This window comes from Nocardioides ultimimeridianus (assembly GCF_054777895.1).
Genome location: NZ_BAAHAB010000017.1, coordinates 222,403 through 278,378, shown reverse-complemented (window position 1 = coordinate 278,378; position 55,976 = coordinate 222,403). Strand labels below are relative to the sequence as shown.

General features: G+C 72.3%; 54 protein-coding genes and 1 tRNA gene. 16 read left to right on the top strand and 39 right to left on the bottom strand.

Annotation, left to right across the window (positions count from 1 at the left end; all coding sequences use genetic code 11):
• Window positions 1–54: 54 nt before the first annotated feature.
• The 4 genes from ACYU8V_RS16700 to ACYU8V_RS16685 form a co-directional block, all read right to left on the bottom strand.
• The gene (locus ACYU8V_RS16700) at window positions 55–978 is read right to left on the bottom strand and encodes an oxidoreductase (protein ID WP_460848948.1); all 924 of its coding nucleotides are present in this window, start codon (window positions 976–978) and stop codon (window positions 55–57) included.
• Entirely contained in the window at window positions 975–1,796 is an 822-nt protein-coding gene (locus ACYU8V_RS16695) for a maleylpyruvate isomerase family mycothiol-dependent enzyme (RefSeq protein ID WP_460848946.1), read from the bottom strand. The genes ACYU8V_RS16700 and ACYU8V_RS16695 overlap by 4 nt, the downstream gene beginning before the upstream one ends.
• 27 nt (window positions 1,797–1,823) lie before the next feature.
• Complete coding sequence (locus ACYU8V_RS16690; protein ID WP_460848945.1) at window positions 1,824–2,885, bottom strand: family 43 glycosylhydrolase; 1,062 nt, start codon at window positions 2,883–2,885, stop codon at window positions 1,824–1,826.
• A gap of 168 nt (window positions 2,886–3,053) precedes the next feature.
• Window positions 3,054–4,940, bottom strand: a complete 1,887-nt coding sequence (locus ACYU8V_RS16685; RefSeq protein WP_460848944.1) for an acyl-CoA dehydrogenase — start codon at window positions 4,938–4,940, stop codon at window positions 3,054–3,056.
• Between the two features lie 172 nt (window positions 4,941–5,112).
• On the opposite strand from ACYU8V_RS16685, the gene ACYU8V_RS16680 reads away from it, so the two are divergent.
• Together ACYU8V_RS16680 and ACYU8V_RS16675 are read left to right on the top strand one after the other, a co-directional pair.
• The gene (locus ACYU8V_RS16680; protein ID WP_460848943.1) at window positions 5,113–5,571 is read left to right on the top strand and encodes an RrF2 family transcriptional regulator; all 459 of its coding nucleotides are present in this window, start codon (window positions 5,113–5,115) and stop codon (window positions 5,569–5,571) included.
• A gap of 168 nt (window positions 5,572–5,739) precedes the next feature.
• Window positions 5,740–8,364, top strand: a complete 2,625-nt coding sequence (locus tag ACYU8V_RS16675) for a hypothetical protein (RefSeq protein WP_460848941.1) — start codon at window positions 5,740–5,742, stop codon at window positions 8,362–8,364.
• Here ACYU8V_RS16675 and ACYU8V_RS16670 read toward each other — a convergent pair.
• On the bottom strand, window positions 8,351–9,025 hold the full coding sequence (locus ACYU8V_RS16670) for a hypothetical protein (RefSeq protein ID WP_460848940.1): 675 nt from the start codon (window positions 9,023–9,025) through the stop codon (window positions 8,351–8,353). The two genes, ACYU8V_RS16675 and ACYU8V_RS16670, sit on opposite strands and share 14 nt — an antisense overlap.
• Before the next feature lie 137 nt (window positions 9,026–9,162).
• On the opposite strand from ACYU8V_RS16670, the gene ACYU8V_RS16665 reads away from it, so the two are divergent.
• Entirely contained in the window at window positions 9,163–9,615 is a 453-nt protein-coding gene (locus ACYU8V_RS16665) for a nuclear transport factor 2 family protein (protein ID WP_460848939.1), read from the top strand.
• 2 nt (window positions 9,616–9,617) lie between these two features.
• Here the strand turns inward: ACYU8V_RS16665 and ACYU8V_RS16660 are convergent, their stop codons facing one another.
• Entirely contained in the window at window positions 9,618–10,382 is a 765-nt protein-coding gene (locus ACYU8V_RS16660; RefSeq protein ID WP_460848937.1) for a helix-turn-helix domain-containing protein, read from the bottom strand.
• An 84-nt stretch (window positions 10,383–10,466) separates the two neighbouring features.
• Here ACYU8V_RS16660 and ACYU8V_RS16655 point away from each other — a divergent pair, with 84 nt between their 5' ends.
• Together ACYU8V_RS16655 and ACYU8V_RS16650 are read left to right on the top strand one after the other, a co-directional pair.
• The gene (locus ACYU8V_RS16655; RefSeq protein WP_460848935.1) at window positions 10,467–11,258 is read left to right on the top strand and encodes a class I SAM-dependent methyltransferase; all 792 of its coding nucleotides are present in this window, start codon (window positions 10,467–10,469) and stop codon (window positions 11,256–11,258) included.
• A gap of 34 nt (window positions 11,259–11,292) precedes the next feature.
• Window positions 11,293–11,781 carry an FBP domain-containing protein gene (locus ACYU8V_RS16650; RefSeq protein ID WP_460848934.1) on the top strand — a complete coding sequence of 163 codons (489 nt, stop codon included), beginning with the start codon at window positions 11,293–11,295 and terminating at the stop codon, window positions 11,779–11,781.
• A 7-nt stretch (window positions 11,782–11,788) separates the two neighbouring features.
• On the opposite strand, the gene ACYU8V_RS16645 is transcribed toward ACYU8V_RS16650, so the two are convergent.
• The 8 genes from ACYU8V_RS16645 to ACYU8V_RS16610 form a co-directional block, all read right to left on the bottom strand.
• Window positions 11,789–12,424: a DUF2461 domain-containing protein gene (locus ACYU8V_RS16645; protein WP_460848933.1), complete on the bottom strand. Its 636-nt coding sequence runs from the start codon at window positions 12,422–12,424 to the stop codon at window positions 11,789–11,791.
• Window positions 12,425–12,451: 27 nt separating this feature from the next.
• Entirely contained in the window at window positions 12,452–12,724 is a 273-nt protein-coding gene (locus tag ACYU8V_RS16640) for a hypothetical protein (RefSeq protein WP_460848931.1), read from the bottom strand.
• Window positions 12,725–12,939: 215 nt separating this feature from the next.
• Window positions 12,940–13,086, bottom strand: coding sequence for a hypothetical protein (locus tag ACYU8V_RS16635; protein WP_460848929.1), 147 nt, complete (start codon window positions 13,084–13,086; stop codon window positions 12,940–12,942).
• A 10-nt stretch (window positions 13,087–13,096) separates the two neighbouring features.
• A complete protein-coding gene (locus tag ACYU8V_RS16630; RefSeq protein WP_460848928.1) occupies window positions 13,097–13,369 on the bottom strand; it encodes a DUF4242 domain-containing protein in 273 nt (90 codons plus the stop codon).
• 113 nt (window positions 13,370–13,482) lie between these two features.
• Window positions 13,483–13,911: a hypothetical protein gene (locus ACYU8V_RS16625; protein ID WP_460848925.1), complete on the bottom strand. Its 429-nt coding sequence runs from the start codon at window positions 13,909–13,911 to the stop codon at window positions 13,483–13,485.
• Window positions 13,908–16,448: a helix-turn-helix transcriptional regulator gene (locus ACYU8V_RS16620; protein ID WP_460848923.1), complete on the bottom strand. Its 2,541-nt coding sequence runs from the start codon at window positions 16,446–16,448 to the stop codon at window positions 13,908–13,910. Before ACYU8V_RS16620 ends, ACYU8V_RS16625 begins: the two co-directional genes overlap by 4 nt.
• A 48-nt stretch (window positions 16,449–16,496) precedes the next feature.
• Entirely contained in the window at window positions 16,497–17,561 is a 1,065-nt protein-coding gene (locus ACYU8V_RS16615; protein WP_460848922.1) for a winged helix DNA-binding domain-containing protein, read from the bottom strand.
• 39 nt (window positions 17,562–17,600) lie between these two features.
• The gene (locus ACYU8V_RS16610) at window positions 17,601–18,407 is read right to left on the bottom strand and encodes an isocitrate lyase/PEP mutase family protein (RefSeq protein ID WP_460848920.1); all 807 of its coding nucleotides are present in this window, start codon (window positions 18,405–18,407) and stop codon (window positions 17,601–17,603) included.
• A 23-nt stretch (window positions 18,408–18,430) separates the two neighbouring features.
• Here ACYU8V_RS16610 and ACYU8V_RS16605 point away from each other — a divergent pair, with 23 nt between their 5' ends.
• From ACYU8V_RS16605 to ACYU8V_RS16595, 3 genes are all read left to right on the top strand, one after another.
• On the top strand, window positions 18,431–19,243 hold the full coding sequence (locus ACYU8V_RS16605) for a class I SAM-dependent methyltransferase (protein ID WP_460848918.1): 813 nt from the start codon (window positions 18,431–18,433) through the stop codon (window positions 19,241–19,243).
• A gap of 51 nt (window positions 19,244–19,294) precedes the next feature.
• The gene (locus ACYU8V_RS16600) at window positions 19,295–19,522 is read left to right on the top strand and encodes a hypothetical protein (RefSeq protein WP_460848917.1); all 228 of its coding nucleotides are present in this window, start codon (window positions 19,295–19,297) and stop codon (window positions 19,520–19,522) included.
• A gap of 55 nt (window positions 19,523–19,577) precedes the next feature.
• Window positions 19,578–19,653, top strand: a tRNA-Gly gene (locus tag ACYU8V_RS16595).
• A 3-nt stretch (window positions 19,654–19,656) separates the two neighbouring features.
• Here the strand turns inward: ACYU8V_RS16595 and ACYU8V_RS16590 are convergent.
• Window positions 19,657–20,418, bottom strand: coding sequence for an SGNH/GDSL hydrolase family protein (locus tag ACYU8V_RS16590; protein ID WP_460848916.1), 762 nt, complete (start codon window positions 20,416–20,418; stop codon window positions 19,657–19,659).
• A 17-nt stretch (window positions 20,419–20,435) separates the two neighbouring features.
• On the opposite strand from ACYU8V_RS16590, the gene dcd reads away from it, so the two are divergent.
• Complete coding sequence (gene dcd, locus ACYU8V_RS16585) at window positions 20,436–21,011, top strand: dCTP deaminase (protein ID WP_460848915.1); 576 nt, start codon at window positions 20,436–20,438, stop codon at window positions 21,009–21,011.
• Here dcd and ACYU8V_RS16580 read toward each other — a convergent pair.
• On the bottom strand, window positions 20,896–21,852 hold the full coding sequence (locus ACYU8V_RS16580) for a helix-turn-helix domain-containing protein (RefSeq protein WP_460848914.1): 957 nt from the start codon (window positions 21,850–21,852) through the stop codon (window positions 20,896–20,898). The genes dcd and ACYU8V_RS16580 overlap by 116 nt on opposite strands.
• Before the next feature lie 104 nt (window positions 21,853–21,956).
• On the opposite strand from ACYU8V_RS16580, the gene ACYU8V_RS16575 reads away from it, so the two are divergent.
• Both ACYU8V_RS16575 and ACYU8V_RS16570 read left to right on the top strand, forming a co-directional pair.
• The gene (locus ACYU8V_RS16575) at window positions 21,957–22,592 is read left to right on the top strand and encodes an NAD(P)-dependent oxidoreductase (RefSeq protein ID WP_460848913.1); all 636 of its coding nucleotides are present in this window, start codon (window positions 21,957–21,959) and stop codon (window positions 22,590–22,592) included.
• 52 nt (window positions 22,593–22,644) lie between these two features.
• The gene (locus tag ACYU8V_RS16570) at window positions 22,645–23,022 is read left to right on the top strand and encodes a VOC family protein (protein ID WP_460848912.1); all 378 of its coding nucleotides are present in this window, start codon (window positions 22,645–22,647) and stop codon (window positions 23,020–23,022) included.
• On the opposite strand, the gene ACYU8V_RS16565 is transcribed toward ACYU8V_RS16570, so the two are convergent.
• From ACYU8V_RS16565 to ACYU8V_RS16510, 12 genes are all read right to left on the bottom strand, one after another.
• Window positions 23,023–24,909, bottom strand: coding sequence for a CocE/NonD family hydrolase (locus ACYU8V_RS16565; protein ID WP_460848911.1), 1,887 nt, complete (start codon window positions 24,907–24,909; stop codon window positions 23,023–23,025).
• 116 nt (window positions 24,910–25,025) lie between these two features.
• Window positions 25,026–25,733 carry a DUF4097 family beta strand repeat-containing protein gene (locus tag ACYU8V_RS16560; RefSeq protein ID WP_460848909.1) on the bottom strand — a complete coding sequence of 236 codons (708 nt, stop codon included), beginning with the start codon at window positions 25,731–25,733 and terminating at the stop codon, window positions 25,026–25,028.
• 20 nt (window positions 25,734–25,753) lie between these two features.
• Window positions 25,754–26,275, bottom strand: coding sequence for a toxin-antitoxin system HicB family antitoxin (locus ACYU8V_RS16555; RefSeq protein ID WP_460848908.1), 522 nt, complete (start codon window positions 26,273–26,275; stop codon window positions 25,754–25,756).
• Between the two features lie 49 nt (window positions 26,276–26,324).
• Window positions 26,325–27,950: an AMP-binding protein gene (locus tag ACYU8V_RS16550; RefSeq protein ID WP_460848907.1), complete on the bottom strand. Its 1,626-nt coding sequence runs from the start codon at window positions 27,948–27,950 to the stop codon at window positions 26,325–26,327.
• Window positions 27,951–28,005: 55 nt separating this feature from the next.
• Entirely contained in the window at window positions 28,006–28,824 is an 819-nt protein-coding gene (locus tag ACYU8V_RS16545; RefSeq protein WP_460848906.1) for a helix-turn-helix transcriptional regulator, read from the bottom strand.
• 87 nt (window positions 28,825–28,911) lie between these two features.
• The gene (locus ACYU8V_RS16540) at window positions 28,912–32,322 is read right to left on the bottom strand and encodes a (Fe-S)-binding protein (protein WP_460848905.1); all 3,411 of its coding nucleotides are present in this window, start codon (window positions 32,320–32,322) and stop codon (window positions 28,912–28,914) included.
• A 111-nt stretch (window positions 32,323–32,433) separates the two neighbouring features.
• Entirely contained in the window at window positions 32,434–33,471 is a 1,038-nt protein-coding gene (locus ACYU8V_RS16535) for a serine/threonine-protein kinase (RefSeq protein WP_460848903.1), read from the bottom strand.
• 166 nt (window positions 33,472–33,637) lie between these two features.
• Window positions 33,638–34,828, bottom strand: coding sequence for a dihydrolipoamide acetyltransferase family protein (locus ACYU8V_RS16530; protein WP_460848901.1), 1,191 nt, complete (start codon window positions 34,826–34,828; stop codon window positions 33,638–33,640).
• 8 nt (window positions 34,829–34,836) lie between these two features.
• Window positions 34,837–35,820 (bottom strand): alpha-ketoacid dehydrogenase subunit beta, encoded by a 984-nt coding sequence (locus ACYU8V_RS16525; RefSeq protein ID WP_460848899.1) that lies wholly within the window; start codon window positions 35,818–35,820, stop codon window positions 34,837–34,839.
• Window positions 35,817–36,998, bottom strand: coding sequence for a pyruvate dehydrogenase (acetyl-transferring) E1 component subunit alpha (gene pdhA / locus ACYU8V_RS16520; RefSeq protein ID WP_460848896.1), 1,182 nt, complete (start codon window positions 36,996–36,998; stop codon window positions 35,817–35,819). Before pdhA ends, ACYU8V_RS16525 begins: the two co-directional genes overlap by 4 nt.
• A gap of 164 nt (window positions 36,999–37,162) precedes the next feature.
• Window positions 37,163–38,023: a hypothetical protein gene (locus tag ACYU8V_RS16515; protein ID WP_460848895.1), complete on the bottom strand. Its 861-nt coding sequence runs from the start codon at window positions 38,021–38,023 to the stop codon at window positions 37,163–37,165.
• A 13-nt stretch (window positions 38,024–38,036) separates the two neighbouring features.
• Window positions 38,037–38,927 (bottom strand): DUF2510 domain-containing protein, encoded by an 891-nt coding sequence (locus ACYU8V_RS16510; RefSeq protein ID WP_460848893.1) that lies wholly within the window; start codon window positions 38,925–38,927, stop codon window positions 38,037–38,039.
• A gap of 87 nt (window positions 38,928–39,014) precedes the next feature.
• Here ACYU8V_RS16510 and ACYU8V_RS16505 point away from each other — a divergent pair, with 87 nt between their 5' ends.
• Window positions 39,015–39,536 (top strand): low molecular weight protein-tyrosine-phosphatase, encoded by a 522-nt coding sequence (locus ACYU8V_RS16505; protein ID WP_460848892.1) that lies wholly within the window; start codon window positions 39,015–39,017, stop codon window positions 39,534–39,536.
• A gap of 4 nt (window positions 39,537–39,540) precedes the next feature.
• On the opposite strand, the gene ACYU8V_RS16500 is transcribed toward ACYU8V_RS16505, so the two are convergent.
• Window positions 39,541–40,041 carry a MarR family winged helix-turn-helix transcriptional regulator gene (locus ACYU8V_RS16500; RefSeq protein WP_460848891.1) on the bottom strand — a complete coding sequence of 167 codons (501 nt, stop codon included), beginning with the start codon at window positions 40,039–40,041 and terminating at the stop codon, window positions 39,541–39,543.
• A gap of 90 nt (window positions 40,042–40,131) precedes the next feature.
• Between ACYU8V_RS16500 and icmF the strand changes: the two genes are divergently transcribed.
• Window positions 40,132–43,287, top strand: coding sequence for a fused isobutyryl-CoA mutase/GTPase IcmF (gene icmF / locus ACYU8V_RS16495; RefSeq protein WP_460848890.1), 3,156 nt, complete (start codon window positions 40,132–40,134; stop codon window positions 43,285–43,287).
• Here the strand turns inward: icmF and ACYU8V_RS16490 are convergent.
• Genes ACYU8V_RS16490 through ACYU8V_RS16470 form a run of 5 tightly spaced genes read right to left on the bottom strand, consistent with a single transcriptional unit; the run spans window position 43,284 to window position 46,475 of the window.
• Window positions 43,284–43,634: a hypothetical protein gene (locus tag ACYU8V_RS16490; RefSeq protein WP_460848889.1), complete on the bottom strand. Its 351-nt coding sequence runs from the start codon at window positions 43,632–43,634 to the stop codon at window positions 43,284–43,286. The genes icmF and ACYU8V_RS16490 overlap by 4 nt on opposite strands.
• On the bottom strand, window positions 43,631–43,786 hold the full coding sequence (locus ACYU8V_RS16485) for a hypothetical protein (protein ID WP_460848887.1): 156 nt from the start codon (window positions 43,784–43,786) through the stop codon (window positions 43,631–43,633). Before ACYU8V_RS16485 ends, ACYU8V_RS16490 begins: the two co-directional genes overlap by 4 nt.
• Window positions 43,783–45,369: a radical SAM protein gene (locus ACYU8V_RS16480; protein ID WP_460848885.1), complete on the bottom strand. Its 1,587-nt coding sequence runs from the start codon at window positions 45,367–45,369 to the stop codon at window positions 43,783–43,785. Before ACYU8V_RS16480 ends, ACYU8V_RS16485 begins: the two co-directional genes overlap by 4 nt.
• Entirely contained in the window at window positions 45,366–46,076 is a 711-nt protein-coding gene (locus tag ACYU8V_RS16475; RefSeq protein WP_460848883.1) for a prolipoprotein diacylglyceryl transferase family protein, read from the bottom strand. Before ACYU8V_RS16475 ends, ACYU8V_RS16480 begins: the two co-directional genes overlap by 4 nt.
• A 3-nt stretch (window positions 46,077–46,079) precedes the next feature.
• Complete coding sequence (locus tag ACYU8V_RS16470; RefSeq protein WP_460848881.1) at window positions 46,080–46,475, bottom strand: phage holin family protein; 396 nt, start codon at window positions 46,473–46,475, stop codon at window positions 46,080–46,082.
• Window positions 46,476–46,657: 182 nt separating this feature from the next.
• Here ACYU8V_RS16470 and ACYU8V_RS16465 point away from each other — a divergent pair, with 182 nt between their 5' ends.
• From ACYU8V_RS16465 to ACYU8V_RS16455, 3 genes are read left to right on the top strand one after another with little or no spacing between them, the layout of a single operon-like run.
• Window positions 46,658–47,866, top strand: a complete 1,209-nt coding sequence (locus ACYU8V_RS16465; protein WP_460848879.1) for an iron-containing alcohol dehydrogenase — start codon at window positions 46,658–46,660, stop codon at window positions 47,864–47,866.
• Window positions 47,863–49,209 (top strand): sensor histidine kinase, encoded by a 1,347-nt coding sequence (locus tag ACYU8V_RS16460; RefSeq protein ID WP_460848878.1) that lies wholly within the window; start codon window positions 47,863–47,865, stop codon window positions 49,207–49,209. The genes ACYU8V_RS16465 and ACYU8V_RS16460 overlap by 4 nt, the downstream gene beginning before the upstream one ends.
• A complete protein-coding gene (locus tag ACYU8V_RS16455; RefSeq protein WP_460848876.1) occupies window positions 49,206–49,901 on the top strand; it encodes a MadR family response regulator transcription factor in 696 nt (231 codons plus the stop codon). Before ACYU8V_RS16460 ends, ACYU8V_RS16455 begins: the two co-directional genes overlap by 4 nt.
• A 73-nt stretch (window positions 49,902–49,974) precedes the next feature.
• Here the strand turns inward: ACYU8V_RS16455 and mftM are convergent, their stop codons facing one another.
• The 5 genes from mftM to ACYU8V_RS16430 form a co-directional block, all read right to left on the bottom strand.
• The gene (gene mftM / locus ACYU8V_RS16450; protein ID WP_460848874.1) at window positions 49,975–50,862 is read right to left on the bottom strand and encodes a mycofactocin oligosaccharide methyltransferase MftM; all 888 of its coding nucleotides are present in this window, start codon (window positions 50,860–50,862) and stop codon (window positions 49,975–49,977) included.
• On the bottom strand, window positions 50,859–52,391 hold the full coding sequence (locus ACYU8V_RS16445) for a VWA domain-containing protein (protein ID WP_460848872.1): 1,533 nt from the start codon (window positions 52,389–52,391) through the stop codon (window positions 50,859–50,861). The genes mftM and ACYU8V_RS16445 overlap by 4 nt, the downstream gene beginning before the upstream one ends.
• An 11-nt stretch (window positions 52,392–52,402) precedes the next feature.
• Window positions 52,403–53,593 carry an AAA family ATPase gene (locus ACYU8V_RS16440; protein WP_460848871.1) on the bottom strand — a complete coding sequence of 397 codons (1,191 nt, stop codon included), beginning with the start codon at window positions 53,591–53,593 and terminating at the stop codon, window positions 52,403–52,405.
• A 92-nt stretch (window positions 53,594–53,685) separates the two neighbouring features.
• Window positions 53,686–54,978: an NDMA-dependent methanol dehydrogenase gene (gene mdo / locus ACYU8V_RS16435; protein ID WP_460848870.1), complete on the bottom strand. Its 1,293-nt coding sequence runs from the start codon at window positions 54,976–54,978 to the stop codon at window positions 53,686–53,688.
• Between the two features lie 254 nt (window positions 54,979–55,232).
• On the bottom strand, window positions 55,233–55,844 hold the full coding sequence (locus ACYU8V_RS16430) for a GPR1/FUN34/YaaH family transporter (protein WP_460848869.1): 612 nt from the start codon (window positions 55,842–55,844) through the stop codon (window positions 55,233–55,235).
• Between the last annotated feature and the right edge of the window lie 132 nt (window positions 55,845–55,976).

The following is a 55,976-nucleotide window of genomic DNA, read 5'->3' as shown; positions in this document are numbered from 1 at the left end:
TGCGATCAGGATAGGTCGTTCGGCCTCCTTCGGCAGCAGGTTCGAAGAAGGTGCTCAGGGGTAGGCGACGCCGGTCGTCCGCTCGCTGATCTCCCACAGCCTCCGGGCCGCGGAGGCGTCGCGCGCCATCCGGCTGCGGCCCACCACCGTGGGCGGACCGGCCAGCTGCCCCGGACCGCTCGGCCCGCAGTAGGTGTCGCCCGGGAGGTCCGCGGTGGCGGCCATCAGCGTGGGCCAGGCACCGGCCTCGGCCGACTGGGAGATCGCCCGGTTGGCGGCGTCGAAGAGGGTGGCGATCCCACCGGTGGAGCGCCCGAACCGCCCGTTGGAGACCAGGTGCGTGCCGGCGTACCCGGGGTGCGCGGCGAGCGCCTTCACCGGCATCCCGGCGGCACGCAGGCGGCGCTCCAGCTCGCTGACGAACAGCAGGTTCGCCAGCTTGCTCTGGCCGTACACGGGCCAGCGCAGGTAGTGGCCCTGCTGCTTCGTCGGATCGCCCAGCGGCGGCCTCGGCGCGGTGCGGTGCATCTGCGAGGCCAGGTTGACCACCCGCCCGTCGCCGCTCTCGACCAGCTGCGGGAGCAGCAGCCCGGTGAGCAGGAACGGCCCGAAGTGGTTCGTCGCCATCTGCAGCTCGAGGCCGTCGGCGGTGCGGGAGTACGGCGTCGCCATCACGCCGGCGTTGTTGACGAGCAGGTGCACCGGCCCGTACGCCGCCGCCTGCTCCGCCGCGGACCGGACCGCGCCCAGGTCGGACACGTCGAGGGTCAGCTCCTCGAGCGCGGCGCCGGGGACGGCGGCCCGGATGTCGTCGGCGGCCTCCGCGACCTTGGTCGGGTTCCGGCCGGCGAGCACGACGCGGGCGCCCTTCGCGGCCAGCTCGCGGGCGGTGAAGTAGCCCAGGCCGCCGGCCGTCGGGCCGGTCACGATCGCCGTCCGACCGGTGAGGTCGGGGATCTGCGCGGTCGTCCAGGTCATGGCGTGGTCGCGATCTTCGCGAGGATCTGCTGCGCCAGTGCGGCATCGCCCTCGATGCTCACTGCCGTCGCGTCCACCGGCCGTCGACCGCCGGCACCCACGATGAACGTCTCGCGGTCCATCGCCAGGCGCACCGTCGGCGAGTCCGGCTCCTCCGCGACGCGTCGGCCGCGGCCGGACCCGTCGACCTCGACGGCCACGACCGGCGACCCCTCGACGGCCAGGACCGCCGTCGTGCCGGGAGGCGCACCGACGCGCTTCCCGACGACGAACCCGAAGCCCTCGGACAGGTAGTCGGCGGTGTGCTGCGCGCCGGGCGAGTCCATCCCACCCGCGCGGCCGACGGCGCGGCGTACGTCCTGCTCGTGCATCCACACGTCCAGCGGACGGTTGCGCAGCAGCGTCGCCCAGGTCCAGCCGATCGCCCCGAACAGCCCGTCGGCGGGCTGGGCGGGGTCGACGTCGAGGGCGGCCAGCTGCTCACGGCGTACGGCGGTGTCGCGGCGGATCGCCGCCACCAGCTCGGCCGGCGCGACGTCGCGGCGGCCGATGACGCCCTGCTCGGTGAAGACCGACATCTGCGAGCGGACGTGGCCGGGGTGGCCCACCTCGACGCCCGTCACCTCGTCATGCGCACCGCCGGCAGCCACGTGCTCCAGGTGTGCGGTGTGCGCGACCACGTCGTGCACCGTCCAGCCGGGCAGGTCGGTCGCCGCCGACCACTCCGCATCGGGGAGGTCGTCGAGCAGTGCGGTGAGGTCGGCGATCGACCGCCACCAGGTGTCGACGTACTGGGCGTAGGGCTCGGGCGCGCTCACGGGCCGATTCAAGCACTCCCGGCCGCGTCAGCGGCCCGCGTACCCGTGGATGGTCGGCCGCCCGTGCCGCCAGCGCAGCCGAGCGGCGTACATGGCGCGGCGCGAGCCGCGGCCGGCGTACCGGCTCGAGCGCAGTGGCTGGCCGGTGCCCCGGCGTACCCAGCCGTGGAAGTAGACGGTCTGGCGGTGCCGCGGCCCGGCGACGTCCGCGCCGCCCGGGCCGCACAGGCCGTGCGTGGAGCGCCGGGTCAGCAGGGTGTGCCCGGATCCGCCCCAGCTGCGCAGCAGCCGCGAGGCGCGCCACATCTCGTGGTAGCCGCAGCTCGACCAGACGCCCTCGGAGGTGAACAGGTAGTAGTGCCGCCCGCGCCGCACCATCGCCGGGTTCTCCACGATGCCGCCGGACCTCACCAGGGCGACGCTGTGCGTGTGGGGCCGCCGCGCGAGCCCGCCGCGGGCGAGCGGCACGATCCGGATCGTCGAGGGCCGCCCGGCGGTCTTGTAGAGCAGGTAGGAGCGGCCCCGCCGATCGCGGAAGTACGACGGGTCGATGACCCCGCGTCGCGGCAGGTGCCGGGCGACGCGAGCCAGGTCGTAGGCCCGCGGCGCGTGCGCGCCGGCCTGGCAGACGAGGGGACGCCGGTCCGTCGGCTGGAAGCGTCCGTACGGCGAGCGCGAGATCGCCGTACCGATGCAGTGCGCGCCCGCGCCCAGGCCGCGGACCCGGGCGGCGAAGTACAGCACCCAATGGTGCCGCCCGATCCGTGCCAGGTCGGGCCCCCAGACCGGGCCCGGAGCGGCCCAGCGCGGGAGCCGGCGCAGCGCGTGCGACTCCCAGTGCCAGTGCCGGGCACCCCGCGCGAGGGTCCCCCGGACGACACCCTCCCCGGTCGCGACCATGATCCGCGCGGAGCCGACCGACACCACCGCGGGGTCGCCGAACGCGTGCCCCCGCAACACCGGCGCCGGCACGGCGGACCGCCGCGCGGAGTGTCGCCCGGAGCCCTCCGCGGGAGTGCCGAGCAGCAGGGAGCAACCGAGGACCAGCGCGACGACCACGGCGACGCTTCCGAGAATTCGAGACCACACGGCGGAGGACGCTAGGTGGCGATCGCGTCCCTGTCCGGCGAATGCGGCAAATCGCCTACCCCGTTCCCGGATCGTGTCCGAACGGACATTCCTGGCCACCCGCACCGACACAGCACGACGCCCGCCCGGAGGACCGGACGGGCGTCGTACGACGGACTCAGGAGCGGATCAGAACGCGGCCTCGTCCAGCTCCATCAGGCCCAGGTCGACGTTCTTGGCGATCGCGACCTCGGAGCTGATCTTCGGGAGCACGTTCGCGGCGAAGAACTTCGCGGCCGCGACCTTGCCCTCGTAGAACGACTTGTCGCTGCCGGTCGCGGTCGGCAGGGCCGCGAGCGCGACCTCCGCCTGGCGCAGCAGCAGCCACGAGACGACGACGTCACCGATCGCGAAGAGCACGCGGGTGGTGTTGAAGCCGACCTTGTAGATGTTGTTCAGCTCGTTCGCCGCCGACATCAGGTCGTTGATGACCAGGCCGACCAGCTCGCCGGCGTCGGCGAGGCCCTGGGCGAGCAGCTCGCGCTCGACCTTGAGCTCGGCGGAGCCGTTCTCGTCCTTGACGAAGCCGTCGATCTCGTTGGTGATGACGCCCAGCGACGCACCCTGGTCCTTGACGATCTTGCGGAACAGGAAGTCCATGCCCTGGATCGCGGTGGTGCCCTCGTAGAGGGTGTCGATCTTGGCGTCACGGACGTACTGCTCGATCGGGTACTCCTGCAGGAAGCCGGAGCCGCCCAGGGTCTGCAGCGACTCGGTGCCGAGCAGGGTCCAGGACTTCTCCGAGCCGTAGCCCTTGACGATCGGCAGCAGCAGGTCGTTGACGCCCTCGGCGACCTTGTAGTCCTCGCCGGCGGCCTTGGCGATCTGGATCTTGTCCTGCCAGGTGCCCGTGTAGGTCATCAGCGCGCGCATGCCCTCGGCGTACGCCTTCTGCGTCATCAGCGAGCGGCGGACGTCGGGGTGGTGCGTGATGGTGACGCGAGGGGCGTTCTTGTCCGAGGCCTGCGCGAGGTCGGGACCCTGGACGCGCTCCTTGGCGTACTCGAGGGCGTTGAGGTAGCCGGTCGACAGCGTCGCGATGGCCTTGGTGCCGACCATCATCCGGGCGTTCTCGATGACGTCGAACATCTGGCGGATGCCGTCGTGGACCTCGCCGAGCAGCCAGCCCTGCGCTGCCTCGCCGCCACCGATCTGCGGGTCGCCGAAGGTGACCTCGCACGTGTTGGAGACCTTGAGGCCCATCTTGTGCTCGACGTTGGTGACGTAGACGCCGTTGCGCTCGCCGGTCAGCTCACCGGTCTCGTGGTCGAAGTGGTACTTCGGGACCAGGAAGAGCGAGAGGCCCTTGGTGCCGGGGCCGCCGACACCCTCGACGCCCTTCGGGCGGGCGAGGACGAAGTGGATGATGTTCTCCTGCAGGTCCGACTCGGCGCTGGTGATGAAGCGCTTGACGCCGGAGATGTTCCAGGAGCCGTCCTCGTTGGGCGTGGCGAAGGTCTTGCCGGCGCCGACGTCGGAGCCCGCGTCGGGCTCGGTGAGCACCATCGTGGCGCCCCACATCTTCTCGACCATCAGCTCGGCGATGCGGATGTCGCGGGCCACGCCGTTGGCGTTCTTGTACGCGACCGAGGCGAAGAACGGGCCGGTGCAGAACATCCAGATCGGGGCGTGGGCGCCGAGGATCATCTCGCCCGAGGACCACACCAGGGAGGACGGGGCGGCGGTGCCGCCGATCTCCTCCGGGACGCCGAGGCCCCAGAAGCCGGCCTCGACCCACGCGTCGTAGGACTTCTTGAAGGCGGCGGGGACCGGGGCGGTGTTGGTCGCGGGGTCGAAGACCGGCGGGTTGCGGTCGGACTCGACGTACGACGCCGCGAGGTCCTCGCGGGACACGCGCTCGATCTCGGCGATGACCTCGCGAGCGGTCTCCTCGTCCATCTCCTCGAAGATGCCCTGGCCCAGGTACTCCTGGGTCCTGAACACCTCGAACAGGTTGAAGTAGATGTCGCGGAGGTTGCTCTTGTAGTGGCTCACGGCTTCGTGTTCCTCACTCATCGACCCCATCCCATGGGGGCTACTGGTCAGTAACTTAATGATACGAGTCCTGCTAACTCCAAGCAAGCGGGGATCGTCACACCGTGTCGCGCTCGTCGGGCGCCGCCGCGGACCGGCCCGGTCGTGCACTAGATCGACTGAACCGATCGAGAAATCTGACAGACTGGCCCCCATGCGAGTCTCCGCCAAGTCCGACTACGCGCTGCGCGCCCTGATCGAGATGGCGACCCGCGTGGATGGCCGTGCGGTCAGCGCCGAGGAGCTCGGCCGGCTGCAGGAGATCCCGCACGGCTTCCTCCAGGCGATCCTCGCCGACCTGCGTCGGGCGGGGGTGGTCATCTCCCAGCGCGGCCAGTCCGGCGGCTGGCGGATGGCCCGTCCGGCCTCCGACGTGTCGGTCGCCGACGTGATCCGCGCCGTCGACGGCCCCTTGGTCTCGGTCTACGGGCTGCGCCCCGAGGCGGTCAGCTACAACGACTCCGCCGAGGTCCTCCAGCACGTCTGGATCGCCGCCCGCAGCTCGCTGCGCGAGGTCTTCGAGCACGTCTCCATCCAGCAGCTCGCCGACGGAGCGCTGCCGGACGACGTCAAGGCGCGCACGCTCGACGACGACGCCTGGGCTCCGCACTGATACTTGCGCGAGCGCGCGCCGTCGTGTTCCGTAGATCGCTGAGTTTGTCCGGCGGCAAGCCTCAGGTGACGCCGTCGGCTGCCGAAGGGGGACCCATCGGCCATGCGTCTTGTATGACGCGCCGGTGGCATGGATGCGACCGGTCGGCCCCGCCAGGAAGGTGGCGCCGTGAAGGTTCGCCGGCTGCTCGTCCCCGTTGTTCTCGGAGTCCTGCTGGCCGGTGGTGGCCTCGCCGCCCCTCCCCGTGACGGGAGCCTGTCCGCCCGGTCCTCGGCGGCGGCGTGCGGCCCCGGCGACCAGTACGCCCTGGTCCTGGCCGGCGCCTGCGCCCACGAGGACGAGCCGCCTCCGGGCGTCGACCCGACCGTCCCGGTCTCCACCACCGAGCTGCGCGAGCGCGAGGGCGCCGGCCCGACGGCGTACGCCGTGGCGCAGGACCTGGGCGTGCCCGCTCCCGCGCAGGCGGCGGCGACCAGCCCACTGGTCGACTGCGACGGCGACGGTACGTCGGGCTACCGCATCCAGGCGATGTACGTCGTCGAGGCCGGCTCCACCAACCGCTTCGCCTCGATGCAGTCGACCTTCCAGCTGTGGGCGGCGGGCGTCGATGACGTCGTCAACCGGTCGGCGGCGCTGACCGGAGGCGTGCGCCACCTGCGCTACGTGACCGAGGCAGGCTCCGGCGGCTGTGTGGCGAAGGTGCTCAACGTGACCGTGCCGAGCGGCTCGCTGGCGTCCTTCAACGCCACCATCTCCGCGGTCCAGGCGCTCGGCTACACCGACCCGACCCGCAAATACCTGATGTGGACCGACGCGACCTCGCTGTGCGGCATCGCGAGCCTGTACCCGGGCGACGGCGCCGGCCAGGACAACCCCAACAACGGCTACTACGCCCAGTACGCCCGCATCGACTCGGGCTGCTGGGGCTTCGGGGACGGCTCCACCCAGCACTCCGTCGAGGCGCACGAGCTGATGCACATGCTCGGCGGCGTCCAGAACACCGCGCCGCACTCCACCCATGCCGGCCACTGCTGGGACGAGTCCGACACCATGTGCTACGCCGACGGCGGCAACCACGCGATGGTGCAGATCTGCACCCCCGAGCACGAGTACTTCTACGACTGCAACAGCGACGACTACTACTCGACGTTCCCGGACCCGGGCAGCTACCTCGACGGGCACTGGGACGCCGCGGACTCGCGCTTCCTGATCGGAGGCGGCGACGGCACCGGCGGCGGCACGGCCGGAGCGCCGACCGTCCTGGGCGCGACGATCTCGGTCAACAACCCCGCCGTACCTGGCCTGTCGACCCAGGCGTCGGTCGCTCCGAGCCTGCCCACCGGCCGCACCGTCACGACGGTGCAGTGGAAGTCGGCACGCGCGGACTGCGTCTTCAGCGCCCCGACCGCGCTGCAGACCGACGTGACCTGCAACGCCACGACCACGGCAGCGACGACGGTGACGGCGACGCTGACCGACTCGACCGGCGCGACCAAGATCGTCACCAGCCCGCTGACGTTCGCCACCGGGACCGTCCGTCCGGTGACGCTCGCCCTCGGCGCGGCCGGGCAGCAGCCGGCCGACGGCGGCAACGCCTCGGTGTGCACGGGAGCGCCCTTCGCGCTGCGGGCAACCGCGATCGACACCGCCAGCGGCGACCCGATCAAGGGGCTCACGACCGCCTTCACCAAGCAGCTCGCGACCGCCCTCACCCCGTCCGCGGCGGGGTCGGCCGCCACGAACGTCGAGGGCGCCTCGACGAGCACCCAGACGGCATCGGCGACGACCACCTACCGGACCACCAGCGCCGCGGGCACCGTGTACGCCGCCGGCGCGCCCGCCACGGTGGTCGCGGTCCCGACGACGTGCTCGACGGCTCTCACGGCGGGCATCGACAAGACGGCGACGTACTACGCCGACCCGGTCACCGTCTCGGGCCACCTCACCGCCAGCGCCTCCGGGACGGCGGTCGCGGCCTCCGGGGTGAAGCTGGCCGTCAAGCTGACGCCCGCGTCCGGGACGGCGCTGACCCTGGGCACCGCGACCACCACCGCGGACGGGAGCTACACGATCCTCACCAAGCCGACCTTGTCGGGCACGATCTCGGTCTCGCTCGCAGCCACGGCCGGGTACGCCGCCGCCACCGCCACCGCGGGTGCCGTGACCGTCACCCTTCCCGACACCGCGATCACGGGCGCCGTCGACCAGACCGACGTCGGCTACGGCAGCACGATCACGGTGACCGGCACCCTGCAGCGGGTCGCCGGCGCCACCACCACGCCGCTGGGCGGCAAGGCGGTCGGCATCTACGTCCGGCAGGCGAGCGGGACCACGCTGAAGATCGGCGGGGTGACCACGACGGCCACCGGCACCTACACCGCGAAGATCGCACTGAAGGCGACGGGCACGCTCTCGGTGGCGTTCGCCGGGGTGACCGGACAGCCGGCGGCCTCGGTCGAGGTCACGACCGTCACCGCGGGCACGTGGACGACCGCGCTCACCGCCTCGTCCTCGGCCTCCACGGTGATCGTCGGAGGCAGCGCCATCCTGTCCGGCACGGTCACGAAGACGTACGCCGGCACGACCCTGCCGGCCGGCACCGTACGGGTGTCGCTGTACTTCACCGCGACCGGGGGCACCCCCGTCCTGGTGAGCTCGGTGCTGTCGGCCTCGACGGGCACCTGGTCCGCACGGGTCTACCCGAAGGCGAGTGGCACGTGGACGGCCCGGGTGCTCGACGTGGCCGGGTACGCCGGCTCCTCGGCGACCCCGCTGTCGATCAGCCTGCCGTAGCGTCCGCGATGCGGAGGCGGCGCTTGAGCTTGCGCCGCTTCCGCTCGAGCTCGGCGACCCGGGCCTCGAGGGTGGCGTTGCGGCGGGCCAGCAGCTCGAGCTCGCGCCGGGCGTGCGCCAGCGAGTCGCACCGGGGAACGATCGGCGGCACGCCGTCGACCGGGAGGGACTTGGTGCCGAACCCGGCGAGGCGGCCGAGGGCCTGCCACGTGCAGCGGGGTCCGGCGCCGTCCACCTCGAGCACGTGGAGTCGCTCGGGGCGGCGTACCGCCCGGAGCCAGCGGTCGGCCACCTCGCCCTCGTCGTCCGCGCCGGCCGTGACGACGACATGGAGCTGGTGATCGGCGAAGGCCTCGGCGAGGTGGTCGATCCTCGGCTCGGTGGCCGCGGCCAGCATCGGCTGGCTGAAGATCAGGTGGGCCTTCGCCCTCGTGCCGCGGTGGACGAGGCGGGCCAGCTCCCCGTCGGTGCGGTCGAGCCCCCAGGCCGGCCCGTCGTCGAGGACCTCGACGGCCGCCCGGAAGGACTCGTCGGTCGTGTGCGCCAGCGACGCGAAGCCGAGCTCGCGCAGCGCCCGGCGGTGGTGGACCAGGGCGGGCTCGAGGATGTCCCCGGCCCCGGGGACCCCGACGTGGATCCAGGCCGCGCGCTTCTTCGGCATGGCTCCAGAGTGGCGGGCGGGGGTGAGCGCGGGGTGAATGCGAGGTGACCTGAACGGGCGGTTGTCGAGTGTTCGCGAGGGACGAGCGAACGTATCGAGACATAGAACTGGTTCTAGTTTCGCTCTACGATGAACGGGTGATCACCTCCGACGCCATCACCTGGAACGCACCGAACGACCCGCACCCCGCCCGTACGGCGTCGCAGCGCTCCTACTCCGCGGTGGCGAAGGGCGACCTCGCCGAGTGGCTCACGGTGTACGCCGAGGACGCCGTCCTCGAGGACCCCGTCGGCCCGTCGATGTTCGACCCGGAAGGCCGCGGGCACCACGGCCACGCGGGCATCAGCGCGTTCTGGGAGAAGGCGATCGCGCCCATCGACCGCTTCGAGTTCGAGATCACCGACTCCTTCGCGAACCCCGGCTCCCCCACCTGCGCCAACGTCGGCCGGATCCGCACGACCTTCCCCGACGGCTCGCACGCCACCACCGACCTGGTCATGGTCTACGTGGTCGGCGACGACGGCCGGGTGCTGTCGATGAAGGCGTTCTGGGAGCCGGACCGGACGATGGCCTCGTTCACGCCCGCCTGAGCTCAGGCGGGCAGCCAGAGGGTCATCCGCATCCGCTCGTCGGGGAGGTGGAGGACCTCGTACCGGCGGGCGACCTCGCTGCCGTCGGGGGCCGTCATGCGCTTGGTCGACGAGCGGCGGCGCTCGACGACGTGGCCGGCCCACCACTCGGCGAACAGCGGACTGCGACCGGACAGGTCGGCGACGAACGCCCGCAGCTGCGGCTCGTTGAGGTCGGCGGCGTTGGCCGCGCGCAGGTGGGCCACCGCGCCGCGGGCGATGTCCTCCCAGTCCAGGAAGATCGCGCGGGCGCGGGCGTCGGTGAGCAGGTAGCGACAGGTGTTCCGCTCCCCGGGCGGCAGGTCCGCGAGCCCCACGAAGATCGCCAGGCCCTCGGGGTTGGCGGCGACGACGTTGCTGAGCCGGTCCAGGACGTACGCCGGGTTCGGGCGGACCGCGTCGACGAGGGCCTCCATCCGGGCGACCACGTCGGGCTCGAGGTCGCCCGTCGGCGTACCGACCCCGGTGGCGCGGAGCCGGTGGAGGTGCTCGACCGCGTCCGGCTCCAGCCGCAGCACCTCGGCGAGGGCACGCACGACGGCGTCGCTGGGGTTCGTCTCGCGACCCTGCTCCAGGCGGGTGTAGTAGTCGACGCTGATGCCGGCGGCCGCGGCGACCTCCTCGCGGCGCAGGCCGCGCACCCGGCGTGCCCCCAGCGAGCGGCGGGGCGGCTCGAGGGCGGCGTCGGTGCGCCGCGCGCGCAGGAACGCGCCCAACTCGCTGACCATCGTCGCCTCCTCGAAGGTGGGTGCGGGACTCCTAGGAACCACGCGGTCTTCCCCGACCCGCTCCGCGGACCGAGGCTAGTGCCCATGGCCACCTACACACACGGGCACCACGAGTCGGTGCTGCGCTCACACCGCTGGCGTACCGCGGAGAACTCGGCGGCGTACCTGCTGCCGCACCTGCGCCCGACCGACACCCTGCTCGACGTCGGAGCCGGGCCGGGGACGATCACCGCCGACCTGGCCGGGCATGTCGCGGCGGTGACGGCCACGGAGGTCGGGCCGGCCGAGCTCGACCTGGCCCGGACCACCGCCGCGGAGCGGGGAGTCGCGAACATCGCCTTCGCGGAGGCCGACGTCCATACGCTCCACTTCGACGACGACACCTTCGACGTCGTGCACGCCCATCAGGTGCTGCAGCACGTCGGCGACCCGGTGCAGGCGCTGCGCGAGATGGCGCGCGTGACGAAACCGGGCGGGATCGTGGCGGCGCGGGACAGCGACTACGCGGCGTTCTGCTGGTTCCCGCGGATCCCCGAGCTGGACGAGTGGATGACCCTCTACCAGGTGGCGGCCCGGGCGAACGGCGGCGAGCCCGACGCCGGCCGCCGGATGCTGTCCTGGGCGCGGGCCGCGGGCCTCGAGGATGTCACCGCGACGTCGAGCACCTGGTGCTTCGCCACGCCCGCGGACCGCGAGTGGTGGGGCGGCATGTGGGAGAAGCGGATCCTGGAGTCGGCCATGGCTACCCAGGTCCTGGAGTCCGGGCTCGCCACCCGCTCCGACCTGGAGCGGATCAGCGCCGGCTGGCGTCGGTGGGTCGAGGAGCCGGACGGCTGGCTGTCGATCCTGCACGGCGAGATCCTGGTCCGGGTCTGAGGCCGGTACGCCGCCGGCCGGTAGCCTCGGCACGGTGTCCCCGCTGACCGAGGCCGAGATCCGGGCCTCCTTCGTGAACTGCTCGAAGGGCGAGGCGAAGCGCCTCAGCGTCCCGCGCGACCTGGCGGCCCAGCCGTGGGACGACCTGGACTTCCTGGGGTGGCGCGACCCCCAGGCGCGGGCGCGCGGCTACCTGGTCGCTCCCCATGAGGCGGGGCTGATCGGCGTCGTCCTCCGCGCTCCGGATGCGACGCCGGCGACGCGCAAGAACATCTGCTCGCTGTGCATCACGCTCCACCCGCGCGGGGGCGTCAGCCTGCTGGTCGCCCCGCGGTCCGGGAAGGCCGGCGCCAAGGGCGACTCGGTGGGCACCTACATCTGCGCCGACCTCCGCTGCTCGCTCTATGCCCGCAAGAAGCTCACCACCGGCACGGCCGCGATGCACGAGACGCTCGAGGTCGAGCAGCGGGTCGAGCGGCTGCGGGGCAACCTGGCCGACTTCCTGCGCCGGGTCGGCGGCTGACGACAGCTCAGATCTGGGTGTGCGTGGCGACCCACTCGACCAGCGGGCGGAGCCGGCGCCAGTCCTCGCGGACCCGGTCGAGTAGCTCGGCGGTGTGGACGACCGGCTCGAAGCCGTAGGACCGCATGCCCAGCACGGTCTTCATCTTGAGCAGCTCGATCCGCGGGTGGTCCTTGGCGTAGCCGCGGGGCGCGGTCTTGAGCCGCTCGCCGGTGACCTCGAAGCCGCCGCGGTCCAGGTCGCGCAGGATCCGCTCGAGGACCTTGGCCGTCTTCTCCTCGGCCATCGCGTCGCGGAGCGCGGAGAGCCGCTCCCCGCTCGCCTCGTAGATGCCGCCACCGACCCGGACCCCCGGAGCCGCGACCTCGACGTACCAACCGGTGGCCGGGCCGACGCCCACGAAGGCGCCCTGATGGGTCTTGTACGGCGTCTTGTCCTTCGCGAACCGCACGTCGCGGTAGGGCCGGAACACCTTCGCCGCGCCGAACTCCTGGGCGAGCGCATCGGTGAGCGCCACCATCGGTGCCTTGACGGCCTCGTCGTAGACGGCCTTGTGGGCGTCCCAGAACGACTTGGTGTTGTCGACCTCGAGGTCGTCATAGAAGTCGAGGGCGGCGACGGGGAAACCGGAGAAGTCACTCACGCCCTCGACCCTATTCCGGCGGGCCCGCTACCCGTCGCTGACCAGCAGCGCGGTGAGAGCGACGTAGTGATAGCTGGCCGAGCCCTGGTCGTTGCACTGCACGGAGAAGGTGTGCGCGCCCGGGGTCACGGCTGCGACGCCCTGCAGGTCGGCCGAGGACCACGAGACTCCGGTCGGCTTGTTGAACGGGATCCCGCTGCTCTCCACCTCGACGCCGTCGACGGCGAGGTGGCAGTACCCGCCGGCCGGGTTCGTCGCGGTGGTCTGGTTGGTGATGCTCGCGCGCCCGAGCAGGACCACCCGGGTCGCCTGGGTACCGCCATCACCACACTGGCGCAGCTCACGTACGACGTCGTGTCGGGGTCGCAGGTCTGGTAGATGGCCTGGCGGGCGGTGCCACCGAAGTAGGCGCTCACGGCGTGCGGCACCGAGCCCAGTGTGCTCTCGTTGATGTCGGCCCCGGTGAGGCTGTTGTCCTTGACCTTGGCCGATCCGACGGCGCCGGCGGCGAGGTCCTAGGTCTTGACCTGGCCGTCGGCGATGGAGCTGCTGACCACCGAGTTGCGCGGAGCGATGCGGCCCACGGCGTACGCCGTACCGCCCGACAGCGCGATGACGACGGCGAGCAGACCCGCCGACTGCGAGGCGAGGGCCTTCAGCACGCGCCGCATATCAGTGGAAGAAGTAGGGGTCGAGGACGGACACCTCGGTGATCCGGTCCACCGGCAGACCGTTGGTCTGCGCCGCAGCACGGATCGCATCGGGGGTGGGGCCGTCGTAGATGCAGAAGGTGGTGGTCTTGTCGGTGCTCACGTAGGAGTGCACCCAGGTGACGTCGTGGGCGAGGTTGCCGCCGACCACGGTGCTGCAGGTCGCGGCACCGTCGTCGTTCGCCGGGATGGCCAGGCCGTCGGGGAACGTGCGCTGAACGAGGTAACGAGGCATCGGAAGGTTCCTTTCTTGGTAGGTGTGATGAGCCTCGTCGGGCCACGCGCTGCCCACATGGGGCGCCGGTCCCTATCTTCGGAGCCTCAGCCCGGAGCCCGGCGCGGACCGGCTCACTCCATCGCCACCTTGCGCCGATTCGCCTCCAGCCTCCCGAGCGCACCCCGGGTGAGGGGGAAGAGGGGTACGGCGAAGACCGCGCCGAGGCCCAGCAGGACAAGAGGCAGGCCGATGCTGTGGCTCGTCGCGGTGTGCCCGTGAATCGTGACGTCGACGTGCTGACCGGGCGTCTCGTAGCCGCTCGCCCCCTCCAGCTCGCCGACGACGCGCTGACCGTGGACGGTCCACGCCGCGGTGCAGGTCTCCTCGATGTTGCGGCCGACGCTCCGATAGGAGCACCCGATGACCTCGGCCGTGGCGTGCGTGCCGATGACCTGTCGCGCGAGCAGCCAACAGGCCGGGCCCACGAAGATGAGCGAGACCGCGGCGAAGAGCGAGACGAGCCTCCAGCCCTTGCCCTTGCGCTTGCCAGAGATCGTCATGCCTCGGATCGTGGCCCGACCGCCTGGTGTCCGGCATCGGACGCAGGTCCCCATATTGCGGCGACCGCGTCACGACGCGAGGCGACTCCGACCTTCCCCAGGATCGCCGAGACGTGGTGGCCGGCCGTCTTGACCGAGGTGAACGTCCGCTCCGCGATCTCGGCGTTGGTGAGGCCCTCGCGCAGCAGCGCCGCGACCTCGGCCTCGCGATCGGTCAGCCCGAACGGGTGGGCCGCCGTGCTGCGTCGGGCCCGCCGCACCGACGTACCGTCGCGGGCGCGCAGGCTCGCCGCGATCCGGTCGGCATCGGCTCGCGCGCCCAGGGCGTCGAGCCGGGCGATGGCCGCCTTCAACAGCTCGGAATCGGACGTCTCGCCCTCCGCGAGGGCCTGGTCGTACCGGCAACCCAGAGCTCGCCATCGCTCTGCGGCCTGCCGCCAGTCGCCGGCGATCATGGCCGCGAAGGGAGGTGCCGCGCCGGCCAGGCGGGCGTCGGAGGGCTCGATGAGCCCGAGGCGCACCATCTGCCAGCCGAGCTCGCCGAGGGCCCAGGGCTGGTGCAGCTCGACGGCCTGGTCGAAGACCACCGCCAGGTGATCGGTGAGGTCGAGCTCCGCGTAACCGGCCACCACCGGCCAGGTCCGCTGGAGATCGCCGGTCGGCTCGGCCAGTGCCCACGCAGCATCGAGATCGGACCGGGCACCGGGTCGGCCCAGACGGTGGCGGGCCCGGCCGCGCACGGTGTCGGCGGCGATGCGCGTGATCAGGTCGGCCGATCCCGCGCACGCGTCCGCACGCGCGACGGCGTCCGCAAGGTCGCCCTGCTCGAGCGCGACCCGGGCCGCCCAGGCCCGGGCGTAGGAGGCGATCTCGTCCAGGTCGTACGCGACCGCGAATCTGTGGCACTCCTCGAGCCATCGCTCCGCCTCGCGATAGCGCCGCACCTCGCCCGCACCCGATCCGGCGTTCAGCATGACCATCCCGGCGAGCCGGTCGTCGCCCATGGACCGGGCGAGCTCGAGGCTCTCCTCCAGCAAGGGCTCGGCCTGATCAGGATCGGCGAACCAGGACGCCGTACCGAGCAGGTGCAGGGCATCGGCGAGGGCATCGCGATCCGCACGGCGCCGCGCCAGGTCCGCGGCCGCTCGGCCCATCGCGAGTGAGGGCTCGATCTCGCGAGCCAGCATGTGCAGGCTCGCCCCCGCGAGGAGCGCCGCGAGCCGGCCTGCGCCCTCGCGGTCACCGCGGCTGCGCTCCCATGCCTCCTCCACCAGCCGGCGGGCTGAGGCGGTGCCCGCCCTCCGCCACACGATGAAGGCGTGCCTGGCCAGCTGCCCCGCCAGGACGTCGTCGTCGCCCAGCTCGCGGGCGACGGCGACGGCGCGCTCGGAGAGGGGGACGGCGGGCTGGTACTGGCCGAGAGCGGTGAGCGAATCGACGTACGTGCGCAGGATCTCGATCGCCTGCCGGGGCTCGGCGTGGTCGAGATGCGCGCTCGCTCGCTCCAGCTGGATGACGGCCTCGGGCCGCGCTCCCTGCTGGATCGAGCGCCGTGCGGCCCGCAGCCCGTGGTGGAGGGCTCGCGGATGATCATCGGAGAAATGGGCGTGATAGGCGATGGCGGCGTCGCGGCCCTGGTGGTGGGCGACCAGGCCGGCGAGAACGTCTGCGTGTCGCTGATGGCGGCGCGGACCGGGCATGGCGGTCTCGACCGCCTCTCTCGCGAGCTCATGGCGGAAGGTCACGATGCGGCCGTCGCAGACGACGAGCCCGCCACGCTCGGCCTCCTCGATGTCGGCGGGCTCTGCTCCGGCCGCTCCGTAGAGGATGCGGAGCTCCGCACAGTGAGGGGCCACGGCGACCGTCTCCACGACGGCGCGCGCGGCCTCGGAGAGCACGTGGAGTCGAGCCAGCACCGCCTCGCGCACCGAGTCGGGGACGCCGGCGGTCGGGGCATCGATCAGCTGGGTGACGAAGAACGCGTTGCCGCCGGTGATCGCATGGATGTGCTCGGGATCCAGCCCCGAGTCGCTGGTGAGGGCGGCGATCTCCTCGCGGTCGAGCGGTGGAACCGTGAGCCGCTCCCCCAGCCCCGCCAGCTGCTGCGGTATCGCGCGGGCCGTGAGGACCAGGGTGGTGCGGAGACCCGCCATGCGGCGTCCGAGGTAGACGAGCAGGTCCAGGGTCGCCTCGTCCGCCCAGTGCACGTCCTCCACGACGGCAAGGGTCGGAGCCGTGAGGATCTCGAGCGTGTCGGTGAACAGGTCGCTGCGGCTGTTGCCGGCGAGCGCCTTCGCCAGCTCGGGCACCGTCTCCCGCGCCCAGTCGTGCAGAGGCATCAGGGGCCGCGTGCTGGCGAACGGCTCACACGAACCCCACAGCACGCGGCCGCGGTGGCCCGCTGCCAGACGCTTGACCACCGTCGTCTTGCCGATGCCGGCCTCGCCGGAGAGCACCACCAGACGGCCCGGCCCGTCGCAGCCGGAGGCGATGAGTGCTTCCAACTCCGCGTAGAGCGCGTCCCGGGGTGGCGCCACGCTGCTCAGCCTAGGACGCAGCAGCGGGGTTGGGACACGTTTCTGCGTTCACCCCAGCTCGGTGGGTACGCCGCAGAAGTCGGCGTACCTGCTCAGGGCGGCCTTCAGCGCGGCGGGCCGGGGCTGCTTGCGGCCCTCGAAGCCGGACACCGTCACGACCTGGCGGCGGGTGAGCCGCTTGGCGGTCCACAGCCCGACGACCTGCCCGTCGTCGACGACGGTGGCGCGGAAGACGCCGTTGCCGCCGGGTACCACGGCGTCGAAGATCTCGGGCGTCAGGAAGGCGGAGCGGTTCTTGTAGCCGAGGACGTACTCGTCGAAGCCGGGCAGCAGCAGGGCACCTGTGCGCGCGTCCGGGCCGTCGGCGTACCAGTAGGTGAGGCCGTCGACCTCGACGCTCTCCAGCTCCGCGCTGACCGCCGCGAGGCCGGCCTTCGCGTCGCCCTTGGTCAGGAACGCCCAGCCCGCGAAGTCGTCGAGGGTCGCCGGGCCGTGGCCGGTGAAGAAGCGCAGCGCCAGCTCGGCGAGCGCCTCCTCGCGCTCGAGCACCCGGGCGTCCGGGGCCCACTCCTCGATCAGCGCGTACGTCGGCTGCTTGCCCGCGTGCGGCCCGAAGCAGAGCACCCCCTGCTCGGCGAGGTGGCGCAGCAGGTGCGGGCCGCGCTGCTCGCCGCTGTCGACGCCCGCGGCGTCCATCGCCTTGAACAGCTCCGGCCGCCCGAGCGTGCGGCCGCCCGCGAGCGCGCCCTCCCACGCCTCCCGCACGGTCGCCACGGCCGCGTCGTCGAGCCCCAGCCCGCGGCGCCGCCCGGCGGCGGCCTGGCTCGCCCGCGGACCGAGCAGCGCGGGGAGCCACCGGGCGTCGGCGGCCGCCACGAGGTGCAGGGTGCCGCGCATCGGCCAGGTGCGGACGATGCGCCGCTCCGCGAGGGCGGTCTCGACGTCGGCCTCGGTGAGGTGGTCGCTGCGCACCCCGACCGACCAGAGACCGCCTCGATAGTCCTGGGCCTGCATCGCGACGAGCCGGCCGACGATCTCCTCGGCGCTGCCCGACGACGGCGACGCGAGACCCTGCGCGTGGACACGGCGGCGGGCGATCTGTGCGGGGGTCACGGCACGATCATGACCGGTCGCACCGACACACCGGCAGGATCATCGCGCGCCGAAGCGTGACTGGAAGTCGCCGTAGGAGACGAGGCCCTGGGCCCACTCGAAGGTGCCGTCGTCGAGCATCTCCCGGGCGGCCCGGTCGACGAGCGTGAGCGCCGCGCGGGTGAGCGTGCCGCCGACGCTGATCCGGGCGACACCCGCCTCGCGCAGGGCACTCGCGGGGACGATCGGGTCGGTGAGGCCGGCGACCACGTTGACCGGCGCCCCGATCTCCGCGACGAGTCGCGCGATGACCTCCGGGTCGCTGACACCGGGCACGAAGATGCAGTCCGCGCCCGCGTCGAGGTAGCGGTGCGCGCGGCGTACCGTCTCGGCGAACGCGTCCGGGTGCCGCGTCATGTAGGGGTCGGTGCGGGCGTTGAGGACCAGTACGTCCGCGGGAGCAGCGGCGCGTACGGCGCCCAACCGCTCCGCCGCGCGCTCGACGTCGAACAGCCCGTCGGCGTCGGCGTCCTCCAGGTTGCAGCCCACCACGCCGACCCCGACCGCCGCCGACACGGTCGCGGCGACGTCCTCCGGCCGCTCGCCGTAGCCGGACTCCAGGTCCGCACTCACCGGGCAGCCCACGACCGCGACGATCCGCGCGATCTCCTCGAGCATCTCGTCGCGCGCCATGGTGCCGTCGGCACGCCCGCGGCTGAACGCGATGCCCGCGCTGGTGGTGGCGATGGCGGCGAAGCCCGCCTGCTCGAGCATCCGCGCCGACCCGCCGTCCCAGGCGTTGGGGAGGACGAACCCGGCCCCCGGGCGGTGCAGCGCACGGAAGTCCTCGACGCTCGTGGTGGTCACGTCGATCAATCTACGATCACGTCATGGCCGCTGACGAGAGAACCGACACGGCCTTCACCGGCTCCGTTCCGGAGCAGTACGAGCGGCTGATGGTGCCGCTGATCTTCGACGAGCCCGCGCGGCACCTCGCCGCTGCGGTCGCCGCGCTGGCACCCGCGGACGTGCTGGAGACCGCGGCCGGCACGGGTGTCGTGACGCGGCTGCTGGAGCCCGTCGTACGCCGCCTGGTGGCCACCGACCTCAATGAGCCGATGCTCCGGGCGGCCGAGCTGCTGCTCCCGTCGCCGAAGGTGACCTGGCAGGTGGCGGACGCGCAGGAGCTGCCGTTCGGGGACGGGGAGTTCGACGCGGTGGTGTGCCAGTTCGGGGCGATGTTCTTCCCGGACCGGCCACGCGCGTTCCGGGAGGCGGCGCGGGTGTTGCGGCCGGGCGGCTCCTACCTGGTCAGCGTCTGGGACCGGATCGGCGCCAACGGCGTCGCCGACGTCGTCACCTCCGCCCTGACCCGGGCGGCACCCGAGGGCCCGCTCGACTTCCTGGCCCGTACGCCGCACGGCCACCACGACACCGACCTGCTGACCCGCGAGCTGCGCCTCGCGGGCTTCGACACCGCCGAGGTCGTGGCGCTGGACGGCACCAGCCGCTGCACCGCCGAGATCGGCGCGATCGCCTACTGCCAGGGCACCCCGCTGAGCGCGGAGATCGCGGCCCACCCGGCCCTCGACGTCGAGCGCGCCACCGCCCTCGCGACCGACGCCCTGCGCGAGCGCTACGGGGACGGGGAGTTCGACGCGCCCACCCGCTGGCTCCAGCTCACCGCCACGCTGCCCCGCTGAGCCGCTTCGGCCGGGGTGGAGACTGGCAGCACCGTCGAGGAGGAGGAACACATGCCGAGGAAGAGCTGGTCGGAGCTGAGCCCACGGACCCGCAGGGTCGTCGTCGCCGGCACGGTCGTCGACACCGCCCTGAAGGCCGCGGCGCTCGCCGATCTCAAGGGCCGCGCCGACACCGAGGTCCGCGGGTCCCGTCGTACCTGGGGCCTCGCGCTCACCTTCGTGAACTCCGCCGGCGTGCTGCCGCTCGTCTACTTCCTCCGAGGCAGACACCGGGCCTGACCCGGGGGTGAGGTAGCATCCATCCCGCCCTGGCGGTCCGGCCGACCAAGGCACTGCGGGCGTAGCTCAGTTGGTAGAGCGCGACCTTCCCAAGGTCGATGTCGCGAGTTCGAGTCTCGTCGCCCGCTCCACTCTCACCCGATCGGGGCGAAGGTGGGCCGCTTCGGCTCGACCCCGTCGCCCGACGACCGGCCGGTCACCCGGCGGTGGACCCACGGCCCCAGGTGCGTGCGGGCCCACGCGAGGTTCGCGGCGCGCTGCTGCCGCGGCGTCAGGACCGGTACGGCGATCGGCGGCAGCGGCTGCAGGTCGTGCTCCACGCCCAGGGTGGTGAGCACCTCGATCGCGATCGACTGGTGGCCGACCGGGTTCAGGTGGAGCCGGTCCTGGTCCATGATCTCGGCGACGCTCCAGCCCCGCATCCGCCACATGTCCACGACGGCCGCGTCGTGCTTGTCGGCGATCTCGCGCACCCACTCGTTGAAGATCGCGAACCGGCCGCGGATCGGCTTGAACACCGCGCTGTCAGCGACGTCGGCGATGGTGAACATGACGACCTGCGCGCCCGTGGCGGAGAGCCGGCCGACGGCCTCGTCGTAGCGGGCGGCCAGCGCGTCCAGGTCGACCTTGGGGCGCAGCACGTCGTTGCCGCCGCCGTGGATGGTGACCAGATCGGGGCCGAGCGCGACCGCGGCGTCGACCTGCTCATCGATGATCGCGGGCAGCTTGCGTCCCCTGATCGCGAGGTTGGCGTAGCCGAAGTCGGGGTCGGCCGCCGCCAGGGCCTCGGCGACCCGGTCGGCCCAGCCGCGCAGGCCGTTGGGGCGGGTCGGGTCGGGGTCGCCGACGCCTTCGGTGAACGAGTCGCCGAGCGCGACGTACCGGTGGAATGCCATGCGGGTAGGTTACGACCGTGCTGCTGAGCGACCGCGACATCCTCGGTGAGATCGACAACGGACGGATCGTGATGGATCCGTGGGACCCGTCGATGCTGCAGCCGTCCTCGATCGACGTACGGCTGGACCGGTTCTTCCGGGTCTTCGACAACCACAAGTACGCCGCCATCGACCCGGCCACCGACCAGTCCGACCTCACCCACCAGGTGGAGACCGAGGGCGACGAGCCGTTCATCCTGCACCCGGGTGAGTTCGTGCTGGGGTCGACGTACGAGGTCGTGAGCCTGCCCGACGACATCGCGGCGCGGGTCGAGGGCAAGAGCTCGCTGGGGCGGCTCGGCCTGCTCACCCACGCCACCGCGGGGTTCGTCGACCCGGGGTTCTCCGGCCACGTCACGCTCGAGCTGGCCAACGTCGCCACGCTGCCGATCAAGCTCTACCCGGGCATGAAGATCGGTCAGTTCTGCTTCTTCCGGCTCACCTCGCCCTCGGACCACCCCTACGGCTCGGAGAAGTACGGGTCGCGCTACCAGGGGCAGCGGGGGCCGACCCCGTCGCGCTCCTTCCAGAGCTTCCACCGGACGAAGATCTAGCGCGGAAGGCCGCAGGCGTCTCCCCGGCCCGCAGCCGGAACCAGGCGCCGAAGTTCGAGGCGTCGTCGAAGCCGAGCGTCTCCCCCACCCGCGCGACGCTGAGGTCGGAGTGGGCCAGCAGCCGGCGCGCCTCGAGCAGCACCCGCTCGTCGATGAGCTGCTTGGGCGTGCGGCCGGTGGCGGCCGCGGTGGCGCGGGCCAGGGTGCGCGGGGACCAGCCGAGCCGCTCGGCGTACCAGGCGACGTCGTGGTGCCGGGCGTGCTCGGCGTCGAGCAGGTCGCGGAAGGCCAGCCACGGCTCCGAACCGGTGGGCGCGCCCGGGCGGGTGCGGGCCTGGGCGGTCAGCCGCAGCAGCAGCGCGGACAGCAGGTGGGTCAGGGCCGGCGCCCGCAGCTCGCGCGTCATCGGGGTCGCGGCGAGCTCCGCGATCGCGTCGATGGCCGGCATCGCTCCGGCGGCCTCCGCCTCGGACGGCGACCACCAGCAGGCCCCGGCCGGCGAGTCGGCCTCGGTGAGGTGCGCGGTCGCCGGGTCGAGCAGGCCGCCGGGGAAGATCAGCACCGCGCCGTCGTACGCCGTCAGGTCGTCCCACCGCTGCACCTGCCCGGGCCGCACCCAGAGCACCCCGCCCGGCTCCAGGAGGTGCTCGGCGAAGTCGAGCATGTGGTGGGCCCGGCCGCTGCGCGGGTTGAGCAGGAAGTGGAACTCCGGCCGCTGGACGTCGACGAACTCGGGGGCCCCGGCCCGCTGCAGCATCCGCGCCACGGTCGTCGCCTCGACCTCGCCGGCCTTGCCCTCGGGCGGGTTGTAGCCGATCGGCGCGATCGGGTCCTGTCGCATATTCACCATGGTATGTCGCTTGGCGACCGTGAATCCCCTCCTTAAGTCGACAAGAATCGACCCATCACCCCGAGACCCGGGGCAGAACGACGAAGGGATTCACCATGACCAGCATCGCGATCATCGGCGGCACCGGCTACGCGGGCTCGCACATCGCCCGGGAGGCCGCCGACCGTGGCCTCGACGTGACGGCCGTGTCGCGCTCCGCCGCGGAGGTGCCCGCCGGCATCACCCACCGGACCGGCAGTCTCGCCGACGCCGAGCTCGTCAACGAGCTGGCCGCGAAGCACGACGTCCTCGTCGTCGCCGTCCACGCGACCGGTGAGCCCGACCTGCGGACCGCCCTGCCCACGCTCGTCGAGGCCGCGCGCACCGGCGGCGCCCGGCTCGCGTTCGTCGGCGGCGCCGGCTCGACCCTGGTCGCCGAGGGCGGCCCGCGACTGGTCGACACCGACGGCTTCCCGGCCGAGTACAAGCCCGAGGCGCTCGCGCACGGCGAGGTGCTCGACGCGCTGCGCGCCGACACCTCCGACCTGCGCTGGTTCTACGTCTCCCCGGCCGCCGCGTTCGGCGCCTGGGCCGCGGGCGAGGCCACCGGCTCCTACCGGGTGTCCGAGGACGTCCTGCTGTCCGACGCCAACGGCGACTCCCAGATCGGCGGAGCGGACTTCGCGAAGGCGTTCGTCGACGAGATCGAGTCCCCGCGGTTCGAGAACCAGCGGTTCCACGTCGCCTACTGATCGTCACCCGGCGTCTGTTGTGGCTGTCGGTGGTGAGTGGGAGGGTCGATCCATGACCGAACCCACCATCGCCGTCGCCATGTTCACCATCACCGACCAGGACTCCGCGGTCGCCTTCTACACCGAGAAGCTGGGCTGGGAGGTCCGCTCCGACGTGTCGTGGGGCGAGGGCGACCAGGCCGGCCGCTGGGTCGAGGTGGCACCGCCGGGCTCGACCGCCCGCCTGGCCCTGAACCCGCCCATGCAGGGCGAGCCCGGCGGCGGCTCGATCGGCCTGGAGACCGCCGACCTCGCCGCCGCCCGCCAGAAGGTCGTCGACGCCGGGCTCGACATCGTGCACGAGATGCCGGCCGGTGGGCCGGTGCCCGCGATGTTCGCGATCAACGACCCCGACGGCAACTGGCTGTGGATGGTGTCGACCGCGGGCTGATCAGTTGACGGGGATCGTCACGTAGGACCTGTGCGTGCCGCCGCTGTAGATCGTCATCGGGCCGAGCTGGCCGAGGAGATCGGTGAGCGGCGCGAGCAGGTGCGGTACGTCGAAGCCCTGGATCGCGACCCGCAGCCGGTGGCCCGGCAGGATCGCCGCTCCCGTCGGGAAGACCTCGACGTCGACCGGGGCGATCGTGCCGGGCGCCAGCGACGCCTTCGACTCCTTGGTGAACGGGTGGTAGGGCCGGATCAGCCGGCCGCCGAGGTACTGCGAGCGCGAGGTGTCCAGCGCCCGCTGGGACACGACCTGCCACCCGCCGGTGAGCCGCTTGACGGTGCCGTCCGGCGCGACGTCCTCCACGGCGACCGACAGCAGTCCGTCGCCGGTCGAGGTCGCCACACTGAGGTGGGCGTTGATCGGGCCGCGGATCCGGACCGTGCCGGTCATCGGAGCGGTCTGGAAGACCAGGCCGCTCTTGTCGTTGAGGGTGTTGTCGCCGAAGCACGGCAGCTGCGGGACGACCATGTTGAGGATGCCGGCCGTCCACTGGTTCAGCGAGCGCGTGCACAGCCCGCTCGCGGGCAGCGGCACCATCGTGGAGGACCCGGCCGCCGGCGTACCGCTGGTGAGGACGCCGTCGTCGGCGCCCATCGTCGCCGTACCGCTGAGCTGGTACGTCGCCGCGCTCTCGCCGCCGGTCCAGGTGGCCGACCGCCGCCACTTCGCCGAGCCCTGCTCGTAGTAGGTCACCGGGGCGATCTGGTCGAGCCGGGTGTCCTTGCCCTTGATCCAGTGGTCGAACCAGCGCAGCTGCAGCTCCGACAGCGAGCCGTAGCCGGCGTCGCCGACGGCTGCGCCCGAGGAGCCCTGCAGGTGGTCCCACGGACCGTCGATGAGCCGGACCGGCACGCCGTTGCGCTGCAGCGCCTCGAAGTCGAGCGGCTCGCCGCGCTGGAAGAGGTCGTACTCGCCGCCGACGATGAAGGTCGGCACGTCCACCTTGTCGATGTCGGTGATCGGCGAGCGCTGGCGGTAGAAGGAGCCGTCGTACGCCGGGTAGCCGTCGAGCAGCGCCTGCAGCATCAGCGGCGTGGTGAAGGTGGCGCCGGCCATCAGGTGGTCGAGCCCCATCTGGAGGGCCGACTGCGGGTCAGCGGCGCCGTACGCCGGCGGGATCGCACCGGTGAGGCTGACCAGGCCGAGCCACAGCGGGATGAACCCGACGTCGATCTGGCCGCCGGAGGCGACGACGTCGCGGTAGACGTCGGCGGCCGGGACCTGCGGGAAGATCGCGCGCAGCCCGGCCGGGTGGTGCTCGGCGGCGAAGAGCTGGCTGATCCCCATGTAGGAGGCACCGGTCATGCCGCTGAGCCCGTTGGACCATGGCTGGCGGTGAGCCCACGCGACGATCTCGCCGGCGTCCTTGTTCTCGCGGGCGCAGAAGGCGCACCACTGGCCCGGCGAGCTGCCGGTGCCGCGGGCGTCGACGGTGAGCTGGGCGTAGCCGCGCGCGACGAGGTACGCCGGGTCGGCACCCGCCAGGGTCGAGCCGCCGCCACCGGCGATGACGGTCTTGTTGTAGGCGGTGATGGTGATGATCACCGGCACGTGCGGCACGGGCTTGCCGTCGGCCGTGGCCGGCAGCGTCAGGTCGCCGCGCAACACCAGCCCGTCGCTCATCGGGATCTTCAGGTCCTTGCGGACCACCGTCTTGCTGTACTGCGCGGGACGCGGCGTGTAGCCGTCGGTACGGGTGGCGACGCGAGCCGACAGGGCCGACGGGGCCGGCGCCGCGGTCGCGACGTCAGGTGCGACCGCGAGAGCCGCTGCCGTCGACAGCACGGCGGCGCACAGCAGGTGCAACGGGCGAGTGGTGGCCTTCATCGTTCTCCCTCGGAAAGTTACTCGAGGGTAGAACGAGTTCCTGGTCCTGGAGTGACGGTCCGTTGGGTGGGCGGCACAACCATCGCGTGCGTCGGACGGCGGTGATCATCACGGCCTCACACCGAGGTGAGCGCGATGTCGCCGGACCCGGTGGTCGCGCGGATCTCGACGTACGGCGCACCCCGCTCGGGCTCGCCCATCCGCGGAAGGTCGGAGGTCAGCCGGCCGGAGCCGGTGGTGATGTCGGTCCACACCGCGAAGCCGGAGGCGACCCCGACGCGGAGGTCTCCACTGCCGCTCTTGGCCACCAGCTTGCCGGTGAGGGTGCCGACGCTGATGTCGCCGGACCCCGTGGAGACCACCGCCTCGCGCGAGCTGCCGACCCGCACGCGGCCGGACCCGCTGCGCAGCCGCAGCGCGCCCGCGGAGTCGCCCACGCTGATCGCCCCGGATCCGGAGTCGACCACGCCGGGACCACTCAGGCCGTCGACGGCGACGTCGCCGGAGCCGGTCTTGACCCGGGTCGTGCCGAGCCGGCCGGTGACCTCGAGACTCGCGCTGCCGCTGCGGACGACCAGCTGGCTGTCCGTCGGGACGGTGATGTCGTAGCGCAGGTGGGTCGCCGCGGAGAACCCGCGATGGCGCGGGCCGATGACGAGCACCCGGCCTCCGCGCTGCTCGACGCGCGCCTCGTCGGCGCGGGGGCCGGTGACCCGGACCGTCGTGGTGGTGACGTCGGCGGCCGTGATCACGACCTGCCCGTCGCGGACCGCGACGACGAGCACGGTCGGCTCGGGGGTGTCGAACTCGTGGCTGTCGTTCATCGGAGGCTCCTTCGGGCCTGTCACTGCCAGCCGCGCATCTGGCGCGGCCCGCGCTTGCCGAACGGGAAGTCGGCCCCGAACGGGACCGAGGACAGGTCGAGGTCGATGTGGATCGCGCGGTCGTTCGTCGCCGCGCGGGCCAGGTTCACCAGCCAGGTGTTGACCGACTGGCCGGCCTTGGCGGCGGCGTCCTCGACCCGCGCCTTCACCGACTCGGGGATGCGCAGGGTGATCCGGGCGACGTCGCCCTCCTCCTCGTCGTCGGCCGCGGCGGGCGGCTCCGGCGTGGCGGACTCGGGCGTCGGGCCGTGGATCAGGAAGTCCAGGTCGCGGCCGTCGAGACGTACGTCGACACCACCGGCCGGCATCGCCGCGGTGATCTCGGCGCAGGCCTGGCTGACGGCCTCCATCAGCGCCAGCCGGGCGGCCGGGTCGAGCGCGAAGCCGAGCCGCTCGGCGGTCTCGCGCGCCTGCTCCCCGATGCTCTCCGCCGCCGCGAGCAGATCGCGGCGGAGGTTCTCGACGTACGGAGTGATGTCCATGCGCATCACGATGACATCATCGTGATGTCATGTCAACACCTCAATGATGTCACACTTCGGTCAGCCCGAGCGCCTTGGCCGACTCCTCGCGCATCTGCACCTTGCGGACCTTGCCGGTGACGGTCAGCGGGAACTCCTCGACGACCATCACGTAGCGCGGGATCTTGTAGTGGGCGAGCTTCCCGGTGGCGTAGGCGCGGACCGCGTCGGCGTCGAGCGGGGTGGCGCCGGCGTGCATCTTGATCCAGGCGCAGAGCTCCTCGCCGTACTTCTCGTCGGGGACGCCGATCACCTGGACGTCCTCGACGTCGGGGTGGGCGTAGAGGAACTCCTCGATCTCGCGCGGGTAGATGTTCTCGCCGCCGCGGATCACCATGTCCTTGATCCGGCCGACGATGTTGCAGTAGCCGTCCTCGCGCATCAGGGCGAGGTCCCCGGTGTGCATCCACCCCTCGGCGTCGATCGCCTCCCGGGTCTTCTCCTCGTCGTTCCAGTAGCCGAGCATCACCGAGTAGCCGCGCGTGCAGAACTCCCCGGTCTCACCGCGCTCGACGGTCTCGCCCGTCACCGGGTCCACGACCTTGATCTCGACGTGCGGGGCGGCCCGGCCGACCGTGCTGGTCCGCCGGTCGAGGTCGTCGTCGCTGCGGGTCTGGCAGCTGACCGGGCTGGTCTCGGTCATGCCGTAGGCGATCGACACCTCGGCCATGTGCATGTCGTCGACGCAGTGCCTCATCACCTCGACCGGGCAGATCGACCCCGCCATGATCCCGGTACGCAGGGTGGACAGGTCGTGGTCGGCGAAGTCGGGCGCGTTCTGCATCGCGATGAACATGGTCGGTACGCCGTACACGGCCGTGCAGCTCTCGTCCTCGATGGCCTGCAGGGTGATCGCGGGGTCGAAGCCCGGGGCCGGGATCACCATCGTGGAGCCGTGGGTGACGCACCCGAGGTTCGCCATCACCATGCCGAAGCAGTGGTAGAAGGGCACCGGGATCGCCAGGCGGTCGTGCTCGGTGAAGCCGATCAGCTCGGTGGTGAAGTAGCCGTTGTTGAGGATGTTGCGGTGGCTGAGGGTGGCGCCCTTGGGGAAGCCGGTCGTGCCGGAGGTGTACTGGATGTTGATGGCGTCGTCGGGCTGCAGGGTGGCCAGGCGGGTCGCGACCGCGTCCTCCGGGAGGTCGCTGCCGGCGGCGATCAGCTCGGCCCAGTCGTCGGTGTCGACGTAGACCGTGCGCTCGAGCTGCGGGGTCTCGCCCGTGGTGGCCTCGACCATCTCGCGGTAGGCGCTGGTCTTGAACGCGGTCTGGGTCAGCAGCAGCCGCAGCCCCGACTGGTTGATCGCGTAGGTGAGCTCGTGGGTGCGGTAGCTGGGGTTGACGTTGACCAGGATCGCGCCGACCTTCGCGCTGGCGAGCTGGACGATGGTCCACTCGGCGCGGTTCGGCGCCCACATGCCGACCCGGTCGCCCTTCTCGATGCCGAGGGCGAGCAGCCCGCGGGCGATCTCGTTCACCGCGTCGTCGAGCTCGCGCCAGGTCCAGCGCCGTCCGGTCTGCACCTCGACGAGCGCCTCGCGATCGGGGTGGGAGGCGACGGTGCGCTCCAGGCTGGCCCCGATGGTCTCGTCGAGCAGAGGAGTGGTGGTCTCGCCGGCGGCGTACGACGCGGTCATGGGGTGATTCTCGCGCCTGAGTGAGGTGGGTCACACCCCCTGATGGGGTGGCCGCCTACGGGATGAGGCCCTGGCGGCGGGCGATGACGACGGCCTCGTGCCGCGAGTGGGCGCCGAGGCGGGTGAGCAGGTCGCGCATGTAGGACTTCACCGTCTGGGGCGCGAGGCCCAGGCGGGTCGCGGTCTCGGCGTACGACGCCCCGGTGGCGACCTGCGCCAGGACGTCGAGCTCGCGCGGGCTGAGCTCGATGGCGGGTGCCGGGTCGGGGACGAGCTCGTCGAGCAGCCGGGTGACCTCGGTGCGGGTGGCGGGGTCGGCCACCGAGGCGCGGAGTTGGCGAAGGCCGGCGTGCGCCCGGCGCAGCCGCTCGCTCGCGGTCGCCTCGAGCCGGCGGAGCTGGGCGGTCCGCTCGCGCAGCCGACGGTTGACCTCGTCCTCGACGGCGAGCTCGCGGGCGAGCCACTCGCCGGTGCGGGTGACCGCGTCGAGCAGCCGGTCGCCGTACCCGACCGTCTCCCTGGTGCCGGCGTAGATCACGCCGCGGACGCTGGCCCCGACCACGACCGGCGCTGCCACGACCGCGCGCAGGCCCTCGGCGAGGACCGGGCCGTCGTAGTCGTGGGAGATCTCGGCGGAGCGGCCGTAGTCGGGCACCCCGACCGTCGTGCGCTCACGCCAGGAGCGGCCGCCGAGCCCGAGGCCGCGGACCACCTCCAGGCCGGCCAGGGCGCCGGTGCGGGCGCCGTCGAAGTGCCGCAGCCGCAGCGAGGCGCCGTCGACGGCCCCGCCGAACCCGATGCCGGCCCCGGACAGCCCGCGCAGCCGCCCGAGGGCCACCGCCCACGCGCGCTCCTCGGCCTCACCGGTCTGCATCTGCTGAGGATATCCGGCGGGGCGGGGTGCGGGTGTCGCTTGCTTGCCGGCAGGTAAGTACTTACCTGCCGGCAGGCAAGTGGCGGATCAGAGGTCGAAGAGCGAGCCCGCGTTGTGGATGTCGGCGTCGGTGCGGGGCTGGTGGGCCTCGCCGGAGGACGCGGCCGGGGCGGCGGGCGCCGGCTTCTCCTCGGGCTCGGTCGCAGCCGGCTCCTCGGCCGGGGCCTCCTCGGCAGGCGCCTCCTCAGCGGCAGGCGCCTCCTCAGCGACCTCGGCCTCCTCGGCAGCGGGCGCCTCGTCGACGACCGCAGCCTCCTCGGTACGGGCCTCCGCCTCGACGGGCTCGGCCTCCTCGACCGGGGCCGGCTCGGGAGCGGTCTCCGCGGGGGCGGGCGCGGCGGCCGGAGCAGCCGCCACCGAACCCTCGGGAGCCTCGATGTCGAAGAGCGAGCCGGCACTGTGGATGTCCACATCGGTGCGCGGGGTGCTGGCCGTGCCGCTGCTCGCGGGCGGCGTTGCCGGCGCCGCCGGCTGCGGCTCGGCCGCGGGCTCGGCGGGAGCCGCCGCAGCAGCGCCCCCCTCGACCTCGGCCTCGACGACCTGCTCCTCCGTGGGCTTCGGCGCGGGCTCTGCAGCCTCCGGTGCGGACTCGGCAGCCTCCGGGGCGGCCGGAGCCGGCTCGGCGGCGGGGATGTCGAACAACGAGCCGGACGACAGGTCGACCGCGGGGGCGGCCTCCGCTGCCGGCTTCTCGGCAGCCGCAGCGGGCTTCTCCGCAGGGGTCTCGGCCGGCTTCTCCGCCGCAGGAGCGGGGGCCGGCGCGGCGGGGGCCTCGGTCGGGGTGACGTCGAAGAGCGACCCACCACCGGACAGGTCCTGAGCCGGAGCAGCAGGCTTCTCCGTGTCCGCGGGCTTCGCCTCGGCGGCGGGCTTCTCCTCGACAGCCGCCGTCTCCGCAGCCGGCGCGGGCGCCGCCTCCGGAGCCGGGGTGTCGAACAGCGAGCCGCCCGACCCCACGTCGAAGAGCGAGCCGCCCTCGGCCGGCTTGGCCTCCGCCTCGGCCGGCTTGCTCTCGGCCGGCGCGGCCGGAGCCTCGTCGAACAGCGAGCCACCGGACGCCGGCGCAGCCGGAGCGGCAGGAGCCGCCGGAGCGGCCTCCGCCGCGGGCGCGTCACCGAACAGCGACGACCCCGACTCCGGAGCCTTCGCCGGTTCCTCGACCACGGTCCCCGAGGCGGCCGGTTCGGCGACCGGCTCGGCGGACTTGGCGGCCGCACCCGTCGGCGTACCCTCGCCCAGCTTGAGCTTGGTGGCCTGCTCGCCCTTGACCGACGCCAGCAGCATCTGCGCGACGTCGAGGACCTCGACCTCCTCGCGTGCCTCGCCGTCGGCCTGCATCTTGGTCAGGCCGTCGGACAGCATCACCCGGCAGAAGGGGCAGCCGACCGCGATCTGGTCGGCGCCGGTCCCGACGGCCTCGGCGGTGCGGTTGAGGTTGATCCGCTCGCCGATCTTCTCCTCCATCCACATCCGCGCGCCACCGGCGCCACAGCAGAAGGACCGCTCGGCGGAGCGCTCCATCTCCTTGAACTCAGCGCCCGGCAGGATCTGCAGCAGGTCCCGCGGCGGGGTGTAGACCTGGTTGTGCCGACCCAGGAAGCACGGGTCGTGGTAGGTGATCGAGCGCTGGTGCGCTCCGGCGCCGGAGGCGACCGGCGTCAGCTTGCCCTCGCGCACCAGGCGATTGAGCAGCTGGGTGTGGTGCACGACCTCGAGCTCGATGCCGAAGTCCTTGTACTCGTTCTTGAGCGTGTTGAAGCAGTGCGCACAGGTCGAGACGACCTTCTTGACCTTGAACTCCTTCAAGGTCTCGATGTTCTGCTGGGCCAGGCCCTGGAACACGAACTCGTTGCCGGCTCGGCGGGCGGGATCACCGGTACAGGTCTCGCCGTTGCCGAGTACGCCGAAGGTCACGCCGGCCATGTCGAGCAGCTCGGCCACGGCGCGGGTGGTCTTCTTCGCGCGGTCCTCGTAGGCACCGGCGCACCCGACCCAGAACAGCCAGTCGACCGACTCGAGCGACTCGAGGTCCTCGCCGACGACCTTGACCTCGAAGGGCAGGTCCTTGGCCCAGTCCAGTCGCGCGTTCGGCGACATGTTCCAGGGGTTGCCCTTGTTCTCCAGGCCCTTGAACAGGCCGTTGAGCTCGGAGGGGAAGTTCGACTCGACCAGCACCTGGTAGCGGCGCATGTCGACGAAGTGGTCGACGTGCTCGATGTCGACAGGGCACTGCTGGACGCACGCGCCGCAGTTGGTGCACGACCAGAGCGCGTCCTCGTCGACGACGAAGTCGCCGCCGTCGGGCATGTAGAACCAGTCGTCGACCTTGTCACTGCCGCCGTCGGCCTGCTCGTGGTCGGCCTTGCCGACCAGCGCGCGCTGCTCGGAGCCGCCGGCGACGGCGTACGCCTCCTCGCGCATCGCCATCATCATCAGCTTGGGCGAGAGGGGCTTCTCGGTGTTCCAGGCCGGGCACTGCGACTGGCAGCGACCGCACTCGGTACAGGTCGTGAAGTCGAGGATGTCCTTCCAGGAGAAGTCCCAGATGGTGCCGGCGCCGAGGACGGAGTCCTCGTCGAGGTCGTCGACGTCGTCGAGCGTGATCGGCTTGCCGCCCGAGGTCAGCGGCTTGAGCCCGCCGAGGGCCGTGCGGCCGGAGTCCTCGCGCTTGAACCAGATGTTGAACCAGGCCAGGAAGCGGTGCCAGGCGACGCCCATCGTCAGGTTGGTCGCGATGACGATGAGCCAGACCATCGCCGAGACGATCTTGATCGTGGCGATGACGTAGATGATGTTCTTCAGCGTGCCGACGGCGTCGGGGCCGGTCGGGTAGAGGTTGCCGAAGAGGTGCGCGATCGGGAAGTGCGCGGCGATGGCGTGGTCGGAGTCCTCGCCGCCGAGCGCCTGGCCGAGGTTGTACTCGGCGCCCCGGATGAACAGGATCGCGACGCTCTCCAGGAGCACCATCGCCTCGACGAAGTACGCCTGCCACATGGTCGAGCCGAAGAACCGGCTCTTGCGGCCGAGCTTCTCGGGCAGGTGGGTGAGCCGGTAGACGATCAGCGGGATGATCGCGATCGTGCCGAGCAGGCCGAGGAACTCGGCGACGTACTCGTAGACGTACCACTTGCCGATCAGCGGGATCGTCCACGTCGGCGAGAAGAGCTGGATGAAGGCCGAGCCCACCGCGGTCGACAGGAAGAGGAACGCGGCGAAGGCGAACCAGTGCAGGATGCCGACCCACGTCCACTGCAGCATGCGCGTGTGGAGGAACGTCTCCTTGAGCATGGTCAGCGTGCGGCCACCGGGGTTGCCGGTCCGGCCGGGCGCGGGCTGACCGCGCCGGATCACGCCGAGCATCGCGCCTACGGCGCGCGCAATCAGCGCAACGGCCACCACCGTGAAGGCCAGTGACACCACGATCGCAAAGATCTGCATTTGAGCGGCTCCTCGTCGTCCGGGGATCGCGCGTGGCCCGGCACGCGCACCGGCGAGCCTAGGGCCAATGCACGGTCGCGCACTGCCAAGGCTTGCCTTACGGGACGAATCCTACCGGGCGGTAACTTGCGTCGACGCCGGCCAGAGACATTCGGCAGTGGCGTCGAACACGTCCGTCGTCGAGGCCGGATCGCCGTGATCGGCCACCAGTCGACGCGCGACGCAGCGCGCGGTCGCCGGGTCCAGGCGCGCGCTGCGGTGCAGGTCGGCCGCCAGCCGGGCGACCCCGACGGTGGGACGCGGAGCGTCGGGCCGAGTCGCGACCGCCCACGCCGTGGCAGCCACGACGGTCACGAGCATGCCCGCGGCCAGGACCGGCGCCCGCCGGCGGACCCGCACCCGCGTCGCGGCGCGCAGGTCGTCGCGCAGGGCCAGCACGTCGGCGTACCTCTCGGCAGGGTCCTCGGCCGTCGCGCGGGTGAGGATGCGGTCCACCTCCCGCCCCGCGCGCGGACGGCCGTCCGGGCGGCCGGTGAGAGCGAGACGCAGCAGGCACCCCATCGCGTACACGTCCGAGGCGACGCTGCTCGCTCCGCCGGCCGCCACCTCCGGCGCGAGGTACGCCGGCGTGCCGGCGCCGTCGTCCCTCCCGCCGGCGGGCCGGGCGATCCCGAAGTCGGCGAGGTACGCCGTCCAGCCCTCGCCCCGGTCGCGCAGCAGCACGTTCGCGGCCTTGATGTCGCGATGCAGAAGGCCGACCCGGTGCGCCTCGGCGAGTCCGTCGGCGACCTGCGCGACCAGGTCGAGTGCCGTCGAGGCCGGGAGCGGGCCCCGGTCGCGGACCAAGCGTGCGAGGTCGCCGTCGGGTACCAGCTGGGTGGCGAGGTAGAGCACGCCGTCGACCTCGCCGTACGCGTGGACCTGGACGACATGCGGCGAGTCGAGCGCCGCCAGGGCCCGCGCCTCCGCGGTGAAGCGGTCCCGGAAGCCGGGGTCGCCCGCGAGCCCGGGGGCGATCACCTTCACCGCGACCGAGCGGCCCAGGACCTCCTCGACGGTCTCGTGCACGGTCCCCATCCCGCCGGCGCCGAGGCGGCGCACGATCCGGTAGGGACCGAGCCGGTCACCCGGCCCGAGCTGAGGAGACACCGCTCGAACCTAACGGCGTGCGGCGGATCGGGTCGGGGTTCATCCACAGGCGTTGGTTTCGATACGCCTCCTCGCTGGCGCTCGTCGGCTACTCAACCAACGAACGATGTCGTTGGTTGAGTAGCCGGAGCGAGGAACGAGCGACGGCGTATCGAAACCATCGACCTCAGAACAGGAGGGCCAGGGAGGGGTCGTGGAGGATCCCCGCCACCTCCGCCAGGAAGCGCGACCCGGTGGCGCCGTCGATGTGGCGGTGGTCGAAGGAGAGCGCGAGGGTCATCACGTCGCGCGGCACCACCGCGTCGTCGACGACCCAGGGCTGCCGCTTGATCGCGCCGAGGCAGAGGATCGCGGACTCGCCGGGGTTGATGATCGGCGTACCGCCGTCGACGCCGAAGACGCCCACGTTGGTGATGGTGAACGTGCCGCCCGCCTGGTCGGCCGGCGGTGTCCGGCCATCGCGGGCGACGGCCGTGAGGTCGGCGAGCGCCTCGGCCAGCTCGACCAGGGAGAGGTCCTGGGCGTCCTTGATGTTCGGCACGATCAGGCCGCGCGGCGTCGCGGCGGCGATGCCGAGGTTGACCCGGCGCTTGACCACGACCTCCTGGGCGTCGTCGTCGAACCAGGAGTTGAGCAGCGGGTGGCGCGGCACCGCCAGCAGCACCGCCTTCGCGGCGACCAGCAGCGGCGAGACCTTCACCTCGGCGAACTCGTGACGCACGCGGAGCCGCTCGACCAGCTCGACCGTGCGGGTGACGTCGATGGTGATCCACTCGCCGGCGTGCGGCGCGGTGAACGCCGACGACGTCATCGCCGCGGCCATCTGCTTGCGCACGCCCTTGACCGGCTCGCGGGTCTCCGCCGGTCCGGAGGTACGCCGCCGGCCCCGCCCCTGGTCGGCGTGGTCGGCGGCCGGCCGCAGCCGCGGACGGCGCTTCAGCTCGCGCTGGCGCGGCCCGTAGCCGACAAGGGTGGCCTGTCCCACCGGCGGCACATTGGTGTCGATCGGGTCCCGCACCTCGCCCGGCATCGCCCGCCGGGTCGCGAGCTCCTCGTCCGCGGGCTCCGGCGTCTCCACCGGCGCCGGCGGGGGTGCCGCGGCCGCAGCGGCGGCGGCCGACCCCGGCTCGCCGATGGCGATGATCGGGGTGCCGACGGTGACCTCCTCGCCCTCGCCGACGAGCAGCGCGGTGACCTCGCCGGCGTACGGCGACGGCAGCTCGACGATCGACTTGGCGGTCTCGATCTCGACCAGGATGTCGTTCACGGCGATCACGTCGCCGACCTTGACCCGCCAGGTCACGATCTCGGCCTCGGTGAGGCCCTCGCCGACGTCGGGCAGCTTGAACTCGGGCATCGGTTCTCCTAGAAGGCGAGCGAGCGGTCGACGGCGTCGAGGACGCGGTCCAGGTCGGGCAGGAAGGGCTCCTCGACCCGGGCCGGCGGGTACGGCGTGTCCCAGCCACCCACGCGCAGCACCGGCGCCGCGAGGTCGTGGAAGCAGGCCTCGGTCAGCCGGGCCGCCACCTCGGCACCGAGGCCGAGGTTGACGTGCGCCTCGTGCACGACGACCGCCCGGCCCGTGCGACGTACCGACTCCACGACCGGGCCCAGGTCCAGCGGCGAGAGGGTGCGCAGGTCGATGACCTCGAGCTGGCGCCCCTCGTCAGCGGCCACCGTCGCCGCATCGAGGCAGACCCCCACCGACGGCCCGTAGCCGATCAGCGTCGCCGCGTCGCCGGAGCGGACCAGCCGCGAGGTCCACAGCGGCGGCGGCGTCGCCTCGTCGTCCACCTCGGCCTTGGTCGAGTGGTACTGCCGCTTCGGCTCCAGGAAGACCACCGGGTCGGGGGCGGCGATCGCCTGCTGCAGCATCCAGTAGGCGTCGACCGGGTTCGAGCACGCGACGACCTTCAGCCCGGGCGTGTGGGCGAACTGCGCCTCGGGAGACTCGCTGTGGTGCTCGACCGCGCCGATGCCGCCACCGAACGGGATCCTGATCACCATCTGCATCGGCAGCCGGCCGCGGCTGCGCCCGTGCAGCTTGGCGACCTGGCACACGATCTGGTCGTACGCCGGGTACACGAACCCGTCGAACTGGATCTCCACCACCGGCCGGTAGCCGCGCATGGCCAGGCCGACGGCCGTGCCGAGGATGCCGGACTCGGCGAGCGGGGTGTCCATGACCCGGTCGTCGCCGAAGTCCTTCTGCAGCCCGTCGGTGACCCGGAAGACGCCGCCGAGCCGGCCGACGTCCTCGCCCATCACCAGGACCTTCGGGTCGTCCTCCATCGCCCGGCGCAGCCCGGCGTTGAGGGCCTTGGCCAGGGTCATCGTGGTCGTGGTCATGCGCGGGCCTCCTCACCGGCCGGCTCGTCGGTGAAGGAGCCGAGGTAGGCGGTCACCTCGTCGCGCTGGGCGAGGAGCTCGGCGGTGGGCTCGGCGTACACACCGTCGAAGATCGCGGCGGGCGTCGGGTCCGGGAGCGCCTTGCACTCGCGGCGCATCCGCTCGCCCAGCGCGTCCGCCTCGACCGCGAGCTCGGCGAAGAAGTCGTCGTCGGCCGCGCCGTTGCGCCGCAGGTAGGCCTCGACCCGGGCCAGCGGGTCCTTGAGCTTCCACCGCTCCACGTCGTCGAGCAGCCGGTAGCGGGTGGGATCGTCGGTGGTCGTGTGCGCGCCCATCCGGTAGGTGTAGGCCTCGATCAGCATCGGGCCCTGGCCCTCGCGGGCACGCTGCATGGCGGCCTTCGTGACGGCGTACGTCGCCAGCACGTCGTTGCCGTCCACCCGGATGCCCGGGAAGCCGAACCCGTCGGCACGCCGCGCCAGCGGGATCCGGGAGACCTTGTCGATCGGCTCGGAGATGGCCCACTGGTTGTTCTGGCAGAAGAAGACGACCGGGGCGTTGGCCCATGCCGAGAACACGAACGCCTCGTTCACGTCGCCCTGCGAGGAGGCTCCGTCGCCGAAGTGCGCGAGGACGGCGGTGTCGCGGGTGTCGTCGCCGGTGCCGACCAGGCCGTCGCGCTGCAGCCCCATCGCGTAGCCGGTCGCGTGCAGGGTCTGTGCGCCGATCACGATCGTGTACAGGCTGAACCGCTTCTCGTGCGGGTCCCAGGCGCCGTAGTCGACGCCGCGGAACAGGCCGAGCAGGTCCACCGGGTCGATCCCGCGCACCCACGCGACGCCGTGCTCGCGGTAGGTCGGGAAGACGTAGTCCTGCGGCGCCAGTGCGTGTGCGGCGCCGACCTGGGCGGCCTCCTGGCCGAGCAGCTGGGCCCACAGCCCGAGCTCGCCGTGCCGCTGCAGCGCCGTGGCCTCGGTGTCGAGGCGGCGCACCAGGAACATGTCGCGGTAGAACGCGCGCAGCTGCTCGGGACTGAAGTCGACGTGGAAGTCGGGGTGCTCGACGCGCTCCCCCTCCGGCGTCAGGAGCTGGACGAGGCCCTCGTCGGGCTCACTGGCGACCGGCGGGCCGAAGACCGCGTCGATCATCTCGCGGTCGAGGCCGAAGTGATCCTGCATGCGCACCATTCCTTGGTTCCGGCGCGAGCGGGGTCACCGCAGCACCGAGGTCGGGCCGGCGTGGACCGGTCGCGCGCGAGGGTGGTGCGTGTGACGTGGGCCACGCCATGGGGTAGGACCAACGTACAACCCCGGCCGGCCCGATGGGGCCGCTGGCGGGGGTGTCAGGGCGCGTCGTGGCGGCGGCCCACCGGGACCAGCGAGACGAGCAGCGCGGCGATCGCGACGGGCAGCGCCGCGACCGCGAACCCGCGGGCGTAGGGACCGAGGCTGTCGAGGACCACGCGCAGGATCAGGTGCACCAGGTCGGTGTCGCCGACGCCGGAGTGGGAGGCGGCGTACGACGTCAGCGGCGCGCGCAGCACCATCACCAGCACCGCGCCGGCCGCGACCCCGAGGGCCGCCAGCGCGACCGCGCGCAGCCGGCCGCGCCAGCCCGGGGCGACCGCGATCGAGGCCAGCACGATGAGCGCCCACAGCCAGGGCCCGTACGCCGCCAGGCCGGTCACGAGGTGGTAGCGGGTCCGCTGCTGGGCGAGTCGGGCGTCGCTGGCGACCGGGATCTGCAGCCGGACGTCGACCAGCGACTGCACCGGCAGGCCCTGCTCCTGCAGCGCACCGAAGATCTCGTGCAGCAGCGGCGTCGCGTCGACGTACACGTAGCCGGAGGGGTCGCCGTGTCCCGCCATGATGTCCAGGAACTGCCGGTGCACCTGGCGGTTCGCGCGGCGCCAGTACGCCGGGAAGCCGGGCTGGTTGACCACCGTCACGGCCGCCGACCGGACGAGGTCGCCGACCGACGAGGGCATGCCGACGGGCAGGCGCTCGGCGAGCTGCTCGGCCGCCGCCGTGCCGAGCGCCTCGCCGAACTGCCGGCGCAGCGCCGGGTCGGAGGCGAGCGGCGCCACCGTGGCGACGTACGCGTCGGTGTGCTCGACCTTGCTCGCGGTCCACATGCCGCTGATCACCAGCGGCGCGATCACCGCCGCGAGGAGCAGGCCGACGGCGGCCGCGAGGATGCGCATCGAGGAGCGCCGGTCAGTCGTCCGAGCTCTCGTCGTCGACCTTCCAGTCACCCTTCTCCTTGACCAGGGTGACGGTGAGGTGCTCGGTCTTCGACTTGTCGCCGTCGAGCGCCTCGTCGATGTACTTCTGGTTGCTTCCCGAGTAGTTCTCCTCGAGGTCCAGCTTCACCGTGGCCTTGTCACCGTCGATCTTGGTGCTGGTCGCCTTGACCGAGTAGTGCAGGTCGCCCTGGAGGCTGTCGTAGGACTCGCCGAACTCGGACTGGTAGTCGGACTTGGTGCTCTCGAGGTCGGCGGCCTCCTTCTTGCCGTACGCCTTGCAGTCGCTGACGCTCGCCTCGTCGAGGGACTCCTTCTGGTGCGCGGCCGACTGCAGCTCGCACGCCTTGGTGTAGTCGTCGTCGAGGTAGGCGTTCACGTAGTCCTTCGCCACGTCGTCGGGGCCGTTGCCCCCGAGGACGGCGATCAGGATGCCCGTGACCGCGCCGATCAGCACCAGCACGCCGACCACGGCGCCGACGATGATGAGGACGCGCTTGTTGTGGCCGTTGGTCGGCGGGGGCATGCCGGGGATGCCGTACGGCGCCTGGCCGGGCGCGGCGTACCCGGGCTGCTGGCCGTAGGCCGGCTGACCGTAGGCCTGCTGGCCGTAGCCGGGCTGCTCGTACGGCGCCTGGGCGGGAGGCTGGCCGGGCTGGCCGGGCTGGCCCGGCTTGGGGGCCACGACGGTCTGGAAGTCCGAGCCCGGACCTGCCGGCGCGGCGGGCTGCTGGGGAGCGGCGGGCTGCTGCGGGGCTGCCGGCTGCGTGTGCTCGGTCCACTGGGTGCCGTCCCACCAGCGCTGACCGCCCTGGCCGTCGGGGTACCACCCCGGAGGGACGGAGGGCTGGTTCGGGTCCGACATCACGGGCCTCCTCGATCGGTCGTGAGGCCGCATCATTGCACGAGCCCGCCGCGATCCGGCCCGGTCGACTCCTGACACACTCTCGGCGTGCCGTCCGCTCCCCCGCCCCGGACTCCCGGGCGCTATCGCGTGGCCCTGGTCTGCCTGGGCAACATCTGCCGCTCGCCGGTCGCCGACGTGGTCCTCTCCCAGCGGGTGCGGGAGGCCGGCCTGGACGCCGTCGTCGAGGTGGTCAGCGCCGGCACCGGCGACTGGCACGTCGGCCAGCCGATGGATCGGCGCTCGGCGGCGACGCTGACGCGGGCCGGCTACGACGCGAGCCGCCACCGGGCCCAGCAGGTGGCGCAGGCGTGGTTCGCGGACCGCGACCTGGTGCTGGCGATGGACCGCGCCAACCTGGCCGACCTGCGGGCGCTGGCCGGCGCGGGAGCCGACCCGGAGCGGATCCGGCTGTTCCGCGACTTCGATCCCACGGACCCCGGCGCCGAGGTGCCGGACCCCTACTACGGCGGGCCGAGCGGGTTCGACGACGTACTGACCATGGTGGAGCGGACCGCCGAGGAGCTGCTGGCGGCCATCGCCGACGCGCTCGGGCGACCGTGGAGGTGACCGCTCAGGCGCCGAAGTCGGGCGCGCGGACGAGCCGCAGCAGCGCGTAGGCCTGCTCGCGCTCGTCCTCGCCGAGCGCGCCGAGCCCGAAGTCGATCGCCATCAGCGCGGCCGTCGACCTCTTCACGACCCGCTTGCCCTCGGGCGTGAGCGAGGCCAGGACCCGGCGACGGTCGGCCTGGTCGACGTCGCGGCGTACCAGCCCCTGCTCGACGAGCCGGTCGATCGCGTTGGTGACCGACGTGGGGTGCACCATCAGCCGCTCGCCGATCCGGCTGAGCGCGAGCCGGCCGGTGCGGCTGAAGGAGAGCAGCACGAGGACCTCGTACCGCGCGAAGGTGATCCCGAAGGGCCGCAGGACGCGGTCGAACTCGCCGAGCAGCAGCTGCTGCACGCGCATGATCGAGGTCGCCAGACGCATGCCGGAGGCGTCGCCGATCCGCTCGGACCACAGCGAGCCGGCGCGCTCGATGGGGTCGAACGGGAGGGGCGGCCGCTCGGTCATGGCCCGGAGCCTACCGAGGAACCGCCGGGTTGAGATTACTTGGACGACCTAGTAATAATAGTAGGAAGTCCTACTGATTCGGGAGCCGAGTTGTCCGAGCACCGCCTGCACGAGCCCACCCACCCGGTCCGCCTGGTCTCCGCGTCGAGCCTGTTCGACGGCCACGACGCGTCGATCAACATCATGCGGCGGATCTTCCAGAGCCAGGGCTGCGAGGTGATCCACCTCGGGCACAACCGCTCGGTCGCCGAGGTCGTCGAGGCCGCGATCGAGGAGGACGTGCAGGGCATCGCCGTGTCGTCGTACCAGGGCGGGCACGTGGAGTACTTCGAGTACCTCGTCGGCATGCTGCGCGAGCGCGGCGCCGACCACGTCCGGGTCGTCGGCGGCGGCGGCGGGGTGATCGTGCCCGAGGAGATCGAGCGCCTGCGCGCCTCCGGCGTCACGATCTTCTCGCCCGAGGACGGCCAGCGGCTCGGCCTGCCCGGCATGGTGAACACCGTGGTCGCGGACTGCGACTTCGACCCCTGGAGCGTCGGGCCGGTGACCGCCGAGCAGGTGGTCGCGGGGCAGCGGGGTGCGCTGGCGCGTGCGATCAGCGGCGCCGAGACCGGCCAGCTCGACGACTCCTTCCTGGAGACGGTCCGCGCCGCCGCGGCCCGGCGCGAGGTGCCGGTCCTCGGCATCACCGGCACCGGCGGGTCCGGCAAGTCCAGCCTCACCGACGAGCTCGTACGCCGGCTGCGGGTCGACCAGGAGGACAAGATCCGCGTCGCGGTGCTGGCGATCGACCCGACCCGGCGGCGCGGCGGCGGCGCCCTGCTGGGCGACCGGATCCGGATGAACAGCCTCGACCTCTCCGGCCACGGCCTGGATCGCGACCGCGTCTTCTTCCGCAGCCTGGCCACCCGCGGCGCCCACGAGGTGCCCGAGCACCTCACCGACATCATCGACCTGGTCAAGGCCGCCGGCTTCGACCTGGTGATCGTCGAGACGCCCGGCATCGGCCAGGGCGACGCCGCGATCGTGCCCTTCGTCGACACCTCCCTCTACGTGATGACGCCGGAGTTCGGCGCCGCGTCACAGCTGGAGAAGATCGACATGCTCGACTTCGCCGACGCGGTGGCGATCAACAAGTTCGAGCGCCGCGGCGCGGCCGACGCGCTGCGCGACGTGGGCCGGCAGCTGGTCCGCAACAGGGAGGCCTTCGGCTCCGGGCCGGACGCGATGCCGGTCTTCGGCACCTCGGCCGCGACCTTCGACGACGACGGCGTCACCGCGCTGTACCAGTTCCTGCGCGGACAGCTGGCCGACCGCGGTCTGGCCGTGGCCGAGGGCCGGCTGCCGCTGGTCGCCACGAAGACCTCGACGCGCATCCAGCAGGTGCTGCCCGCCGACCGGACCCGCTATCTCGCCGAGATCGCGGAGACGGTGCGCGGCTACCACGCCGCCACGCTCGAGCTCGTCGGGAAGGCCCGCCGGGCGCAGGCGTTCGCCACCGTCGCCGGAGAGGTCGTCGAGGCCGCCGAGCTCGCCGAGCAGGCGGCGCGCGACCTGCCCCGCGAGGTCGCCGAGCAGTTGGAGACCTGGCCCGCCACCGTCGCGTCGTACGACGAGGACACGGCCACCCACGGACGCGAGACGCTCACCGGGACGCGGATCCCCCGGGTCGCCGTACCCCGCACCGAGGACCACGGCGAGCTGGTGCGCTACCTGCGCCGGGAGAACCTGCCGGGCCACTACCCGTTCACGGCGGGCGTCTTCCCGTTCCGGCGGCAGGGCGAGGACCCGGCGCGGATGTTCGCGGGCGAGGGCGACCCTGCCCGCACCAACAAGCGGTTCAAGCTGCTCATCGAGGGCCAGCCGGCGGCACGGCTGTCGACGGCGTTCGACTCGGTGACCCTCTACGGCCGCGACCCCGACGAGCGCCCCGACATCTACGGCAAGGTCGGCACCTCCGGCGTCTCGGTCGCGACGCTGGACGACATGAAGGAGCTCTTCGACGGCATCGACCTGCTGTCGCCGGCGACGTCGGTGTCCATGACGATCAACGGCCCGGCGCCGACGATCCTGGCGTTCTTCCTCAACACCGTCCTGGACCAGGCCGCCGAGCGCGGGGTCGACCCCGCCGAGGCGCTGCGGACCGTGCGTGGCACCGTCCAGGCCGACATCCTCAAGGAGGACCAGGGCCAGAACACCTGCCTGTTCTCCACCGAGTTCTCGCTGCGCTGCATGGCCGACGTGCAGCAGTGGTTCATCGACCAGCAGGTGCGCAACTTCTACTCGGTCTCGATCTCCGGCTACCACATCGCCGAGGCCGGAGCGAACCCGATCAGCCAGCTCGCCTTCACCCTCGCGAACGGCTTCACCTACGTCGAGTCCTACCTCGCACGCGGGATGGACATCGACGACTTCGCGCCGAACCTGTCGTTCTTCTTCAGCAACGGCATGGACGCGGAGTACACCGTGATGGGGCGCGTCGCGCGCCGGATCTGGGCGGTCGCGATGAAGGAGCGGTACGGCGCCAACGAGCGCTCCCAGAAGCTGAAGTACCACGTGCAGACCTCGGGCCGCTCGCTGCACGCGCAGGAGATGAGCTTCAACGACATCCGCACCACCCTGCAGGCCCTGTGCGCGACGTACGACAACGCGAACTCGCTGCACACCAACGCCTACGACGAGGCCGTCACCACCCCCTCCGCGGAGTCGGTACGCCGCGCGCTCGCGATCCAGCTGATCATCAACCGTGAGTGGGGGCTGGCGATGAACGAGAACCCCCTGCAGGGCGCCTACATCGTCGACGAGCTCACCGACCTGGTCGAGGAGGCCGTCCTCCAGGAGTTCGACCGGATCTCGGAGCGCGGCGGGGTGCTGGGGGCGATGGAGACCGGCTACCAGCGCGGCCGGATCCAGGACGAGTCGATGCTCTACGAGCACCGCAAGCACGACGGCAGCCTGCCCATCATCGGCGTCAACACCTTCCGCGCCCCCGACGGCGAGGAGCCGCCCGAGGTCGAGCTGATGCGCGCCAGCGAGGCGGAGAAGGAGTCGCAGCTGCGGCGGGTCCGGGACTTCCAGTCCCGTCACGCCGGCGAGTCCGCGGCCGCCATCGCGCGGCTCAAGGAGACCGCCACGAGCGGCGAGAACATCTTCGCGGCCCTCATGGAGGCCGCCCGGGTCTGCTCCCTCGGCCAGGTCACCGAGGCGTTCTTCGAGGTCGGGGGTCAGTACCGGCGCAACGTCTAGTGGTTGCTCTCGCCGTTGACGAGGACGGCGAGGAGGACGACGCACGCGCCCGCCGCGATGATCGCCCAGAGCGCGAAGCCGATGAGGATCCCGATCCCCCAGGGGCGGGTGCGCTCGGGGATGATCAGGCCGACGGGGATCCCGATCACCAACACCACGCTCAGCAGGCCGGCGACGCTGGAGAGCTGCTGGCTGATCGAGGTCAGCAGCGCGTCGATGCCACCGACCAGCGCGCCGACGGCGGGGGCGCCGAAGATCGCGCCGAGGATGTAGGCGGGCCAGTTCGTCCTCTTGCGGGGCGGCGGCTGCCACCCCGGCGGCGGTGGCGGGTAGCTCGGGTAGCTCACCGGACCGCCCGCCACACCAGGGCGAGGGCGGCGGCCGCCAGCAGCGAGGCCCCGGTGATCCGCTTCCAGCACCAGTAGCGGTGCTCACCGCAGGCGGTGTCGCCGGCGGTCTCCACGCGCTGGGGCTGGACGAGACGGGGGTCTGGGCTCATCGTCGTACCTCTTCTGCGGGGATGGTGCCGGTGGCGGTGGACAGTCGGGTGCGGGCGAGCGGCGCCCAGGCCTGGACCGCGCAGAAGGGCGCGCACTGGTGGCCGCCCTCCTCGCCCACCGTCGCGACGTGCACGCAGCACTGGGTGAGCCGCTCCTCGATCATCGTGTTCATGTCCATGAACGGCTTCACGGTCACCCGCAGCACGCGCTCGCCCAGCAGCCGGCGCAGCCGCTGGCGCTGTCCGGGCAGCCGCGAGGTGGCGAGGGTGGTGAGCGTGCCGACGCCCAGGTCGCAGCCCTCGCAGATGTCGCGCCAGATCGAGGACATCGACGGATGGCTGAGGCTGGACTGCTCGGAGAGCAGGTCGAGCAGTGAGCCCTTGACCACGCTGCGCATCGCCTCGGGGATCGTGTCGTCGGCGATCCGGTTGGCGAGCAGGTCGGGCTCGAGGTCGAGCCACTGCTTGAGCCGGTCGGGGCCGATCAGCGAGACCAGCGACCGCCAGGCGCCGCTGTCGTCCTTGAGCAGGTAGCCCACCGAGCAGCAGTGCGGGTGGCTGCAGGGCAGCGCGGTGAGGTCGCGCCAGGTCACCAGCCCGCCGGTCTGCTCCTCCAGCCGCGCCAGCACGCCGGTGTGGGTGAGCCGGTCGAGCGGGTCGAGGCCGGCGCTGCGACCGCTGCCGAACACCGGCTGGACGGTCACCCCGCCGACGTACGGCGTGTCCAGGGCCCGCTTGAGGACGAGCCCGATCTCGTCGTCGTTGACGCCCAGCGCCGCGGTCATGGTCAGGGTGGTGAAGATGCCGCGCTGCGACAGCCGGGCGAGGGCGTCGTCCTTGAACCGGCGCAGGTCCGCGCCGCGGTGGTACGTCGACGCCTCGGCCGAGCCGCCGTCGTACTGCAGGTAGACCTCGACCCGCTCCCGGTGCTCGGTCAGCAGGTCGAGCAGTGCGTCCTCGCGGGCGATCAGCAGGCCGTTGGTGTTGATCAGCACGCGCACGATCGGGCGGCGGGCGACCTCGGCGAGCAGCTCGCGCAGCCGCGGGTAGAGCGTCGGCTCGCCGCCGGACAGCATCAGCACGTCGATGCGGCCGTTCTCGCGGGCCAGCCGTTGGTCGATGCTGGCCAGCACCTGCTCCAGCGGCGCGACGCTCGCCAGCGCCGGCGCGGACTCGGCGAAGCAGGTCGGGCACTTCAGGTTGCAGTGGTCGAGCAGGTCCTCGAGCAGGATGCAGGTGTGCTGGGTCTGCATCTCCGGCAGGCCGTGCTCGTACGCCGCCGGGATCGGGGCGAAGTTGCCCTCCCGGTCGGGCGTGTGGACCTTGGTCGGGGCGGTCCACTGCTCGAGGTAGCGCAGGATCTCGGGGCTCTCGTCGTACAGCGTGCGGACCAGGCCGTGGGTCGCGCAGCCGCGCTCCAGCCACACCCGGTCGTCGCGGATCACCAGCCGGCCGCTGAGCCGCTGCACCTCGGCGAGCGGCCGGTCCGGGCGCTCCTCGTGGCACAGCGGGCAGAACGCGTTGACGTAGCGGTGGATGCGGGCATCGCGCAGCGGCATCCCGGCGCCCCTCGGTGTGCTCACGCTGCGACCTCCTCCCGCTCGGCCCGGAATCCCCGATATGCCCCGCTGCGCCACTGCCAAACGATCCGGGTCAGCACGATCGGGATCGTGACCAGGAGGAACAGCTGCGGGCGGGTCAGCCCGTGCCAGGCGATGTCATTGCCCCGGACGAACTCGATGAGGAAGCGGAAGACGCCGTACGCGGCGACGTACCAGACGAACAGGGTGCCGGGCGGCAGGGCGACGTACCGCAGCCACAGCCACAGGACCAGGAAGCAGACGAGCTGGAAGACGATCTCGTCCAGGAAGGACCAGTTGGTGCCGCCGGTGCGGGTCGGCTCGGTAAGCAGGCAGCCGATACGGCCGACGGCCATGCCGAGGGCGACCGCCGGGGCGAAGAGGTCGCCGGTGCGCAGCGGGTAGCGGGTCAGCCGCTTGGCGACGTGGACGCCCAGCCAGGCGCCGAGCAGGCCGCCCAGGATCGAGCGGTTGCCGTAGGCCCACTGCTCGGCGAGGCTCGCGTTCTCGCGGAGCTGGAGGTGCTGGGCCCAGGTGCCGAGCCGCATCAGCAGCGCGCCGCCGACCAGACCGCCGGCCACGACGTGGATCAGCCGCTCGTCGGTCTGACCCCGTCGCCTGGCCTCGGCGACGAAGACGACGATCGCCGCGGCGACCCCCAGCCCGACGAAGAGCTGGTGGCTGGGGAGCGGCCCGATCCGCGGGACCACGGGTCAGTCGTCGTCCGGGCCGAAGAGCGCGTCCAGGATCCAGGTCACGACGCTGATCACGATGGCGCCGCCGACCGCGGGCCAGAAGCCACGGACGTGGAAGTCGGCGCCGAAGCCGCCCGCGAGGGCGGCGGTCAGCTTGAGCAGCAGCGCGTTGATCACGATCAGGAAGAACCCGAGCGTCAGCAGGATGAACGGGATGGACAGGATCGTGAGCAGCGGCTTCAGGAACGCCGTGACGACGCACGAGATGAGCGCGACGACCAGCAGCGGGACCAGCTTGTGGTGCCACTCGGCCGACCCCTGCGTGGGGCCGTCGAACCAGATGCCGTCCATGACCTGCGCGGCCGCGGCAAGGGCCACCGCCGTGATGGCCCACCGGGCCAGGAACCTCACCATGTCTCGCTCCTCGGGTCGGAACCGTCATTGTTGCCGATGACCTGCAGCGACGCCGTTCCGACGCGGCCGAGGAGGTGACCGCGGTCACAAATTGCAACGACGTTGCAACCTTGTTGCGCCTACGTTGACCCGATCCGCCGTGGCCGCAGGCGGCGGGTCGTCCGGGATCGAGGAGGCAACCGATGTCCATGCTCGCCGCCCCTCCACCACTGGCCCCCGTCCCACCGGCGCGGGACCCCGGCCGTCGGCTGTTGAAGTTCCACGTCCCGGAGATGGTCTTCGGGCTGGACTCGCTCGCCGAGGCCGGGTTCTGCGCGGGCCGGCTCGGGGCGCGACGCCCGCTCGTGGTCACCGACTCCGGCCTGATCGAGGCCGGCTGGGTGGCCGAGCTGCTCGACCACCTCCACGACGCCGGGCTGGACCCGCAGGTGTGGGCCGGGGTGACGCCGAACCCCAAGGACCACGAGGTGGAGGACGGGCACCGCCACTACGTCGAGTACGGCGCCGACGTGATCATCGGCATCGGCGGCGGCTCGGTGCTCGACGCCGCGAAGGGGATCGCCATCCTCAGCGGCAACGGGGGAAGCATCCGCGACTTCGCCGGGGTCGACCGGGTGACCCGGCCGATCCCGCCGCTGCTGATGATCCCGTCGACCGCCGGGACGGGCTCGGACGTCTCCCAGTTCTGCATCGTCACCGACACCGCCAACGCCGTGAAGATGACGATCATGGGCCGGTCCCTGGTGCCCGACATCTCGCTCACCGATCCGCGGCTGCTGACGACCATGCCGCAGGACCTCGCCGCCGCCACCGGGCTCGACGCGCTCACCCACGCGGTGGAGGCCTACGTGTCGCTCGGCCACAACCCGCTCGGCGACTGCCACGCCCTGTCCGCCGCGCGGCTCGTCTCGCGGGCGCTGCGCCGCAACGTCGAGGCGCCGGGCAACGAGGAGGCGCGGCTGCTGATGGCGCAGGCGAGCCTCGAGGCCGGTCTCGCGTTCTCCAACTCGATCCTCGGCGCCACCCACGCGATGAGCCACCAGGTCGGCGGCCTGCTCGACCTCCCGCACGGCGTCATCAACGGCGTCCTGCTGCCCCACGTCATCCGGTTCAACGCCCAGGTCGTGCCGGAGCGGTTCGCCGCGCTCGCCCAGGCGATGGGGCTCGACGTCGCCCGGCGCCCGGCGCCCGAGGCCGCCGAGATGCTCGCCGACCACGTGCAGGAGCTCGCCGACGCGGTCGGTGCTCCGCGCCGGCTCGGCGCGCTCGGCGTCAGCGCGTCCGATGTGCCCAGGCTGGCGGCGACCGCCGTACGCGACGCGTGCCTGGCCACCAACCCCCGTCCCGCGGATGCCGACGACATCGCCGGGATCTTCCACGAGTCGCTGTGACCACCGGGCGTACGGCGATCGCACCCGACTCGCCCGACCTGGCCGCCCTCACCGGGGTCCGCTCCGGCAAGCGGACCTACTACTCGGCGTACCAGCGCTCGAACGAGCGGCTGCAGTCCGCCGTCGCGGCCATGGACTCGATCTCGGGGGCGCTCGTCCACTCCACGGCCGGGCCGCGCGTGCTGCTGGAGACGATCGTGGAGGTCGCGCTGCACCACCTGCAGGCGAGCTGGGTGGTGCTCGCGCTGGAGAGCGGCGCGCTGCCCGGCATCCGGCCCCGCTTCCTCGCCATGCGCAGCGACGGCGCCGTCGACTCCCGGCGTGACGGGCTGACCGACGAGATGCTCTCCGTGGTCGACGGTGGTGCCCGGGTGCCCGGCACGGTGCGGGTGCCGATGATGCTGGAGGGCCGGGCGATCGGCGCCCTGGTCGCGCGGCACGACCCCGGCCTCACCATCGAGGCGCCGGACGTCTCGGTGCTGCACATCCTCGGCAACCTGGCCGCCGTGTCGCTGCACACCAGCGAGCTCTACCGCAGCGGGCTCGCCCAGCAGGGGCGCGCGCAGCGGCTCTTCGACGAGGTGTCGGAGCAGGCGCGGGTGCTGCACCGGCGTACCGAGGAGCTGCGGGTCGCCGAGCAGCGGCTGCGGGTCGCCGACCAGCGCGAGCTGCTCGAGCGCGAGCGCCGCCGCATCGCGCTCGAGCTGCACGACAGCGTGGCGCAGACGGTCCTCTCCGCCGGGCTGGTGCTGGAGGTCCTCCGCGGCGAGGTGGATCCGGGCGACGCGGGGTCCGAGGTGGCGCGCGACCTGGACCGGGCACGGGACCTGGCGGCCCGGGCGACCGAGCAGCTCCGCTCGGTCATCTACGCGCTGCACCACGAGCGCACGGCCGAGGACGTCGCGAGCCTGCCCGAGCTGCTCGCCGAGGTCGCGTCCCAGCACCGCCCGCACCTGGCGGTCCGGCTGCGCGTCGAGGGCTCCCCCGTCGCGCTCGGTACGCCGGCCGAGCACGCCCTCGCGAGGACGGCTGGCGAGGCGCTGTTCAACGTGGCCATGCACTCCGGGGCCCGGCGCGCCCAGGTGACGCTGCGCTACCTGCCCGGCACCGTCGTCCTGCGGGTCAGCGACGACGGCCACGGAGACCCCGCCGCGATGCGGCGGACGATGCGCCTGGCCAGCCGCGGGACCGCCGACGGACGGCACCGCGGCCTGGTCGGCATGGCGTCCCGCGCCGAGGAGCTCGGCGGCTCCTTCACCATCCGCCGCGCCCGGGCCGGCGGCGTGACCGTCGAGTCCCGCATCCCGTGTCCCCCGTCGATCCCCACCGAGGAGCCCTCATGACCCTGACCACCCTGCCCCCGACCGTCGTACCGGATGACACCGAGGCGCCGCCCGACGTCATCCGGCTGGTGATCGTCGACGACCACGCCATGGTGCGCGAGGGCCTGCGATCGGTCCTCGAGCGGGAGCCGGATCTCGCGGTCGTCGGCGAGGCGGCGTCGTCGGCCCAGACGCTCCCGGTCGTGCGGTCGGCGCGGCCGCACGTGGTGCTGCTCGACCTGCGCCTGTCGCCCTCGAGCGAGACCGAGGGCATCGACGTGTGCGCGAAGCTGCACCAGCTGCATCCCGAGATCGCCGTGCTCGTGCTCACCACCGTCATCGACGACCAGCTGGTGCTCGCGGCCATCCACCAGGGCGCGCGCGGGTACGTCGTCAAGGAGGTCGACACCTCCGACCTGGTCAAGGCGATCCGCGCCGTCCACCGCGGCGAGAGCGCCTTCGACCCGCGCAGCGCCGCCGCGATGGTGCGCGGCATCAACGCCGAGTCGGCGGCCGAGAACCGCCACCTCACCGACCGCGAGCACGACGTGCTCCAGCTGCTGGCCCGCGGCATGTCGAACCGCGCCATCGGCGCGCAGCTCTTCATCTCCGAGACGACCGCGAAGTTCCACGTCTGCAACATCATGCGCAAGCTGCAGGTGACCCGGCGGGCCGAGGCCGTCTACGTGGCCAGCAAGGAGGGCTTCATCTGAGCCGAATCAAGCGTTGTGGCCCACCGAGATCGTGATCTCGGCGGGCCACAACGCTTGATTCGCGGGGCCGGGGCTAGGGATTCGGCGGGCGGTCGAGGACCAGCCAGCCGCCGTGGTGCTCGTCGGCCCGCCAGTCCCAGCCGCTCTCCTCGCCCAGTTCGGCGAGGACGTCGAGGGTGAAGACCCGCACGTGCCCGAACTCCGGGCTCGGCTCGTCCTCGAACGGTACGGCGACCACGACCCGGTGCTCGGCCAGCCGCTGCATCTCGGCGAGCACCCGGGCACCCGTGGCCGGGTCGAGGTGCTCGAGCAGGTGCAGCGCCACGACCGTGTCGTAGGACCGGTCCGGCCGCGGCACCGCGGACGCGTCGCAGACGATTGTGTCCAGCGCGGTGCCGAGCCGGCAGGCGACCCGGCCCAGCAGCCCCACCGTGTTGGCGGTGAGGTCGCTGGCGGTCACCGCGTGGTCGCGGGCGAGCTGCAGGCTGAAGAAGCCGAAGCAGCTGCCGAGCTCGAGCACCGTGCCGGGACCGACCAGCGCGCGGGCGCGGCGGTAGACCGGCGCGTAGCCCGCGAGCGAGCCCTCCGGCGGCGTACCGCTGGCGGGGTGGGCGTCGGCCAGGCGCTCCAGGCCGGCGAGGGTGTTGCGGTAGAAGGTCTCCCACGCGTCGAGCGGGTCCGGGGCGGAGGACACGACGATCCCGGTGAGCAGCCGCTCGAACAGCTCGCTCCCCTCCAGCTCGCCGGCGAAGAGCTCGGCGGCGACCCGGCCGGCCAGGTCGTTGTCGATCGCGTCGCGCTCGAGCGCGTGCGCCAGGTGGAGCCGGCCGGCCTCGCTCCAGTGCGCGAAGGAGGCGGTACGCCGGGCGTACGACGGCACCGCTCCTCCCCGCACCACCTCGACGACATGGTCGCGGTAGCGCCCGGGCGTCGCCCGCGGCAGCGGGTCGATCACCGTCACCGCACGACCTCCCCGAGGTGCGCGGTGACCAGGTCGAGGCCGGCGAGGTCGCGGACGACGTGGACGCGGTCGCAGAAGGTGGCGTACGCCGGGAGGTCGCACGCGCCGAGCCGCCACGACCAGCGCGGCTCCGGGGTGATCCAGATGGTCTCCCGCGCGCGCCGGGTGATCTCCTCGAAGGCGCGCAGGCCCGGCTCGTTGCCGTTGCTGCGACCGTCTCCGAGCACGATCACCGTCGTGCGGCGGTTGATGGCTCCGCCGTACTCCTCGAGGAAGGTGCCGAAGGCCGATCCGTAGTCGGAGTCGGCATCGACGTCCAGCACGCCGCCGGCGGGCAGGCCCGAGACGACCAGGGAGAGGGCCTCCTCCATCGGGTGCTCGGCGAACAGGTCGGTGACCTCGGCGAGGTCGGAGACGAACGCGAAGGTGCGGACGTGGCCGACCATCCCCTGCAGTCCGTGCACCAGCTGCAGGGTGAAGCGGGCGGCGGCGCGCACCGACAGCGAGACGTCGGCGAGCACGAGCAGCCGGGGCCGGTCGGCGACCCGCGCGACGGTCACCGGCCGGAAGGGCACGCCGTCGTGGCGCAGGTTGCGCCGCATCGTCCGGGACGCGTCGATGGAGCCCCGGGCCGACACCTTGCGTCGGGCCCGAGGAGCCCCGTGCAGGCTGCGGATCAGGCGCCGCAGGGCGTCCTCCAGGTCGGCCCGCTCCTGCTCCCCGACCAGCTCGAGGGCACGGGCCTCCACCTCGCGCGACTCGATGCTCGCGTCGGTCGCCATCAGCGACTCGAGGTGGTGCCGCAGCGCCTCGGGGAGCCCGTCCAGCAGCCCCGACAGCGCCTCACGAAGGGCCGCGATCTCGTCCGGCGCGATAGTCGCGCCCTCGACCTGCTCGGGGTCGTCGAGCCACGCCAGCAGCGCCAGCTCCTCGGCAACGGTGAGCTCGACGTCGAGCCGGGTCCCGGCATGCTCGTTGAGCTTCCCGGGCCGGCCGGGGTTGTGCAGCCGGCTCGTGTCGAGCTGGACCCGCGCGGCCTGCTCGGCCGACTGGGGGGTGTCGTTGGAGAGCACGACCTCGTCGGTCATGGCGGCCATGTCGAGCTTGTTGGCCTCCTGGTGCAGGTTGTACTGCTGGGCCAGGTCGTCGGGGTCGAAGTAGTCGCGGATGTCCTGGGGCTTGCCGTGGCTGTGCCCCTGGTCCGGCGTCCTGCCGGGCTCCTCCGACAGCACGAACTGCTCGAGCCGGCCGTCGTCGTCGAGGTCGTCGTGCGCGTGCGAGTGGCCGTGATCGTCGGCGGCCGGGACCACCGGCACCAGCCGGAAGAACCGGTCGAAGACCCGGTCGAACGCCGCCTCGTCGCGACGGTCCTTGACCAGGCAGACCCGCAGCGCGCTGCGGAGCACCTCGCGGTCGGCGAGGACGCCGGGGACGGCGCACGCCCGCGAGGCGTCCGCCACCTCGGAGATGCCGATCCGGATGCCGTGCAGCCGCAGCAGCCGCACGAACCGGTGCAGCGCGCCGTCCATGGTCGCCGTCCTCAGAAGGGCCGACGGGCGGCGAACGAGCGCGTGCCCTGGCCGGCCGGGACGGGCCGCGAGGGGCCGAGCCTCCCGGTGCCGTAGTAGGCGTCGTCGTGACGTCCCGGCGCATCCATCGCCCGGCGTACGGCGGCGCCGTCGGGCTCACCCTCGGCGAGGTCGTGCTGACCGTGGTCGTGCTGACCGTGCCCGTGGCCATGCCCGTGACCGTGCCCGTGATCGAGGTGGTCCGGCACCTCGGCGTTCGGGTCGACGAGCCGCGGCAGCGCCTCGAGGGTGCGGCGCAGGTCCCGGTCGTACTTGGCGACCACGTTCGCGGTCGAGGAGAGCACCTCCGCGGTGAGCTCGCTCGCCCCCAGGACGGCGAGCGTGCGGGCCCAGTCGACCGTCTCGGAGATGCTGGGCGCCTTGCGGAGGTCCAGCTCGCGCAGGCCGCGCACGACCTCGACCAGGTGCCGCGCGAGCGCGTCGTCGAGACCGGTCTCCTTGGAGCGGATGATCTCCAGCTCCCGCGCCGCGTCCGGGTAGTCGAGCGAGAGGTGCAGGCACCGCCGCTTGAGGGCCGCGGAGAGGTCGCGGGTGTTGTTGGAGGTGAGCACGACGTACGGCGCGTGCCGGGCCGTGAAGGTGCCGAGCTCGGGCACGGAGACCTGGTACTCCGCGAGCAGCTCGAGGAGCACCGCCTCCAGCGCCTCGTCAGCGCGATCCACCTCGTCGATCAGCAGCACGACCGGCTCGGGCGAGCGCACCGCCTCGAGCAACGGGCGCGGGGCGAGGAACCGCTCGGAGAAGAACGCGCTCTCCTCACCGGCGAGCCGGTCGACGGCCGCACCGAGGTCGGGCTCGTCGGCGACGAGCGCGCCGACCTTCTCGCGCAGCAGCTGGGTGTAGAGCAGCTGACGGCCGTAGTCCCACTCGTAGAGGGCCGTGGTCTCGTCCTGGCCCTCGTAGCACTGCAGCCGCAGCAGCCGGCGGCCGGTGACCTCGGCGAGGGTCTTGGCGAGCTGGGTCTTGCCGACACCGGCCGGGCCCTCGAGCAGGACCGGCTTGTCCAGCCGCGTCTGCAGGAACACGGTCGTGGCCAGGCGCTCGTCGGCCAGGTAGCCGTGGTCGGAGAACTGGGCGACCACGTCCGCGACGTCGGTGAAACCGGGATGGGGCGTGGATACGGCGGCGAGCTGGCTGGACACGCGGGACTCCTTCTGGATCAGGGGGTGGTTCGGTCCGGCCCGGGGTCAGTGCGGCACCCGGGCCGGACCGCGTCGTACGCGATCAGGACGGATCAGGACAGGAGGTCGTCCAGGTCGCCGTTCATGCAGTGGTCGACCACCGGCCGGACCGTCTCGAAGGTGCACTCCTTGGCGTTGCCCGGGGTGCAGGCGTCGCCGAGGACGTGGTTCGTGATCCGGTCCACGTCGGCGGCGTCGCCGCTGATCACCTTGGCGTTCGCGTAGTACTGCGTGGGCCCCTGGCCCAGGCGGTTCTTCGAGTACGAGTCCTGGGTGACGTCGGTGAACCTCTCCGGGATGCCCACGTCGCGCAGCAGCCGGATCGCGGCGGCCAGGGCCGCGTCGGCGGCCTGCGGCTTGGTCATGCCGTGGGTGTCGATGCCCATGGCCTCCGCGATCTCCGCGAAGCGGCCGTACGCCGCCGGCATGTTGAACGCCCACACGCGCGGCAGCGCGATGGCGTTGTTCAGGCCGTGGTGGGTGTCGTAGAAGGCACTGACCGCGTGCGAGATCGAGTGGATGATCCCGAGGCCGCCGGAGTTGAACGCCTGAGCGGCGATGTACTGGGCGTACATCATGCCCTCGCGGCCCTTGAGGTCCTGGCCGTTCCACACGGCCTCCCGCAGGTTCTCCGCGGTCAGCTTGATGGCGCGGATCGCGTTGCCCAGCGACGGCTCGAAGTTGAGCCGGGAGACGTAGGGCTCGGAGGCGTGCGCCAGGACGTCGAAGCCGCACTGGGCGGTGTAGTCGGTCGGGCAGTCGAAGTAGAGCACCGGGTCGTCGATGGCCAGCGTGGCGACCGAGGCGTCGTCGAAGGCGACGTACTTGTGCGGGTTGTCGGGGTCGGTCGTGGTGTCGGTGATGACGTAGGCCCACGACGTCTCCGAGCCGGTGCCCGCGGTCGTCGAGACGGCGATGTGCGGCGGGTTCTTCGGGTTCTCGGACTTGTTGAAGCCCTCGAACTCGTTGACGTTGCGACCGTCGTGCGCCACGGAGATCCGCGCGCCCTTGCAGGCGTCGTGCGAGGAGCCGCCGCCGATGGAGATGAACGAGTCGCACTTGTTCTGCTGGTAGAGCGCGACGGCGTCCATGACGTTGTAGTCCTTGGGGTTGGACTCGACCTTGTCGTACACGACGGCCTCGAGCCCGTGGTACTTCAGCGAGTCCACGATCTTCTGGACCACGTCGGTGCCGCGCAGGCCCGACGTCATGACCAGAGGCTTCTGGAAGCCCAGCTTGATCGCCTCGGGACCGATCATCTCGTGCGCGCCGGGGCCGAGGAGCGCCCGCGGGAACGGGTGGAACTCCTTGATCGGGAACGGCTTGAGCAGTTCGTCAACCTGCATGGGAAACCTCCTGTTGTGGACTGGTGACGTCTCGGAACGTAAGGCCGGTCACACCCCCGTGGGGAGGACGGGAAACGCAAACCATCCGGCGTGAGGAGCCCGTGCTCACCGGACGGATCGGACCCTCCCCGTCCGGTCGGACAGGTGCCGTCGAACAGCCCCGGAGAAGCGCGGAAGGGGCCGTGCTGCGGACTTCTCCGCACCACGGCCCCACGCCGACCCGAGGGCACGGCGACAGCACTCGACGACAGCACTCAGCGCAGGACGGGCGCCCCCATCGGCAGCGGCTTGCCACCGGTCGCCTGGGCCATGGCGTCGACGAACAGGTACGCACCGACGGCCACGAACGAGAAGACCGCGTAGCCACCGAGGTGGGTCAGCGTCGTGCTCCCCTGCGAGGTGCCGAGCAGCACCAGCAGCAGGGCGCAGTCGACGAGCGCGAAGAGGACGGTGAACGCCAGCGGCAGCCGCAGCGACGCCAGGGTCAGCAGCACGATGACGGCCAGCCAGGAGCCGAGGAACAGCTCCTGGACGCGCAGCGCCGAGGCGGCCGGGATGGCGAACCAGCCGTGGGTGAGGCCGAGCACCAGCGCGGCGTAGCTGCTCCAGAAGCCGGCGAAGACGCCGAAGATGGCTGCGACCGCGTTCTGGCCCAGGCGCGAGGCCCACAGAGCGGAGACGATCTGACCGAAGGCGGTAGCGGTCGCGATGATCGGGATGGACGCGGCTGCGGCGGGTGCGGGCACGAAGCCGACGAGCACGAGGCCGAGGGCGACCGAGCCGACGAGGAAGGTCGGTACGCCGATGACGGCGGGGTTGCCCTCCGGCACGGGGGCGGGTGCTGCAGGGGACTCGGAATGGGACATGGTGGGCTCCTCCTGAGGGGCGTGTTTCGCGTCACTCTGCCGACGCGCCTGCGGCGCCACACCCTGCGTTCGGCGGGCAGGGGCACCTGCCCGATCAGGCGGGGAGACCGGCCGCGCCGGACGGTCCAGCTG

Excerpts from the sequence above, each read along its gene's own strand:
- ACYU8V_RS16430 (WP_460848869.1), bottom strand. The coding sequence starts at position 55,844 with ATGTCCCATTCCGAGTCCCCTGCAGCACCCGCCCCCGTGCCGGAGGGC.
- ACYU8V_RS16570 (WP_460848912.1), top strand. The coding sequence starts at position 22,645 with ATGACCGAACCCACCATCGCCGTCGCCATGTTCACCATCACCGACCAG.
- ACYU8V_RS16575 (WP_460848913.1), top strand. The coding sequence starts at position 21,957 with ATGACCAGCATCGCGATCATCGGCGGCACCGGCTACGCGGGCTCGCAC.
- ACYU8V_RS16525 (WP_460848899.1), bottom strand. The coding sequence starts at position 35,820 with ATGACCACGACCACGATGACCCTGGCCAAGGCCCTCAACGCCGGGCTG.
- ACYU8V_RS16545 (WP_460848906.1), bottom strand. The coding sequence starts at position 28,824 with ATGCAGACCGGTGAGGCCGAGGAGCGCGCGTGGGCGGTGGCCCTCGGG.
- ACYU8V_RS16655 (WP_460848935.1), top strand. The coding sequence starts at position 10,467 with ATGGCCACCTACACACACGGGCACCACGAGTCGGTGCTGCGCTCACAC.
- ACYU8V_RS16540 (WP_460848905.1), bottom strand. The coding sequence starts at position 32,322 with ATGCAGATCTTTGCGATCGTGGTGTCACTGGCCTTCACGGTGGTGGCC.
- ACYU8V_RS16465 (WP_460848879.1), top strand. The coding sequence starts at position 46,658 with ATGTCCATGCTCGCCGCCCCTCCACCACTGGCCCCCGTCCCACCGGCG.
- ACYU8V_RS16445 (WP_460848872.1), bottom strand. The coding sequence starts at position 52,391 with ATGGACGGCGCGCTGCACCGGTTCGTGCGGCTGCTGCGGCTGCACGGC.
- ACYU8V_RS16625 (WP_460848925.1), bottom strand. The coding sequence starts at position 13,911 with ATGACGATCTCTGGCAAGCGCAAGGGCAAGGGCTGGAGGCTCGTCTCG.
- ACYU8V_RS16685 (WP_460848944.1), bottom strand. The coding sequence starts at position 4,940 with ATGAGTGAGGAACACGAAGCCGTGAGCCACTACAAGAGCAACCTCCGC.
- ACYU8V_RS16560 (WP_460848909.1), bottom strand. The coding sequence starts at position 25,733 with ATGAACGACAGCCACGAGTTCGACACCCCCGAGCCGACCGTGCTCGTC.
- pdhA (WP_460848896.1), bottom strand. The coding sequence starts at position 36,998 with ATGCAGGATCACTTCGGCCTCGACCGCGAGATGATCGACGCGGTCTTC.
- ACYU8V_RS16680 (WP_460848943.1), top strand. The coding sequence starts at position 5,113 with ATGCGAGTCTCCGCCAAGTCCGACTACGCGCTGCGCGCCCTGATCGAG.
- ACYU8V_RS16630 (WP_460848928.1), bottom strand. The coding sequence starts at position 13,369 with ATGCCTCGTTACCTCGTTCAGCGCACGTTCCCCGACGGCCTGGCCATC.
- ACYU8V_RS16470 (WP_460848881.1), bottom strand. The coding sequence starts at position 46,475 with ATGGTGAGGTTCCTGGCCCGGTGGGCCATCACGGCGGTGGCCCTTGCC.
- ACYU8V_RS16600 (WP_460848917.1), top strand. The coding sequence starts at position 19,295 with ATGCCGAGGAAGAGCTGGTCGGAGCTGAGCCCACGGACCCGCAGGGTC.
- ACYU8V_RS16670 (WP_460848940.1), bottom strand. The coding sequence starts at position 9,025 with ATGCCGAAGAAGCGCGCGGCCTGGATCCACGTCGGGGTCCCCGGGGCC.
- ACYU8V_RS16515 (WP_460848895.1), bottom strand. The coding sequence starts at position 38,023 with ATGCGCATCCTCGCGGCCGCCGTCGGCCTGCTCCTCGCGGCGGTGATC.
- ACYU8V_RS16590 (WP_460848916.1), bottom strand. The coding sequence starts at position 20,418 with ATGGCATTCCACCGGTACGTCGCGCTCGGCGACTCGTTCACCGAAGGC.
- ACYU8V_RS16455 (WP_460848876.1), top strand. The coding sequence starts at position 49,206 with ATGACCCTGACCACCCTGCCCCCGACCGTCGTACCGGATGACACCGAG.
- ACYU8V_RS16565 (WP_460848911.1), bottom strand. The coding sequence starts at position 24,909 with ATGAAGGCCACCACTCGCCCGTTGCACCTGCTGTGCGCCGCCGTGCTG.
- ACYU8V_RS16555 (WP_460848908.1), bottom strand. The coding sequence starts at position 26,275 with ATGGACATCACTCCGTACGTCGAGAACCTCCGCCGCGATCTGCTCGCG.
- ACYU8V_RS16580 (WP_460848914.1), bottom strand. The coding sequence starts at position 21,852 with ATGCGACAGGACCCGATCGCGCCGATCGGCTACAACCCGCCCGAGGGC.
- ACYU8V_RS16530 (WP_460848901.1), bottom strand. The coding sequence starts at position 34,828 with ATGCCCGAGTTCAAGCTGCCCGACGTCGGCGAGGGCCTCACCGAGGCC.
- ACYU8V_RS16550 (WP_460848907.1), bottom strand. The coding sequence starts at position 27,950 with ATGACCGCGTCGTACGCCGCCGGCGAGACCACCACTCCTCTGCTCGAC.
- ACYU8V_RS16485 (WP_460848887.1), bottom strand. The coding sequence starts at position 43,786 with ATGAGCCCAGACCCCCGTCTCGTCCAGCCCCAGCGCGTGGAGACCGCC.
- ACYU8V_RS16510 (WP_460848893.1), bottom strand. The coding sequence starts at position 38,927 with ATGTCGGACCCGAACCAGCCCTCCGTCCCTCCGGGGTGGTACCCCGAC.
- ACYU8V_RS16700 (WP_460848948.1), bottom strand. The coding sequence starts at position 978 with ATGACCTGGACGACCGCGCAGATCCCCGACCTCACCGGTCGGACGGCG.
- ACYU8V_RS16660 (WP_460848937.1), bottom strand. The coding sequence starts at position 10,382 with ATGGTCAGCGAGTTGGGCGCGTTCCTGCGCGCGCGGCGCACCGACGCC.
- ACYU8V_RS16605 (WP_460848918.1), top strand. The coding sequence starts at position 18,431 with ATGGCCGCTGACGAGAGAACCGACACGGCCTTCACCGGCTCCGTTCCG.
- mdo (WP_460848870.1), bottom strand. The coding sequence starts at position 54,978 with ATGCAGGTTGACGAACTGCTCAAGCCGTTCCCGATCAAGGAGTTCCAC.
- ACYU8V_RS16500 (WP_460848891.1), bottom strand. The coding sequence starts at position 40,041 with ATGACCGAGCGGCCGCCCCTCCCGTTCGACCCCATCGAGCGCGCCGGC.